The organism is Gorillibacterium sp. CAU 1737 (genome assembly GCF_039888655.1).
Taxonomy (GTDB): domain Bacteria; phylum Bacillota; class Bacilli; order Paenibacillales; family NBRC-103111; genus Gorillibacterium.
This window is the reverse complement of the sequence record NZ_JBDQQO010000017.1, coordinates 1-47921: the sequence shown is the minus strand read 5'-3', so window position 1 is coordinate 47921 and position 47921 is coordinate 1. Positions and strand designations below refer to the sequence as shown.

General features: G+C 53.9%; 53 protein-coding genes, 2 tRNA genes and 1 rRNA gene. 43 read left to right on the top strand and 13 right to left on the bottom strand.

Annotated features, from left to right (window positions below):
* The 8 genes from rrf to AAFN83_RS21905 all read left to right on the top strand — a co-directional run.
* Positions 1–75, top strand: a 5S ribosomal RNA gene (rrf, locus tag AAFN83_RS22190); the annotation flags it as partial.
* Between the two features lie 293 nt (positions 76–368).
* Positions 369–1829 (top strand): IMP dehydrogenase, encoded by a 1461-nt coding sequence (guaB, locus tag AAFN83_RS21935; RefSeq protein ID WP_347773382.1) that lies wholly within the window; start codon positions 369–371, stop codon positions 1827–1829.
* A 261-nt stretch (positions 1830–2090) separates the two neighbouring features.
* A complete protein-coding gene (locus tag AAFN83_RS21930; RefSeq protein ID WP_347773381.1) occupies positions 2091–3374 on the top strand; it encodes a D-alanyl-D-alanine carboxypeptidase family protein in 1284 nt (427 codons plus the stop codon).
* A gap of 113 nt (positions 3375–3487) precedes the next feature.
* On the top strand, positions 3488–4768 hold the full coding sequence (gene serS, locus AAFN83_RS21925; RefSeq protein ID WP_347773379.1) for a serine--tRNA ligase: 1281 nt from the start codon (positions 3488–3490) through the stop codon (positions 4766–4768).
* A gap of 186 nt (positions 4769–4954) precedes the next feature.
* A tRNA-Ser gene (locus tag AAFN83_RS21920) sits at positions 4955–5044 on the top strand.
* Between the two features lie 75 nt (positions 5045–5119).
* Entirely contained in the window at positions 5120–5386 is a 267-nt protein-coding gene (locus AAFN83_RS21915; protein ID WP_347773377.1) for a DUF1871 family protein, read from the top strand.
* Positions 5367–5660 carry a hypothetical protein gene (locus AAFN83_RS21910; protein WP_347773375.1) on the top strand — a complete coding sequence of 98 codons (294 nt, stop codon included), beginning with the start codon at positions 5367–5369 and terminating at the stop codon, positions 5658–5660. The genes AAFN83_RS21915 and AAFN83_RS21910 overlap by 20 nt, the downstream gene beginning before the upstream one ends.
* A gap of 44 nt (positions 5661–5704) precedes the next feature.
* Positions 5705–6262, top strand: a complete 558-nt coding sequence (locus AAFN83_RS21905) for a DUF1697 domain-containing protein (RefSeq protein WP_347773373.1) — start codon at positions 5705–5707, stop codon at positions 6260–6262.
* A 139-nt stretch (positions 6263–6401) separates the two neighbouring features.
* Here the strand turns inward: AAFN83_RS21905 and AAFN83_RS21900 are convergent, their stop codons facing one another.
* From AAFN83_RS21900 to AAFN83_RS21890, 3 genes are read right to left on the bottom strand one after another with little or no spacing between them, the layout of a single operon-like run.
* Positions 6402–7049 (bottom strand): hypothetical protein, encoded by a 648-nt coding sequence (locus AAFN83_RS21900; protein WP_347773371.1) that lies wholly within the window; start codon positions 7047–7049, stop codon positions 6402–6404.
* On the bottom strand, positions 7046–7549 hold the full coding sequence (locus AAFN83_RS21895; protein ID WP_347773369.1) for an NADPH-dependent FMN reductase family protein: 504 nt from the start codon (positions 7547–7549) through the stop codon (positions 7046–7048). The genes AAFN83_RS21900 and AAFN83_RS21895 overlap by 4 nt, the downstream gene beginning before the upstream one ends.
* The gene (locus tag AAFN83_RS21890) at positions 7530–8132 is read right to left on the bottom strand and encodes a TetR/AcrR family transcriptional regulator (protein WP_347773367.1); all 603 of its coding nucleotides are present in this window, start codon (positions 8130–8132) and stop codon (positions 7530–7532) included. Before AAFN83_RS21890 ends, AAFN83_RS21895 begins: the two co-directional genes overlap by 20 nt.
* A 128-nt stretch (positions 8133–8260) precedes the next feature.
* Between AAFN83_RS21890 and AAFN83_RS21885 the strand changes: the two genes are divergently transcribed.
* The 7 genes from AAFN83_RS21885 to AAFN83_RS21855 all read left to right on the top strand — a co-directional run bounded on the left by AAFN83_RS21885 (position 8261) and on the right by AAFN83_RS21855 (position 13026).
* Entirely contained in the window at positions 8261–8605 is a 345-nt protein-coding gene (locus AAFN83_RS21885; RefSeq protein WP_347773365.1) for a hypothetical protein, read from the top strand.
* Between the two features lie 12 nt (positions 8606–8617).
* On the top strand, positions 8618–8761 hold the full coding sequence (locus AAFN83_RS21880; protein WP_347773363.1) for a hypothetical protein: 144 nt from the start codon (positions 8618–8620) through the stop codon (positions 8759–8761).
* A 65-nt stretch (positions 8762–8826) separates the two neighbouring features.
* Entirely contained in the window at positions 8827–8988 is a 162-nt protein-coding gene (locus tag AAFN83_RS21875; protein ID WP_347773361.1) for a small acid-soluble spore protein P, read from the top strand.
* Positions 8989–9181: 193 nt separating this feature from the next.
* Complete coding sequence (locus tag AAFN83_RS21870; RefSeq protein ID WP_347773359.1) at positions 9182–10645, top strand: stalk domain-containing protein; 1464 nt, start codon at positions 9182–9184, stop codon at positions 10643–10645.
* 59 nt (positions 10646–10704) lie between these two features.
* Complete coding sequence (locus AAFN83_RS21865) at positions 10705–11340, top strand: RNA polymerase sigma factor (RefSeq protein WP_347773357.1); 636 nt, start codon at positions 10705–10707, stop codon at positions 11338–11340.
* Positions 11337–11846, top strand: coding sequence for a hypothetical protein (locus AAFN83_RS21860; protein WP_347773355.1), 510 nt, complete (start codon positions 11337–11339; stop codon positions 11844–11846). Before AAFN83_RS21865 ends, AAFN83_RS21860 begins: the two co-directional genes overlap by 4 nt.
* The gene (locus AAFN83_RS21855) at positions 11836–13026 is read left to right on the top strand and encodes a hypothetical protein (protein ID WP_347773353.1); all 1191 of its coding nucleotides are present in this window, start codon (positions 11836–11838) and stop codon (positions 13024–13026) included. The genes AAFN83_RS21860 and AAFN83_RS21855 overlap by 11 nt, the downstream gene beginning before the upstream one ends.
* Before the next feature lie 155 nt (positions 13027–13181).
* Here AAFN83_RS21855 and AAFN83_RS21850 read toward each other — a convergent pair whose 3' ends face one another.
* Positions 13182–13970, bottom strand: coding sequence for an alpha/beta fold hydrolase (locus tag AAFN83_RS21850; RefSeq protein ID WP_347773351.1), 789 nt, complete (start codon positions 13968–13970; stop codon positions 13182–13184).
* A gap of 131 nt (positions 13971–14101) precedes the next feature.
* Complete coding sequence (locus AAFN83_RS21845) at positions 14102–15076, bottom strand: Gfo/Idh/MocA family protein (RefSeq protein ID WP_347773350.1); 975 nt, start codon at positions 15074–15076, stop codon at positions 14102–14104.
* 226 nt (positions 15077–15302) lie between these two features.
* On the opposite strand from AAFN83_RS21845, the gene AAFN83_RS21840 reads away from it, so the two are divergent.
* Entirely contained in the window at positions 15303–16565 is a 1263-nt protein-coding gene (locus tag AAFN83_RS21840) for an aminotransferase class I/II-fold pyridoxal phosphate-dependent enzyme (protein ID WP_347773348.1), read from the top strand.
* Between the two features lie 97 nt (positions 16566–16662).
* On the opposite strand, the gene AAFN83_RS21835 is transcribed toward AAFN83_RS21840, so the two are convergent.
* Positions 16663–18618 carry an NAD(+) synthase gene (locus AAFN83_RS21835; protein WP_347773346.1) on the bottom strand — a complete coding sequence of 652 codons (1956 nt, stop codon included), beginning with the start codon at positions 18616–18618 and terminating at the stop codon, positions 16663–16665.
* Between the two features lie 134 nt (positions 18619–18752).
* Between AAFN83_RS21835 and AAFN83_RS21830 the strand changes: the two genes are divergently transcribed.
* Together AAFN83_RS21830 and AAFN83_RS21825 are read left to right on the top strand one after the other, a co-directional pair.
* The gene (locus AAFN83_RS21830; protein ID WP_347773344.1) at positions 18753–19010 is read left to right on the top strand and encodes a hypothetical protein; all 258 of its coding nucleotides are present in this window, start codon (positions 18753–18755) and stop codon (positions 19008–19010) included.
* Positions 19010–19708 (top strand): VanZ family protein, encoded by a 699-nt coding sequence (locus AAFN83_RS21825; protein ID WP_347773342.1) that lies wholly within the window; start codon positions 19010–19012, stop codon positions 19706–19708. The genes AAFN83_RS21830 and AAFN83_RS21825 overlap by 1 nt, the downstream gene beginning before the upstream one ends.
* Before the next feature lie 98 nt (positions 19709–19806).
* Here AAFN83_RS21825 and AAFN83_RS21820 read toward each other — a convergent pair whose 3' ends face one another.
* Entirely contained in the window at positions 19807–20646 is an 840-nt protein-coding gene (locus tag AAFN83_RS21820) for an AraC family transcriptional regulator (protein WP_347773340.1), read from the bottom strand.
* Between the two features lie 201 nt (positions 20647–20847).
* Between AAFN83_RS21820 and AAFN83_RS21815 the strand changes: the two genes are divergently transcribed.
* The 6 genes from AAFN83_RS21815 to AAFN83_RS21790 all read left to right on the top strand — a co-directional run bounded on the left by AAFN83_RS21815 (position 20848) and on the right by AAFN83_RS21790 (position 28172).
* Entirely contained in the window at positions 20848–21507 is a 660-nt protein-coding gene (locus tag AAFN83_RS21815) for a ThuA domain-containing protein (protein ID WP_347773388.1), read from the top strand.
* Positions 21508–21561: 54 nt separating this feature from the next.
* Positions 21562–22671: a Gfo/Idh/MocA family protein gene (locus tag AAFN83_RS21810; protein WP_347773338.1), complete on the top strand. Its 1110-nt coding sequence runs from the start codon at positions 21562–21564 to the stop codon at positions 22669–22671.
* A 400-nt stretch (positions 22672–23071) separates the two neighbouring features.
* Positions 23072–23728, top strand: a complete 657-nt coding sequence (locus AAFN83_RS21805) for a carboxylesterase family protein (RefSeq protein WP_347773336.1) — start codon at positions 23072–23074, stop codon at positions 23726–23728.
* Positions 23729–23986: 258 nt separating this feature from the next.
* The gene (locus AAFN83_RS21800; protein ID WP_347773334.1) at positions 23987–24313 is read left to right on the top strand and encodes a hypothetical protein; all 327 of its coding nucleotides are present in this window, start codon (positions 23987–23989) and stop codon (positions 24311–24313) included.
* Between the two features lie 633 nt (positions 24314–24946).
* Positions 24947–27652, top strand: a complete 2706-nt coding sequence (locus AAFN83_RS21795; protein WP_347773332.1) for a flagellar hook assembly protein FlgD — start codon at positions 24947–24949, stop codon at positions 27650–27652.
* A 103-nt stretch (positions 27653–27755) separates the two neighbouring features.
* Positions 27756–28172, top strand: a complete 417-nt coding sequence (locus AAFN83_RS21790; protein WP_347773331.1) for a hypothetical protein — start codon at positions 27756–27758, stop codon at positions 28170–28172.
* 51 nt (positions 28173–28223) lie between these two features.
* On the opposite strand, the gene AAFN83_RS21785 is transcribed toward AAFN83_RS21790, so the two are convergent.
* Entirely contained in the window at positions 28224–28763 is a 540-nt protein-coding gene (locus AAFN83_RS21785; RefSeq protein ID WP_347773329.1) for a hypothetical protein, read from the bottom strand.
* A 113-nt stretch (positions 28764–28876) separates the two neighbouring features.
* Positions 28877–28950: transfer RNA gene (locus AAFN83_RS21780), tRNA-Pro, on the bottom strand.
* A 308-nt stretch (positions 28951–29258) separates the two neighbouring features.
* On the opposite strand from AAFN83_RS21780, the gene AAFN83_RS21775 reads away from it, so the two are divergent.
* The 3 genes from AAFN83_RS21775 (at position 29259) to AAFN83_RS21765 (ending at position 32611) form a co-directional block, all read left to right on the top strand.
* Positions 29259–29843 (top strand): TetR/AcrR family transcriptional regulator, encoded by a 585-nt coding sequence (locus AAFN83_RS21775; protein WP_347773386.1) that lies wholly within the window; start codon positions 29259–29261, stop codon positions 29841–29843.
* An 88-nt stretch (positions 29844–29931) separates the two neighbouring features.
* Positions 29932–32322, top strand: a complete 2391-nt coding sequence (locus tag AAFN83_RS21770) for a YhgE/Pip family protein (RefSeq protein WP_347773327.1) — start codon at positions 29932–29934, stop codon at positions 32320–32322.
* 148 nt (positions 32323–32470) lie between these two features.
* Positions 32471–32611 (top strand): YjcZ family sporulation protein, encoded by a 141-nt coding sequence (locus tag AAFN83_RS21765; protein ID WP_347773325.1) that lies wholly within the window; start codon positions 32471–32473, stop codon positions 32609–32611.
* 53 nt (positions 32612–32664) lie between these two features.
* On the opposite strand, the gene AAFN83_RS21760 is transcribed toward AAFN83_RS21765, so the two are convergent.
* The 3 genes from AAFN83_RS21760 to AAFN83_RS21750 form a co-directional block, all read right to left on the bottom strand.
* A complete protein-coding gene (locus tag AAFN83_RS21760; RefSeq protein ID WP_347773323.1) occupies positions 32665–33588 on the bottom strand; it encodes a hypothetical protein in 924 nt (307 codons plus the stop codon).
* Positions 33585–34412, bottom strand: coding sequence for a helix-turn-helix domain-containing protein (locus tag AAFN83_RS21755; RefSeq protein ID WP_347773321.1), 828 nt, complete (start codon positions 34410–34412; stop codon positions 33585–33587). Before AAFN83_RS21755 ends, AAFN83_RS21760 begins: the two co-directional genes overlap by 4 nt.
* Positions 34413–34552: 140 nt before the next feature.
* The gene (locus tag AAFN83_RS21750; protein WP_347773319.1) at positions 34553–34999 is read right to left on the bottom strand and encodes a GNAT family N-acetyltransferase; all 447 of its coding nucleotides are present in this window, start codon (positions 34997–34999) and stop codon (positions 34553–34555) included.
* A 355-nt stretch (positions 35000–35354) separates the two neighbouring features.
* Here AAFN83_RS21750 and AAFN83_RS21745 point away from each other — a divergent pair, with 355 nt between their 5' ends.
* The 16 genes from AAFN83_RS21745 (at position 35355) to AAFN83_RS21670 (ending at position 47701) form a co-directional block, all read left to right on the top strand.
* Positions 35355–35510, top strand: coding sequence for a hypothetical protein (locus tag AAFN83_RS21745; protein ID WP_347773317.1), 156 nt, complete (start codon positions 35355–35357; stop codon positions 35508–35510).
* Between the two features lie 34 nt (positions 35511–35544).
* Positions 35545–36090, top strand: a complete 546-nt coding sequence (locus AAFN83_RS21740) for a hypothetical protein (protein ID WP_347773315.1) — start codon at positions 35545–35547, stop codon at positions 36088–36090.
* A 16-nt stretch (positions 36091–36106) separates the two neighbouring features.
* Positions 36107–37537: a hypothetical protein gene (locus AAFN83_RS21735; protein WP_347773313.1), complete on the top strand. Its 1431-nt coding sequence runs from the start codon at positions 36107–36109 to the stop codon at positions 37535–37537.
* On the top strand, positions 37537–38067 hold the full coding sequence (locus AAFN83_RS21730; protein WP_347773311.1) for a phage major tail tube protein: 531 nt from the start codon (positions 37537–37539) through the stop codon (positions 38065–38067). The genes AAFN83_RS21735 and AAFN83_RS21730 overlap by 1 nt, the downstream gene beginning before the upstream one ends.
* A 29-nt stretch (positions 38068–38096) precedes the next feature.
* The gene (locus AAFN83_RS21725) at positions 38097–38432 is read left to right on the top strand and encodes a hypothetical protein (RefSeq protein ID WP_347773309.1); all 336 of its coding nucleotides are present in this window, start codon (positions 38097–38099) and stop codon (positions 38430–38432) included.
* Between the two features lie 129 nt (positions 38433–38561).
* A complete protein-coding gene (locus AAFN83_RS21720; protein WP_347773307.1) occupies positions 38562–40502 on the top strand; it encodes a phage tail protein in 1941 nt (646 codons plus the stop codon).
* The gene (locus tag AAFN83_RS21715; protein ID WP_481810540.1) at positions 40492–40707 is read left to right on the top strand and encodes a tail protein X; all 216 of its coding nucleotides are present in this window, start codon (positions 40492–40494) and stop codon (positions 40705–40707) included. The genes AAFN83_RS21720 and AAFN83_RS21715 overlap by 11 nt, the downstream gene beginning before the upstream one ends.
* Positions 40708–40710: 3 nt before the next feature.
* The gene (locus AAFN83_RS21710) at positions 40711–41625 is read left to right on the top strand and encodes a phage late control D family protein (protein WP_347773305.1); all 915 of its coding nucleotides are present in this window, start codon (positions 40711–40713) and stop codon (positions 41623–41625) included.
* Entirely contained in the window at positions 41626–42885 is a 1260-nt protein-coding gene (locus AAFN83_RS21705) for a hypothetical protein (protein ID WP_347773303.1), read from the top strand.
* 12 nt (positions 42886–42897) lie between these two features.
* Entirely contained in the window at positions 42898–43464 is a 567-nt protein-coding gene (locus tag AAFN83_RS21700; RefSeq protein ID WP_347773301.1) for a phage tail protein, read from the top strand.
* Positions 43465–43475: 11 nt separating this feature from the next.
* Entirely contained in the window at positions 43476–43781 is a 306-nt protein-coding gene (locus tag AAFN83_RS21695) for a hypothetical protein (RefSeq protein WP_347773299.1), read from the top strand.
* The gene (locus AAFN83_RS21690) at positions 43778–44902 is read left to right on the top strand and encodes a baseplate assembly protein (protein WP_347773297.1); all 1125 of its coding nucleotides are present in this window, start codon (positions 43778–43780) and stop codon (positions 44900–44902) included. Before AAFN83_RS21695 ends, AAFN83_RS21690 begins: the two co-directional genes overlap by 4 nt.
* A complete protein-coding gene (locus tag AAFN83_RS21685) occupies positions 44902–45462 on the top strand; it encodes a phage tail protein I (RefSeq protein ID WP_347773296.1) in 561 nt (186 codons plus the stop codon). The genes AAFN83_RS21690 and AAFN83_RS21685 overlap by 1 nt, the downstream gene beginning before the upstream one ends.
* On the top strand, positions 45463–47103 hold the full coding sequence (locus AAFN83_RS21680; RefSeq protein WP_347773294.1) for a phage tail-collar fiber domain-containing protein: 1641 nt from the start codon (positions 45463–45465) through the stop codon (positions 47101–47103). It begins immediately after the preceding gene.
* Between the two features lie 17 nt (positions 47104–47120).
* Complete coding sequence (locus AAFN83_RS21675) at positions 47121–47495, top strand: hypothetical protein (RefSeq protein WP_347773292.1); 375 nt, start codon at positions 47121–47123, stop codon at positions 47493–47495.
* A gap of 62 nt (positions 47496–47557) precedes the next feature.
* Positions 47558–47701, top strand: a complete 144-nt coding sequence (locus AAFN83_RS21670; protein ID WP_347773290.1) for a hypothetical protein — start codon at positions 47558–47560, stop codon at positions 47699–47701.
* 136 nt (positions 47702–47837) lie between these two features.
* Here AAFN83_RS21670 and AAFN83_RS22185 read toward each other — a convergent pair whose 3' ends face one another.
* Positions 47838–47918 carry an IS3 family transposase gene (locus AAFN83_RS22185; protein WP_481810520.1) on the bottom strand — a complete coding sequence of 27 codons (81 nt, stop codon included), beginning with the start codon at positions 47916–47918 and terminating at the stop codon, positions 47838–47840.
* Positions 47919–47921 lie beyond the last annotated feature (3 nt).

The window sequence follows — 47921 nt, the reverse complement described above, 5'->3', positions numbered from 1 at the left end:
AACACGACCGTTAAGCCCTCCAGCGCCAATGGTACTTGGACCGCAGGGTCCTGGGAGAGTAGGACGTCGCCAAGCACAATGAAGTCTGCACATATCGTGCAGGCTTTTTTGTTGTTTCTAACCGGATTTGCTTAAAGAAACATGGGGGGATAAGTGCTGAACGACCCGGAAATTGGGTATGTTGTGCTTCTCACAAGGATGGAGTTCCATGGGTTGCGGACACAATAAGAGGAGTGCTCCACTGATTCTGGAAATCCGATAGATCCCTTTTATAATGGACATAAATGCTGCCTTGACCCCAAATTGGGCTTTTGATAAACTTGCAATAATATACGCAGGGTTAAGAGAAAAAAGGGAGGCTTCCATCCGTGTGGGAATCCAAGTTTGACAAGGAAGGTTTAACGTTTGATGATGTACTGTTGGTTCCGCGTCGCTCCGAAGTATTTGGTCCGAAGCAAGTCGATGTCTCGACAACGCTTGGCAAGTCGCTGAAACTGAACATCCCGCTCCTCAGCTCGGCTATGGACACCGTGACGGAAGCGGCGCTTGCGATCGCCATTGCCCGTGAGGGTGGAATCGGCATTATCCATAAGAACATGTCCGTTGCCCAACAGGCGGAAGAGGTGGATCGGGTGAAACGCTCGGAGAGCGGCGTCATCACCAACCCGTTCTCGCTGACCCCGGAGCACAAGGTATACCATGCGGAAGAACTCATGGGCAAGTACCGCATCTCGGGGGTACCGATCGTCGATGCCAACAAGCGGCTAATCGGGATCATCACCAACCGTGACCTTCGGTTCATCCACGACTTCTCGATGAACATCTCGGAAGTGATGACCAAGGATAACCTGGTCACTGCTCCGGTTGGGACAACCCTGGCGGAAGCTGAAGTCATCCTGCAGAAGCACAAGATCGAAAAGCTGCCTCTCGTGGACGAGAACAATGAGCTGAAAGGCCTCATTACGATCAAGGACATCGAGAAGGCCATTCAGTTCCCGAATGCCGCTAAGGATACCCACGGACGTCTCGTGGTGGGAGCTGCAATCGGCGTTTCGAAGGATTCGAAGGAACGCGCTGATGCGCTTGTGGCAGCTGGTGTCGATGCGATCGTCGTGGACTCTGCCCACGGTCATCATATCAACATCCTCAACACCGTGAAGGCACTCCGTGAAGCTTATCCGGATCTGTTGATCATCGCCGGCAACGTAGCAACCGGTGCTGGAACGCGCGACCTGATCGAAGCCGGAGCTTCTGTAATCAAGGTCGGCATTGGACCGGGCTCGATCTGTACGACTCGTGTCATTGCGGGCATCGGGGTTCCGCAGGTTACCGCAATCTACGACTGTGCAACGGTGGCTCGTGAGTATGGAGTTCAGATTATCGCCGACGGCGGTATCAAATATTCGGGAGACATCACCAAAGCGCTGGCTGCTGGAGCGGATGCCGTCATGGTCGGAAGCCTGCTGGCTGGTACAGAGGAAAGCCCGGGGGAACAAGAGATCTTCCAAGGACGCCGTTTCAAAGTCTACCGCGGAATGGGCTCGATCGGTGCCATGAAGGAAGGCAGCAAGGATCGGTACTTCCAAGAGGACGAGACGAAGCTCGTGCCGGAAGGCATCGAAGGCCGCGTCGCCTACAAGGGGCCGCTGAAGGATACGGTGCATCAGCTCGTAGGTGGTCTGGTGCAAGGGATGGGCTATTGCGGTACCCGGACGTTGAAGGAGCTGAAGGAAGACACGTCCTTCATTCGGATCACGGGAGCCGGTCTTCGCGAGAGCCATCCTCACGATGTTCAAATCACGAAGGAAGCTCCAAACTACTCCCTGTAATAGTAGATGCCCTTGGTCTCCCTGAGGGGGAACCAGTTGGTTACTCAACCGAAAAGCATCAGGATGACGATGGGAAGAATGGTTTGCACATCGACGGTAGATCGGTACAGAAAATAGTGGAAGGTTGGCCGGGGGCGACAGCTCCCGGTTTTTCTTTTTTTGCCTAGGGTGCTGTGCTACAATAAGGGAATGAAGTCAAGTCAATGAATTGGAGTGTGAATGGTGAAACGGTTGTCAGGTTTCAAAAAAGGACTTTCTTTGGTGTTGGCAGTATCCCTGGCGGTAACGTTCGTCCCGCCGTCCTCCTCGAAGGCATGGGCAGCTCCAGAGCTGAAGCTTAATGTGAAATCAGCGATTCTCATCGATGCGGAGAGCGGGCAGGTTCTTTACGAAAACAATGCCGATGAAGCGCTCCCCCCCGCCAGCATGGCCAAGATGATGACTGAATATATCCTCATGGAACAGATTAAAACCGGCAAGTTGAGCTGGGAGAACATGGTGCACACCAGTCACTATGCAGCCAATGTCGGGGGTTCCGGGGGAATGCTAGCCGAGAATGAACAGTTGTCCGTCCGGGACATGCTGTATGCCTTGTCCATCTATTCTTCCAATGATGCATCGGTAGCTCTGGCAGAACACATTGCCGGAACAGAGCAGCAATTCGTTGCGATGATGAACGAGAAAGCCAAAGAGATCGGAATGTCGGACAAAGCCCATTTTACAAGTGCAACCGGCTTGACCCGCGATGACATTGACGATCCCGAGTTGAAGAGCAATCCGCTTGAGGGTGAGACCCTGATGACGGCACGCGATGCTGCGATCCTGGGGCAGCGCCTCATTAAGGATTATCCGGAAATTTTGGATTTCACCAAGATCCCGAGCAAAAAGCTGCGGGAGGCCGACCAGTACCCGATGACCAACTGGAACTGGATGCTGGAAGGCAAAGCGAACTCCGAGTTCCAGAAGCAATTCGCTTATCCGGGACTGGATGGGTTGAAGACGGGAAGTACGGATGCAGCCGGCTATTGCTTTACTGGCACCGCGCTGCGAAATGGCATGCGGCTGGTAAGCGTCGTCATGAACGCACAATCCACGAAGCAGAATCCGAACAAGCAGGAGCGGGAAGCGGCCCGTTTTATCGAAACCCGCAAGCTTCTCGACTACGGCTTCAATAATTTTGAGGCTAAGACGGTTGTGAAGAAGGATTCTGCTGTCGAGTCGCTGCCTACCGTGCCTTTGAAGAAGGCCGTTGGCAAAACCGTACCGGTCCTCACGGCAGGAGAAGTTTCGTTCCTGATGCTCAAGGGCGAGAACGAATCCAACGTGAAGCTGGAGGCGACGGATACCACGCAAGGCAAACTGACTGCACCGGTCAAAAAGGGTGACGAGGTTGGCACCATGACGGTCACGTACGGCAAGACGACGAAAACCGTGAAGCTGGTTGCGGCTGAGGACGTCAAGAAGGCTGGAGCTTTCCGTCTCTTCTTCCGCAGCGTCGGTGGGTTCTTCTCCCGAATCGGAGACACGATTAAAGGATGGTTCTGAGGCTTTTCGCGGCTTATTGCCGATTCGTTACATGTACCACAAGGATCAATTGATCCTTAGCGTAGACAGGCTGAAGGGCCTGATTATCTGTACCCCTGTGGGAGGAATCGTTGGTGTTTGACGTCAAGCTGTTGAGAAATCAGTATGAAGAAGTAAAAGTAGGACTGGAAAACCGCGGCAAGCCGCTGCCGGATCTGGCGAAATTCACCGATCTCGATCGCAGCCGTCGGGAAAAGCTCCAAGAGACGGAGCAACTGAAGAATCGCCGTAACACGGTATCGCAAGAAGTTGCCGCTAAGAAGCGCGCTGGAGAAGATGCCGAGGGCTTGATTCTGGAAATGCGCGAAGTATCCGACCGAATCAAGGAGCTCGATGAAGAGATTCGTGTGGTTGAAGCGGATTTGAACGTGATCGTCCTGTCGCTGCCGAATTTGCCGCATGCGACTACCCCTGTAGGCAAGAGCGAGGATGACAATGTGGAGGTTCGCCGTCACGGAGAGCCGAAGAGCTTTGCTTTTGCACCGAAGGCCCATTGGGAGCTGGCGCAAGACCTGGGCATCCTCGACTTTGAAGCAGGGGCCAAGGTGACGGGCTCGCGCTTTGTGTTCTATAAAGGCCTTGGTGCTCGCCTGGAGCGCGCCCTCATGAACTTCATGATGGACCTGCACAGCAACGAGCATGGCTATGAAGAGATGCTTCCGCCGTACATCGTGAACCGCGACAGCTTGACCGGAACAGGCCAACTGCCGAAGTTCGAGGAAGACGTCTTCAAGCTGGAGGGTTCCGATTACTTCCTGATCCCGACTGCCGAAGTGCCGGTGACCAACTATCACCGCGATGACATCCTCGGCCCAGAAGACCTTCCGAAGAATTTTGTGGCGTTCAGTGCCTGCTTCCGCTCGGAAGCCGGGTCGGCAGGCCGTGACACGCGCGGACTGATCCGTCAGCATCAATTCAACAAGGTGGAATTGGTCAAGCTGGTGAAGCCGGAGACCTCCTACGACGAGCTGGAAAAGCTCACGAATGACGCCGAGCGCGTTCTGCAGCTGCTCGGGCTGCCTTACCGTGTCTTGAGCCTATGCACCGCTGACATCGGCTTCTCATCTGCCAAGACGTATGACCTGGAAGTATGGCTGCCGAACAGCAACATGTACCGGGAAATCTCATCCTGCTCGAACTTCGAGGACTTCCAGGCACGTCGCGCCAACATCCGTTTCCGCCGCGATACGAAGGCGAAGCCGGAGTTCGTGCATACGCTGAACGGATCGGGCCTTGCCATTGGGCGTACCGTCGCGGCCATTCTCGAAAACGGCCAGCAGGAAGACGGCAGCATCGTCATCCCGGACGTACTCGTTCCTTACATGGGCGGAGTTCGTGTGATCACGAAAAAATAATCGTTCCAATCGGTCACGAGGCGTGTTCTCTTCTTTTTGCAAATGGGGAGAACACGTCTTTGGTCCGAATGACAGAGAACTTGCACCGAGTCATGAGCGAGAAAGGAACGTCGAAAGGGATCGGTGGAAATTACCCGTTGTCTCTCATGCGTTCGGTATGGTAAAATTGCTTGTGCTGCATCACCTGGAGAGGTGGTCGAGTGGTTTATGGCAGCGGTCTTGAAAACCGCCGTGTCTGCAAGGGCACCGTGGGTTCGAATCCCACCCTCTCCGCCATATAAGAAAGATCGAACGTACCAACTGTTGAATAAACGGCCGGGTGCGTTTTTTGTTTTATAAGGGGGAAGTGAAATGATGATTCACGTTAGGCAAGTCATCCATGAGTGGAACCCATTTGGTCTGCTGCCCGATGCACCAGATAATGAATTTGATTCGGAAATCGAAAAGGTTACCCGTTCCCTTCAAGAGGTAAGCACCGTCGAAGATTTTGCCACTTGCATACAGAAGATCTTTTCGTCCAGTTTTGGTGAGCCGTTTGAGTATAAGAGATGTTTGGCTGTTGCAAAATGCATATGGGAAAAGACGGAGGAGCGGCGAAGTGAACAGAAGGCACTGTAAAGCGATAGTCAAATGGGAGAGAGACCCGAGCCAGTATCCCGTACACGAATGGCTTCGTGATCTGGTCGTGATCTATGGAGAAGTGATCGATCGGAGAATTGAGGGCGATGCGTGGACGGTTTTGGTTAGAATCACGGATTTCGCGGACAGGAAATGGATGACCTACGCTGACGTAGCTTTTCTCGTAGAAGAAGCACCGTGGTACTTGTTTGAAACAGGATATGCTTTTTCGTTATGGGCAGGAAAGAATATTGCCAAAGTGACCATTCTTTAGCTGACAGATTAATTTGCAAAACCAGGAACGCCAGAGGGGGAGTCATGATGACACGGGTTTGTGCGCTGATGAGGGGCATCAATGTAAACGGGATTGCCATCAAGATGGCGGAGTTAAAGGCGGCGTTTGCCGAGATGGGGTACCCGGACGCGAAGACTTTGCTTGCTACGGGGAATGTGGTGTTTTCTATCCCTGACGGTGCAAGCCTGGAGGAAACGAAGAGCAAGCTTGAGCAAGGATTAAGTGAGCGCTTCGGCTATGAAGCGCACCTCTTCCTGCGGGGAGAGAAGGAGATCGAAGAGGCGATCCAGCAGGCCGATGCAGTAGAGGTGCCAAAGGAGTACCACCTGTATTGGTTCCTTTGCGAGGAAGAAGGCTTGCCCGGGGAGCTGCTGCAGAAGTACCAAGAGATGCCCTCTTCTCTCGAAGGGGAAAGGTTCTGGATAGAGGGAGACAGCGCGTATTGGATCGTGCCCAAAGGATCGACGCTCTCTTCGGACTTCGGTTCCAAAGTGCTCGGAGCGAAGCGGTACCGGGACAAGCTTACCTCGCGAAACCTCAACACCGTGCGCAAGATCTCCGAGGCGTTGAAGGGGAAGTGATACGGTGGTGAAAACGTAATTGATGAGGTGAAAAATGATGAGGCAAAAAGGCTTGCGGCTGTTCCTCCTTATGGGTAAGGGGCGGGACAGGAAACGCAAGCCTTTTTCTTATGCTTTCGTCGATGCAAAAGCAAGGAAACTAAAGACGGCGAAGCAGGTCCTTCTTCTTCAAGCCATTTTTCTTGGCGGTCGAATTCCAGAACCCGAAATGGGCCGAATACTTCCAGGCAATGCGCGGGAAGTTGGGCTGAATGAGCAGAGATTCGCCGCTTTCTCTTGTCTGGATGGCGGAGGCCAACTTGTTCATCGCGTTGCCCAGGTTTTTCAATGGACCGTGGCCGAGCGGGACCTTTTCCATAAAGCCGAGCATCTCGCCCGCTCCATATCCGATGGCCATTCCAAAAAGAAAGCCGCACCGAGCGCACCAATGCTTTACAATCTCAATGGCGATCCGAGTTTGATGCCCTTCATAGAAGCCGTTATTAACCAAGGCGTAGACGTGCGGCTTCTTGGAGCTGGAGGAAGGCTGTCGTTTGCAGAAGGCCTCCATCTCCACCATCACGGCCATGAGATGAGAGGGAATGGCATCGATGTAGAGGGGAAAGGCGAGGACGAGTGCGTCGGTAGTACACAGCTCTTCGATCTGAGCGGGGGAAACGGGCTTGCGGCCGACCCGACTGAAGGTGAGCTCGTTGTCATTCGCAATAAGAGGCTGGAGCAGGGAGAGGAGCCGGCTGGAATTTGATATCCCGGTTTTGGGGCTTCCGTCCACCAAGGTGATCTTCATTGCCATTCCTCCTTTATCGCTTCGATATTGTCATGAAAAGTGAGCTGAACATCATGGGCATAGAAGTTTACCGCATTGGCTTTGACCAGTTCTTGAGCGGTGGAACGCTCCGCTTCCGTCAAGTCGTCGCTGTAGAAGTGAACGGTGAACTTGAAGGTCTGCTTATACCGCATCCCATGGTGGGTTTCTCCGTTGCGTCTGACGAAGTAGGGAAGAAGGTAGGAAATGCTGCGATCCAGAATATTGCGAACGAAGGGGCTGTAGCTGCCATACAAGCATTGGCTGATGATGATGAGCTCGTCGCAGCGCGCCAGCCTTTCCCCAAAATTCTGAACGCTGTCCTTCAGAACGCATCTTCCCGGAGTTCGTACCCAGCAGCCGAAGCAGCCGCTGCAAGAATGAGTTCGGCCTGTTTGGGCGACGATCTCTGCGCCTTCAACCTTCTCTTCCATCCATAGGTTATGTTCATTCACCGGCAAATCATGGACGATCAGCTTCATGCTCGTTTCCTCCCGATTTTATAAAGAATGCCCAAGCCTCTCGCCAGTTGCCAGGGTAATGGATGCTCTTGCTGGTGATGAGTGCGGCGATTCCATGGACCGTGGACCAAACCGCCATCAGCATGGGTGTATCGTTGCCCAGAGGGAGCCTCTTGCTTCGAAACAGTTGGCGAGCAGTGTTCTTGAATACAGCAAAGGGCGGGTAGGTGTCCTCCTCCAACTCCTCCTCCATCTGAATGGTGATACCGGAATGGTAGAAGAGAAACGGGAAATAGGACGGATGCTCTTCAAAAAAGGCGATGTATGCCGTACCCAGCTGCTGAATGGCCCGATCGGGGTTCTCTTGCCCTTCGATGGAGCTCTGCAAAGCGAACGTGAATTGTTCGGTAACATGATCCCCCATCGCCGCAAGCAGCTCCTGTACATCCTTAAAATGGCTGTAGGGCGCAGCATGGCTGACGCCGCACTTGGCTGCAACCTTGCGGAGGGAGAAGCCGCTGATTCCCTCTTCGTTGATGAGGCCGATACCGGCTTCGATTAAGCTTTTTCGCAAATCTCCGTGATGATAAGGTTTCGAATGCATGTGTGGGGGAGACTCCTTCTTGTCAATGTTTACACTGGTAAGATTACACATTAATCTTTACGGTGTCAAGATAGAAAAAGGGATAAGATCGCAGGAAAGTACAAAAAGTAAAAGCGGAGGTGAAGAAGGTGAGTGAATCCTTGAAGCCGCGCATGAGTGAAAGCCTCGTCTCGGGCTGGCGTCAGCACTTGCCGGAATGCTTGAACTCCTCGGACGAAGCCCAGGTGGAGCGGGACAGCGCTGATCCCGATCTGCTGCGCATTCATATCGACACGGAGGGGCGTTCCGGGTATACGTTTGATTTTACGGTGAGGTATGTGGATGATCGGGAGATTGAGGTTGGGTTCCTCGACGTGGACAGAGCAGGTCAATCCGTCGATGAGCAGACCGAAAGGGTGCAAGGTCTCGCCCGCGATTACATCCGCCACATTCACGAATGTGCGCAGATTCTTCAGCGCGTCACCCACGCCTAAAGGAGGAAGATCATGAGCAAGCAGCCGAAGCCGGACAAAAACCTGCAGAATACGGTCGATGAGCTAGAGCGAAATCCGGTCAACAGCAAGCAAGCGGCCGATCTTCAGCGGGATCAGGATGACCGCCGCCTGCGCTCCACCCGCAAGGACGATTAGGGCGGAGAATTCCACAGGTCCATGTTTTGGTCAGAGCAACCTTATGAGAAAGGAGAGGTTTGAGCATGCCTGTCAACATTCCCCAACCGGTAAACCCTCCTCAAGATGAGGGTGGGCAACGTTCCGACAAAGGCAAGCAGTCACATGGCGGACAGGAGCCTTTGTCTGGATCGAAGAAGGTGAAGAATCGCAATCATTCTCGAAGCAATCACGGGGAAGGAAGCTAACCCCCGTTCCTCGCTCTAGTCTTAAAGGCGGATTTATCTGCATTTCCAAGTCAGTCTTCTAGCTCCCTTTGGGGGTGCAGAAGATTGGCTTTTTTCATGAAATGAGCAGGGATCGGCCTGAAAGGGGGAGAAGTAGTAGGTCTTGCGAATGAGCAAGGCTACCCCATGAGAGACAAGGAGAGAATTTACGAACATGAACAGCATACGAATCGGCCGAATCGGGCTCGCCGCCGTCTTGCTCACCACCTTGGTGGCGGGAACATCCTTCACGACTCCGAAGCAGGCCGAAGCCGCATCCGATGTCCGTTATGAAACGAAGACGGTGTCGGCCAACGGCAAGTCTCTGTCGCTGCAATATTCCGTGATCAACGTAAAGAGCCCTTATCTGCGGGTGATGTCCGTAACCGCCAAAGATGGCATCGGACATGACGAGAGCTTGAGCTCGATCGTGAAGAGGACAGGAGCCACGGTTGCGGTGAACGGGACCTTTTTTGACGCGTATACGAGCAATTCGGCGGAGCGGTATCCCAATGGACTTCTGCTGAACGCCGGGGAGACCACGTTCTCCGGAGTCAACCAATCGCTGGTCATTCCGATGAGCAAGGCTCCGGATATTCGCAAGCTGAGCCTCAAGGTGCAGATGTCGATCTCCAATGCAGAAAACAAGTCCTATACGTTCTCGCCTTGGAGCGTTAATCGATACTACGGAACGAAAAATACGGAGCAATCGGTGCTGTTTACGCGCTCCTTCGGAACCCAGATCACCTTCCCTGGAGTGAAGGCGATCATCAAGGGCGGGAAAATCATGAGTGTTACAGAGGGAACGGCAGCCATTCCGGCTGACGGGCAAGTGCTGCTCGTCGGAAAGTCAGACATGAACAAGCGGAACATTCTTCCCTCTGTCAAAGCGGGTAGCCTCGTATCCGTTACCCATACCGTGATGGACCTCGACGCGGGCACAACTTACGACACGACGGATTTTGAAGCGGCCGTGGGTGTTGGGCCGAAGCTCATCACGAATGGCAAAATCGATGTCGATCCGGCGCGAGACGGCTTCCAGGATCCGAAGATCACCTCGAATGCCGGCGCGCGCAGCTTTGCCGGGGTCGATGCCAAAGGACAGCTCGTTCTGGGGGTATCCTCGGCCGCCACGATGAAAGACCTGGCTGCAGGCCTTCTCAAGCTGGGGCTGACCGAGGCGATGAACCTGGACGGAGGTGCAAGCTCCGGTCTCTATGCAGAGGGAGCGATGAAGCGAACCCCCGGGCGGCAGCTGAGCAATGCTATCGTGGTGAAGCGCTACGCCAAGCCTCAGGTGCAAGTATTCGTCAACGGCAAGATCATCAATGAAATCTACGGGTACGTCGAAAAGGACATCACGATGGTACCGCTGCGGGGGATTTTTGAACGGCTTGGTGCGACCATGCAATGGAACACCGCAGGAACCGTGCTGACCGTGCAAAAAGGCAGCACCCGTGTTGTGCTGACGCTGAACAGCAAACAGGCGACCGTAAACGGCAAAGCCGTCCAGTTGGACGCTTCCCCGGTGGTGAGCGATGGAAGGACCTTTGTTCCGCTTCGCTTCGCCGTTACTGCGCTGGGCGGCAAGGTCGTCTGGGACAACAAGCTGTACCGGGCCTCCATTACCACTCCGTAAGCAACGGTTTTATTAGGCTCTGCAATCGATAGGTGAGGAACGGGGAGGCTGAGGAGTGCATGCAGCTTCCCCGCTTTTTTTCGCGGGGACTGCAGGGGAGGCCTTGTTGGCAGCGTCCATTTGAGCGAGAGGGGGAGAGAGAGATCGAAGATGAAGCGATCGTGGCAGCGATCTTGAGCGGGGAGACGGAAGCCTTTCGTCTACTGGTCGAGCGCTACCGCATGTACCTCTATCATGTCGCTCTCTCCGTCGTTCGCAACCCGAAGGATGCGGAGGATGTGACGCAGGAGGCTTTCCTCAAAATCTACTCCGCTCTCCCCGGTTATCGGCAGCAGGGCTTTAAGACGTGGATTACTCGCATTGCGACGAACAAGGCGATCGATCATGCCCGAAAGATGCGACGAAGACCGGAGCAGGTGAGTGACGAACCGGAGCTTCTGGAAGGACAGCCGGAATCCTCTTCCCCCTCTCAAGAGGATCGGCTGCTTGCCAAGGAGCAACGGGAACGGCTGCAGGAGCGGCTCGGGGAATTGCCGGCTAATTACCGGGACGTGATTGTGGCGTATTATTTTGAAGAGAAGAGCTATCAAGAAATTGCGGTTATGCAGCAGGTCGAACTAAAGACGGTGGAATCGAAGCTGTACCGGGCCCGGCAGTGGATTCGCCGACATTGGAAGGAGGAGGAGTTCCGATGATTCATTACTCGCGTGATTCATGGAGGAGCTACCAGGAGAATTTGGTAACCGAGCAAGAGCGCTTCCTTATGGAAAATCATCTGGAAACCTGTGACGAGTGTCTTGCAGTGTATCTCGAAGCCCTCCATCCGACCTCGCTTCAGCCGGTGGAGAGCGGGGAGGGTTCCATCCACCTCCATTCCTGGACCGATTCCATCATGGAAGCCGTCCAACAGCTTCCTGCATGGGAGCAGTTGGATTCCTCCGTGCAAAACCTTACCCACATCCGAACGAAAGAACGATGGTACGAGCGCAAGCTGTTCCATTATGGCATCGCCGCAGCGATGACCCTCGCCATCCTCTCGACCGGTATCCTGGACGAGATGAACAAGTATTTGCATCGCCAAGGCCCTCCGCTTCCCGTCAAGCAGGAGATATCCGTATCCGACCAACTGATGAAGAGAACGAACCAGCTCTTCGATTCCATACAGCCAACGAAAAATGGAGGAACCCGCCGTGTACCCTAACCCGATTGTCGCTTTTCTGCTTTCGTTTATCCCCGGACTCGGGCATTATTACCTCAACCGGAAGGCCCGGGCGTTCTTCTATGCGGCGGGATTCTTCGGCGCCTTGTGCCTCGCGGTGCTGGCGGGGCTTAATGACACGGACGATGTCGCCATTTTGCTCGCTCTCGGCGCTTTTGGCATCTGGGGCATCAACCTGCTCGATGTTCTGTTCTACCTGCTGTCCCCGCGGCGTCATGAACGGGATCGAATGAACGAGGCGTACGGGACCCCTCCTCATTCCTATGCTTCGTCCTATTCCCCTTATGGAGAACAAGGTCCTTCCTCTCCTTCGTACGGCGGGAATCCTTACGGACAGCCAGGCCCTTCAACAGCCTCCGGCTCCGCCAACCGGCGCAGCCCGGAGCAAGCGCAGAACGAGCGCTTTTACACCATTCTCTTGTCCTTCGTTCCGGGCCTCGGCCACTTTCAGCTGGGTCTCATGCAGCGGGGGCTAACGTTCCTCGTAGCCTTTTTCGGCCTGTTCGCGCTGGTGGCGTTCGTCACGTTTACGACGCGGGTGGATGGCTTCCTGACGTTCCTGCTCGGCCTGCCGATCATTTGGCTGTATGGCATGTTCGATGCGGTGCAGATGGTGACGCGAAAGCAACGGGGAGAAGTCGTAGAGGATCGTTCTCTGTTCGAGGACCTGGAGATGTCGCGTGAGGATGGCAAGCGGAGCAAGATGGTAGCCACCCTGCTGTCCATTCTGCCGGGGGCCGGACACATGTACCTCGGCATGCAGGTGCGAGGCTTTCAGCTGATGGCCGGCTTCCTGATTTCCCTCTATGTGATGGATACGCTTCGGATAACGTTGTTTCTCATTCTGATCCCGCTTATCTGGTTTTACGCGCTGTTTGATGCGCTTCAAGCCATCTCCAAGTATGGGCGGGAGCCGCTCGTTGATAAGCCGATCATCGAAGGGCTGCTGCTGCACAAAAAGTGGTTCGGCGCCATCCTGCTCGGCTTTGGGTGCTATTACCTGCTCCTGTATCTGGGCTTGGATGTGATCGATTCCATCGTAGGCAACCGCAACTTCTCCATCTGGTTCTATCGGTACTTCCAGTCCTTCTTTGTTTCCATGCTGCTCATTGGGGGAGGAATTCGCCTGCTCTTTGGCGAGCGGAAGGGAAAAGGAAAATAAAGGGTTGCTCCACGTGAAACATCGCAGGGGCTAATGACGAAAAAACGTGCCCCCGTTTCGCTGAAAAGGGAGGATTTCCACCAGGTGATGGGCGGAAACCTCGCTTCAGGCGAAGGGAAGCACGTTTTTTAGGTTATTCGGGTTGGATGGGGAGTTTACGCCAGAAAGTCGAGGATCACACGAGCCAGCTCGTTCGGTGCTTCCAGCATGCTCATGTGGCCTGTGCCTTCCAGCTCGCGACAGACGACCCCTTCCCGCTGTACCGAGAAGGTTCGCTCCACAGGAACGAGACCATCCTGGGAACCCGCGACCAGAAGCACGGGAAGGCTCGTCCCGGCTAGCACGGAATTGCGGTCGATGCGAAGCTTCATGCCCTCCTGAGAGGCAATCGCTGCTGCGGGGGAGGTGCCTTTTCCAATCTGCTTCGCCTCCTGGAGGGCGTCAGCCTTGGTCGTGATGCTGTCCGGGGCGAACAGCTTGGGGACGAGTCCGTCCACGAAGGCCGCAAGGCCCTCCGTTCGAATCGTCGCGATGCCCTTGTCACGTCCTGCACGGCCTTCCTCGCTATCCGGATAAGCCGTGGAATGGATGAGACCGAAGCCGCCAAGCAGGCCTTCATGGAGCTCAGCCAGCGCCAGGGTGACATAGCCGCCGAGCGAGTGCCCCAGCACGACGGGATGATCCAGCTCCAGCCGGCGGATGAGGGCGGCGATATCCTCTGCGAAAGCCTCCATCCGGTAGACGAGCTCATCCGGCGCTTCCGATTCCCCGTGGCCGCGCAGATCAGGCGCAATCACCCGGAAGTGTGGAGCCAGCAGGGGGATGACCTCCTGCCAGTAAGCGGAGCTTCCGCAGAAGCCGTGCAGCAGCACGAGCGGACGGCCCTCTCCTTCGTCGAGGTAGGCGAAACGATGACCTTGTACGATCCGGTTCTTCATCGGCATACGATCCTCATCCTTTCCCTAGAGCGAGTTTTCCAACCCGATCTTTCGATTGAAATTGTCGAGATGACTCAACCCTCAAATGGCTCGTCTTCCGGCGCTTTCACCTGCTATTCGACTTCTTGGCAGTAGGACTAGCGTTCCACGCGAACCGGCTTGCCAGTCCTAGCGGATTCGTTGGCAGCGAGCGTCAGCTTGAACGTTTGAAGCGAGTCGGCGTAATCGGAGCGAATGAGCGAGCGATCGCCGGTGTGGAGCGCGTGAAGGAACGCTTCGCTCTCTCGGCGCAGAGGCTGATCATGGAAGCGAAGCTCGGTCCGCTTGTCCCGTTCGGCTCGTGTGAGTCGGTCGCCGCGAAGCTCGATGACGCCTTGATCGGTGTAGAGGTCGAGGCCGGCTTTGTGCTCCAGCGGCAGCAGACAGGTGTTGGAGATCGTGGCGACTGCCCCGCTCTCCAGCTTGAAGGTGACCGACCCGACGTCGTAGACCGTCGTGCCCTCGACCTGCTCATGCATAACCCGCTGGCTGTAGGCCGCGTAAACTTCGTTTGCTTCTCCGCACAGGTGGCGGAGGAGGTCGACGATGTGCGTGGTCTGCTCGACGAATTGGCCGCCGGAGCGTGCATAATCGATCCACCAGGCAGCACGGGGCATCGAGCCCATCCAGTAGCCGTGCACAAGGCCGATGGCGGCCCCTTCCAGCTCGCGTCGGGCGGCATCGACCGATTCATGATAACGCCAGTGGTAGCCAACAGAGGTGAGGAGTCCGCTTGCTTCCACTCGAGCGGCAATCTTGGCGGGCAGCTCCCAGGACTGGGCCAGCGGCTTTTCCACAAGGAAGGGGATGCCGCGCTCCACCAATGCTTCCTCGACCCCCTCGTGGGCGTCTGGAGGGACGCAGATGTAGACGGCGTCCAGCGGACCGGCGTCCAGCATGTCACTCACGCTCCGATAGGCGTGAGCATTCGACCACTGGCCGGCCGCCTTCTCGGCGCTCTGAAAGCTGCCGCTGACGAAAGCCGTGACGTCGGCTCCACCGATGCGGGAGAGATGGGTTAGATGGTCGCGAGCAATTCCGCCGGTGCCGACGAAACCGATGCGCAGGGTCATGGGTCCAGCTCCTTTCTAGTCTTGGCAATCCCCTTCCTCTTCATAAGGTCCGGGTCCCCAAATTATAGCATGAATGCGCAATCCCTTCATTTCTTGGACCTTCGCAATCTCCATTTGGGATCCCGGCGACGAGAGGAAGAGCTGGTCAGTGGAAAGGGCTGTGAGGAATTGCAAGGAAGGCCCCATCGGCCGATGGTATACTGGGCAAAAACACAGGTGGGGAGTGTTGGCGGTGAACGATAGCGAACGAAAAAAGAGATGGCGAGCGGACAAGCTGAAGCAGCTCGGCTCCTCGATCTTCGCGGAAGTGAGCGGATGGAAGGCGGAGGCTAGAAGAAAGGGATCGGATGTGATCGATCTGAGCATCGGCAGCCCGGATCTCGGGCCGACCGAAGCCATTCGGCGGTCACTTGCGGAGAGCGTCCTGCGGCCGGATCGCTATGCGTACCCGGGGGCTTCGGGCAGCCTCGCCTTCCGCCAGGCAGCGGCGGACTGGATGCAGCATCGGTTCGGCGTTGTGCTTGATCCCCGGGAAGAGCTCGTGTCGCTGATGGGCTCGCAGGATGGGTTGTCTCATCTCGCCCAAGCGATCTGCAACCCGGGCGACCTCGCCATTGTTCCCAACCCCGGCTACCCGATCTACACGGGAGCGCTCGCCATCGCCGGGGTTCGGAGCTGGCTCCTGCCGCTCCGGGAGGAGAACGGCTTCCTGCCCGACCTTGCGGCGATCCCGGAGGAGGTCTGGCAGGAGGCTACGTTCCTTCTGCTGAACATTCCGGGAAATCCTGCTTCCGCTCGCGCGGATCTCGGCTTCTTCGAACAGCTTCTGGCCTATGCGAAGCGGTATGGGGTGCTGATCGTGCATGACCTCGCCTACTCGGAAATGGGGTTCGACGGCTATCGCCCGATCAGCATCCTCCAGGCGGAGGGGGCGCTGGAGCAGGCGGTGGAATTCCACTCCTTCTCCAAGAGCTTCAACATGGCCGGCTGCCGCATCGGCTTCCTGGCAGGGAACCGCGTGGCGGTAGCCGCTCTCCGCGAGTTGAAGGAGAACATCGACTTCGGCGTCTTCCATCCGATTCAAGAGGCCGCCATCACGGCATTGCGGCACGCTATCCGAGCAGATGAGGGGGCTTCCTCATCCGCTCAGGCGGGCGCAGGCGGAGTTGCCGGGCTCTATGAGCAACGGCGCGATGCCTTCGTAGAAGCGCTCGCCCGAGAGGGCTGGGCGGTACCGAAGCCGGCGGCCACCATGTTCGTCTGGACGAGGCTGCCGGAGGGCTTCCGCGAGCAGAGCTCCCGGGAGTTTGCCCGCGGCTTGCTCGCCGAGACCGGAGTGGCTGTCATCCCGGGAGACGCCTTCGGCTCGGAGGGAGAAGGCTATGTCCGCATCGCCCTCGTGGAAGAAGAAGAGCGGCTTCTGGAAGCCGCAAAGCGAATGGGACGCTATCTGCATCTGCGGGGGAGAGAGGCCTCAGCAAGCGAATGAGGCTTCGTCCGGTTCACTCAAAAAGGCGGTCCGGGCAGGAGTACAACCTGCACCAAACCGCCTTTCCTTTCCTTGAACCAAGCCCGAATGCCGATCCTTACTCCGTTGCCTGCTGCAGCTGTTCGATTTCCCGGAGCCAGAGCGTCGCAGAAGCGTCGCTCGGCATGCGCCAATCCCCGCGAGGGGAGAGGCTGACTGTCCCGACCTTCGGACCGTCCGGGAGACACGAGCGCTTGAACTGCTGGGTGAAGAAGCGGGTGTAGAACACCTTCAGCCAGCCGACGAGCTGCTCCCGCGCATAGCCCTTGCCGAAGGCTTCCTGCGCGAGGTAGAGAATCTTCGACGGCCCGGCTCCGGTCCGCAGCATGTGGTACAGGAAGAAGTCGTGCACCACATAGGGGCCCAGAATGTCCTCGGTGAGCTGCACGATTTCACCTGTGGGCGAGGGCGGCAGCAGCTCGGGACTGATGCCGGTGTCGATGATGCTGAGCAGGTACTTCCGTGCGGTCTCGTCGGCTTCGTGATCAGCGTACCATTTCACTACATACTGAATGAGCGTCTTCGGAATACCGCCATTTACCCCGTACATGGACATATGATCGCCATTGTAGGTGCACCAGCCGAGCGCCAGCTCGGACAGGTCGCCGGTGCCGACGACGATGCCGCCGTTCTTGTTGGCGAGGTCCATGAGAATCTGCGTACGCTCGCGAGCTTGTACGTTCTCATAGGTCAAATCATGAACCTCAGGATCATGCCCGATATCAGCAAAGTGCTGCAGGCAGGATGCCTTGATGTCAACGACCTTCAGCGATGCGCCCAGGGCGCCGATGAGTCCGACCGCGTTGTCGTAGGTGCGGCTCGTCGTGCCAAAGCCGGGCATGGTAACGGCCAGCACGTCGCTCGCCGGACGGCCAAGCCGCTCCATGGCACGGACAGCCACGAGGAACGCGAGCGTGGAATCGAGCCCGCCGCTGATGCCGATGACGAGCTGTTTGACGCCGATGTGGCGAACCCGCTTCATGAGGCCCGACGTCTGGATCGCGAGAATTTCCTCGCATCGCTCATCGCGGAGCGCAGGGTTACTCGGGACGAATGGGCTCGGGTCGACCTTCCTTGCTAACGGGCGCTCGGTGGGCAGGGCAGCGCCGGGATCACGGAAGCGGATGGTTCGGTAGCCGCGTCCTCCCTTGCCTGCGCGGAACGTACCCATGATCCGCCGCGAATGCTGAAGGCGGGGGATATCCACGTCTGCGAAGATGAGGCGAGTCTCATGCGTGAAGCGCTCGGACTCCGCAAGGAGCCCGCCGTTCTCGGCGATGATCGAGTGGCCGCCGAAGACGAGATCGGTCGACGATTCGCCAGCGTTGCACGCAGCGTAGACGTAGGCGGCGACGCAGGCAGCCGACTGGCTCGTCACCAGCTGCCGCCGGTAATCGGCTTTCCCGACCAGCTCGTTGCTTGCCGAAGGGTTGAACAGAAGCACCGCCCCCGCTTGGGCCAGCAGGCTGCTCGGGGGGACGGGAACCCACAGGTCCTCGCAAATCTCCACGCCGAAGACGAGGTTGTCGTTCTCCTCGGAGACAAACAGCAGATCGGCCCCCACCGGGATATCGGCAACGCCGATTCGCACGGTGGAGGCTTCCAGCTCCTCGGCTTCTGCAAACCAGCGCGGCTCGTAAAATTCGCTATAGCCGGGAATGCACGACTTGGGCACGAGCCCAAGGATGCCTCCGTTCTGCAGCACAGCCGCGCAGTTGAACAGACGCCCCTTGATGTCGACCGGCAAGCCGACGATCACGATCAGGCTTTTGCCAGCCGTTCCGGCGGTGATCGTCTGGAGGGCTTCCAGCGCGCCCACGAGCAACTGGCGCTGAAGAAACAGATCCGCGCAGGTATATCCGGTGATGCACAGCTCCGGGAGGACGAGGTACTCGACCTGCTCCCGTTCGGCTTCCTCGATCGCTTCGAGGATTTTGACGGCATTGTATTGACAATCGGCTACGCGCAGCTCCGGCGATGCGGCGGCTACGCGGGCAAATCCATGCTTGTCCAACGTGATCACCTGTCCTTGTTGTAGTCCCTGTATTCCATATCTTCTCATTGTACCCCAAGACAGGGGGGATGTAACAGTCCGTCACCCCTGTTCGGGTTTGGTCCACGATCCCTTTCTAAAGGAGCGAAGTTGATATGAAAACAACAGTACCTAAACGCTCGGAGTCCTCAAAGTCATCGAGCCCATCAACCGGTTGGACGATGCTGCTGGGGTGTATGTTTGTTGTCTATGCATTGGTCGTGATTCGAATCATCCTGTTCAAAGGGGCTCCGTTGTACAACCTGTTTGTCGGGGCAGGCATGGGGACAAGAGAGGTTAGTCTCATCCCGTTCGCCTCTACCATCGAGTTATTTACTCAACAACTCGGAATGGGCGGCTCCTTGAAAACATAGTGGGCAACCTCGTTTTGTTTGTCCCGCTCGGTATTCTGTTCCCTCTTCTATGGCGAACCGACGGTAAAAGGACCGTGCTGATTGGCGCCGTCATAAGTGTAAGCTTTGAGGTTTTGCAGTATGCATTTGCCTGGGGTTCCAGCGATATCGATGACGTTCTCTACAATACCTTGGGCACGCTGATCGGCTGGCTGGTTTTCCGCTTCGGGGCAGCTCGTTTGAGCGATCCGACACTGTTGAAAAAGGTCTTTTCCCTTCTTCTGCTCCTGGTGGGCACGGTCGGTCTTGCGGTGTTGTTTTATACAAACTCCAGCTTGTTTCAGATCACTCCGAAGAGGGTGATCGTGGAGAACGGAGAGCTTCTGAAGCCAGTGGAACATCAAGCGGCCTATGCGGCGGGGCACGTGAAGAAGCTGGACGATACAACCATAGAGCTGGAGAAATCCATTCAGCAGGCGGGCGAGGCCCGACAGCTCGTGAAGCTGACGCTGACCGAAAACACGACCCTGCTGCGGGAGCTTCAGACGATCTCGATGTTTCTGGGTACCATCACCAAGGAGGTCATTCGGTATGAGCCGCTCTCCTATGCCGACTTCACCCAAATGCGGGACTCGCTCGCGGGACAAAATGTCAAAGTGTGGAGCCATGATGGGAAAACGGCGGATGTTGTTTTGTTTCAGCAGCTGACGATGGACTAGAGAGCCCGACGAGGCCATGCCGAGAGCAAACGAACATTTGCTTTCGAGATGGCCTCTTTTTTGCGGAGTAGAGGAAATGAAGCACAACCCCGTGGTGCTCATCGAAGACTGGACGGTGCGCAATCGCGGAACTGCCGGAACACGCGGTTGAAGGTTCGCACGTTGGTAAAGCCGCATTCCAACGCAATCTCCAGGATGGTCTTGTCCGTTGCAAGAATCATCTCCTCCGCTTTGTTCACCCGGATGTTGTTCAGGTAGGAGAGACAGCTCATGCCCGTGGTGCTTTTGAAAAAGCGAGAGAAGTGAAACACGCTCATGTTGGCCTGGCGAGCGAGATCCTCCAGCGTAATGGAACTGTTGTAATGAGTGTCCAGGTAATCCAGCGCGTGCTGCATTGCTTTTCGACTTGTGCCGAGTCGTTTTTCTCTGCGGGGATCGAGCGGCTCGCTGGCTACATGCCGTAGAAGGGTGCCGCATAGCTCGTGAAGCAGCCCGGTCACGATCATCTCATAATGCGGCGGCATCTCGGCAGACTCTTGCCGAATGCGGGGAAATAGCTTTGCTGCGGTGGCCGACAGCTCGCCTGCTGGCGAATCGGGCGGCTGCCCGGCTGCTTCGAGAAAAGGAGAGGTGATCCGGACATCCTTGGGCCACCCTCCCGGAAAGCCGATGAGCCGAGGGTTGAAGATGATGAGAACTAATTCCGAGTCCATGCCTTGGCTGTCGTAGTAATGAATATCTCCGCTGCTGCATACGGCGAGGTCGCCGGCCTGGAGGATACGGGTCTCCGCATTGATCCCAATTCGAATCGAGCCTTCGGTTACATAGATCAGTTCGACGTCATTATGCCAATGAGCCAGAAAGACGAAATTGCGCAGCCGAATGGTACTGAGCGGCAGCGGGGACGAATAGGAACGGTGCTCGTGATAGGCTTTCACGGGTTAGGAGGTCTCCTTCCTCTTCATGGCCTAGATAATAGCAAAAAATGACCAGTGGGGCAACGAAAATGGCGAGAGGAAAACCAGGTTTATCGCTTACAATTTCCTTAGATCAGATCAAGTTCTGGCTGCATGGAGCGTTTCGTAGAGCGGGAGACCGCACGCTCGGATGCCGTCACGAAGGAGAAGGAGCAGAGGGATATGGCCAAACAGGCTTTGATCGTAAGAGGCGGATGGGACGGGCATGAGCCGGTTCAAGTGTCGGAGGTATTCTCCGCAGTGCTTGGCGCGGAGGGCTTTGAGGTTGAGATCTCCGACACGCTGGACAGCTTCAAGGACGAGGAGAAGCTGAAGAGCCTGAGCTTGATTGTTCCGGTATGGACCATGGGAGAAATTACGGACGAGCAGCTTCAGCCCGTTCTGCGGGCAGTGGAATCGGGCGTGGGGATTGCCGGGTGTCACGGGGGAATGTGCGATGCGTTCCGCAGCTCGGTGGAATGGCAATTTATGACCGGGTCTCAGTGGGTGGCCCACCCGTTCAACGATGGTGTTGAGTATGTGGTCAACATCGTATCGGGCAGCTCAAGCCCGATTGTCGAAGGCATTCGCGACTTCCAAGTTAAGTCAGAGCAGTATTACCTGCACGTTGATCCTGCTGCGAATGTACTTGCGACCACCACGTTCGTGGTGAGCGAAGGCCCGCATTCGGCGAACGGCGAGATCGTCATGCCCGTGGTCTACACCAAACGGTGGGGGCTGGGCCGCGTCTTCTACAACGCCCTCGGGCATCACGCGGATATCTTCGATATCCCGGAAGCGAAGGAATTGATGCGCCGGGGCTTTTTGTGGGCGGCGAAGTAAAGGCGAAGCGGCTATGAAAAGGGCATGAAGATCAAGGAGAAAGGCGGAGAGGGCTTGAGCAAAATCAAAGTAGGCATCATCGGCTGCGGGAACATAAGCGGTATTTATTTGGAGAACCTGACGGGCTTGTTTGCCAACACGGAGGTCTACGCCTGTGCAGATGCCTTGCAGGAAAGAGCGGCAGCAGCGGCAGCGAAATACGGCATTCCTCATGTTTGGCAGGTGGAGGAGCTGCTCGCTTCCGACGAGATTCAGATCGTCCTCAACCTGACTACCCCTGCCTCGCATTATGAGCTGTGCAAGCGGGCGCTGCTTGCCGGTAAGCACGTCTACACGGAGAAGCCGCTCGCCCTGGTACCCGAGCACGGACAGGAGCTGGTGACCCTCGCCAGGGAAAAGGGGCTGCTGCTCGGATGCGCGCCGGACACGTTCCTGGGCGGCGGGCTGCAGACGTGCCGCAAGCTGATCGACGACGGCTTTATCGGGGATCCGGTCGCGGCAACCGCCTTCATGGTCTGCCATGGGCACGAGGGCTGGCATCCCGACCCGGCCTTCTATTATGAAGCGGGCGGGGGCCCGATGTTCGATATGGGGCCGTATTATTTGACAGCTCTGCTCACGCTCATGGGGCCGGTGAAGACGGTGGCCGGGATGACGAGCACGCCGTTCCCCAAGCGAACCATCACCAGCGCACCGAAATATGGCCAGACCATCGATGTCCAGGTTCCGACGCATGTGGCCGGAACGCTGCAATTCGCAAGCGGGGCCGTCGCGACGATGATCATGAGCTTTGACATCTGGAGCAGCACGCTCCCTCGAATCGAAATCTACGGCACCCGGGGAACGCTGATCGTACCCGATCCGAACACCTTCGGCGGCCCCGTTCTCTTTCAACCGGCGGGGGGAGCCGGCTTCACGGAGATCCCGCTGTTGTATGGCTATGCCGCCAACAGCCGAGGAATCGGCGTCTCCGATCTGGCGGACAGCCTCCTGACGGGAGAGAAGCCTCGTGCAGGCGGCGACCTGGCGAACCATGTGCTGGAGATCATGCAAGCCTTTCATACGAGCTCCGACTCGAAGCGTTATGTGGAGCTGGTTACGTCCTGCGAGCGGCCGAGACCGCTGCCGCAAGGCTTGATTCCAGGCCATCTTCATCAGCCCTGATCGTGTTCTTGGCCGCGGAAAAGACACTGGTGCAGGGCAAGACTTCGATATCCTGCTGGGTATTGATGATATGCATTCAGGATTCATCCCTAGAAATAGAAAGAGACCCCTCGTTGGTGAGGGGTCTCAATTTTTTTAGGTCATATCTATAGTTGATTGATCCTGTTTTGCAAGTTTCCATATCAAGAAACGATGTTCTTGATGGGGAAGGCTATCATATAGCTAAAATGGCAATAGGTCAAGAGATTCTGCGAAAAAGAGTAGGGTAGAGAGCATCCTCCCATTAAAGGTAACACTTAAAGAATACAGAGTAACAAAATCACCTAAATACCGATTTCCTTTTTCTAGAAGGGTAAGCTAAGGTATTTACATTACTAAATAAATACGAGGAGTTTTTGTTATGGATCAATCTCCACATCGACTTCATAAAGACTTATTGATCATCAAGAAAGTTGATTTGCAGTACCTTCTATACTTACCTAAAGACTACCTCTCATCCAGCGAGAAATGGCCAGTCATACTATTTCTACATGGACGAGACCAACGAGGGGAAGATACGGATCTTCTAAAGATTCGAGCCCTTCCTCAGCTTATAGAAGGTGGTGAAGATTTTCCGTTTCTCGTAATCGCACCTCAATGCCCAAATTATTATATTTGGCCGTTCGTATTTGATGGACTTATTGCAATCGTTGACGAAGTGATTTCAAACTATTCGGTTGATGAAAATAGAATCTATCTGACGGGTCTTAGTATGGGGGGATTCGCAACTTGGGATTTGGCAATGGAGTACCCAAGGAAATTTGCAGCGATAGCGCCAGTATGTGGCGCTGGTTCTAAGGAAAGAGTGGAAACGTTGAAACATGTCCCTGTTTGGGCGTTCCATGGTGCGGAAGATGATGTTGTTCCCCTTGAAGAAGCCAGAGAAGTCGTCGATGCTCTACAAAGCATTGGAGGAAACGCCCACATGACGGTCTACCCGGATGGAAACCATGATGCGTGGACAGAAACTTATCAAAACCCTGGTTTGTACGAATGGTTTCTTAAAAACAGTCTGTGACAGCAAGAGCTTTCACTGGGTATAAGGGATTCAATGAGCGCGACGCCACAAGCTGTTCCGGTGCGGGTGTCTTGAACCCGATCGGATCGTTGCAAAACAATAAAAGCCCCAGGAACCGAATTCCTCGGGCTTTTCGTATGGAAATTTTTACAAAGACCTTATTCAACATCATACCAAATCGCCAAGAAACAGTCTATACTTTTTCCAAAAAATTTCCTATATTGATCAAGCAATATTTCAGTAGAAGGAGAGTGAAGTATGGACGGATGGAGTCATTTATTAGAAGGGAAATTAGGGGGTTGGGTAGAAAAGATATTTGGAAGGGGTTATCACCCGGAAGAGGCCGTACAGCTGCGCGGCGGAGCACAGAAGGTCGTTTATTTGGTTCGTTGTTCGAACGGCTTTCGTTTTATTCTGTATGTTTGGGACTTGCAGTTGAACTATTTTCGGGAAGAGCTGGAACAGGAGGAGCGATCGGAACCCATAGGTTACGGGGGGAAACCCTTTCAAACGGTTAACGCCTGTCTGAGGGACCTTCAGGTACGTACACCGGAACTCTACCACTTTGAACCGGGAGGCCTTTAGGGCGAGGCAGATTTCGCATTTGTCGAGTACATTGATGGAAAAGAAGCCTCGGACTTCTTTCAAGCGGATCCCGAAATTCAAGATCAAGTATTCCAGCCTCTTGCCGAGATGCTGAACAGAATGCATCAACAAGCCAGGGCAAACTGGGGAACGCTGCATGAACCAATACCGGATGCATCTTCCGGGTGCCATTTACCTATATTGGCAGGGGATCTCCAGAAACTGGATTATTTGTCCGCCAATATTTCGAAATTCCAGAATCATCACGACAAGTTTATTCAAGTCATAGAAGATTTGGCTGCAAAAATCGTTACCAGATCGTGTTACGGCTTCATCCGTGCGGAGCTGGGACCTAATCATGTTCTGGTGGACAAATGGAGTTCCGGTTCGACAACTACAAGCACTACTTGAAGCATAGTCAACTGAACCCCAATCGGATGGCCTTCTATAAGTTGTATCATCATCTTTCTTACAGTGCAGGTCCCCACAGGCTGCTGCAAAGAGGATATCCAGACGCAGAGTTGGTTGAACAAATCATGGCGTAAAATATGCAGTGTGCCTTTCGGATTCTTGCCGATCATTTCTAAATGAAACTAGATTTTAGGTGAATCTTACCAGCGAAGGGGTCTTAGCGTGTTTAAACTCATCATGTCGCGTTTGCTTACCTGTGTCCTTATCACATCGATCGCCCTGCCTGCGGCGACAGTCAATGCCGCTTCGGTAACAGCTGTTGCTGCCTCCTCTCAGGCCGAGGAAGGAAGCATCACCATTCTCGTGATCAATCCGGATAGCAGGCAGCCTGTTCCGGGTCTTCATCTGTACATCGACGGCAAGGATGTTGGCACAACGGATAAGAACGGGACCGTCTTCCTCGATCACCTGAAGCTGGGCCATTATGAGGTGGAGCTTCGGCTCGCAGGTGCAGCCAGCGGGACCATGAACGGGTTCTACGTTACGGGAAAAGAGAGTCAAACCGAGCTGTGGTATTCCGGCCCGACCCCCTCCCAGTCTACGACTTCCTCCGGATCCCGCTTTCAGCAGACCGTCGTCAACGTTGCTCCTTCTCTTCCAACCGCTGCTCGGGATACGAAGATTACCGTATCCTTCGACAGCTCGATTCCTGCTTCGACCCAAGCCTATATCAAAAAGCTGGCGGCGGAGCTTGATCCTGCCGTTCGAAGCTATCTGGGCGCTCCCATCAAGAGCGGCAACCTCATGCTGAAGTACGCCGCAGGCTCCCATACCACCATCAGCCAGGACAAGGCCGTGATGACCTTCGGCAAGCTGCCCGATGGAACCAAGGGAACCGACAAGGCATGGGACGAAATCTTCCTGGTCAATTACATACACAAGTTCCTGGATGGCGGGAGCATTCCGATTCCCGGTATCCGTTATACGGAGAACCTGGCCCACTCCATTAAGGAGCTGGTGGCGGAGTCCATCACAGCCAAAGGAACCCGGACCATTGCGTACCGCGGCATCAATTATTACCTGGCGGCCTATCCGGCTTTCCAGAGCCTGAAGCCTGAGCTTGTGCTGAACACAGGGAATACCAACGATACCGCTTCCGCTTTTAAAAGTGACAACTTCCTGCTCACGAACAATGCCTATGACAAGCTGAATTCGTTCACGATTGAATATGCGAAGGCTGTTTGGCTAAAGCTGGCCTACGCTCGTTACCTGGAATCCGGTCAGTGGGATTTCTTCTACCAGTTGAAAGAGCAGTTGGTGCAAAAGAAGCCGCAGGACAGGGCTGGGTTTGAGGCGATCATTACGAGCCTTGTGCCTGTCGTAGCGGGTAAGACGGCTGTGGAATGGATGAGCGAACAAGCCTTGTTCCGCGGAAGCATCCCGAACAAGCTTGCCGTCAGCCTGTTTGTGGCGGATGGAGATTCCTTCAACGTGACAGGCCGCAATAACCCGGATATGCTCTATCCCTTTGTGATCAGCCGTACACCGGGAGAGATCATCCATACGGATGTAAAGGTTACGGTGAAGAACAGCAAAGGCAATGTGATTCTCAACCAGACGGGTAAGAGCGGGTACTCCGACAATGGAAAAACCGGCATTCGCCTTCCCCAGGACAAGCTGACTCCCGGAACCTATACGGCAACAGCAGAAGCGACCTATCAAGGAACCACCGTGAAAGACACACAGACGTTCACGGTTTATTCCGCAGACAACACGGACGGGTATTGGCTTAACCTGCAAGCAACAGATACAAGCCGGAACACGAAGGTAACCGTCACCTATGATGCTTCGATTCCCGCTGCCAGCAAGAGCTATATCGACCTTCTGATGAAGGACATCGATCCGGTCATCCGGCAGATTGCCGGGGCTCCGCAAGCCGATAATCGCCTTGTAGTGAAGTATGATCCCAAGGGATTGGCTGGAATGGACAGCAACATGACGGTGTTGAACCTCGTCAATCTACCGAAAGCCGGAAGCAAGACAGATGCGAACTTCGACTCCTTCTTCTTCATTGAGTATTATCACATGTTCCACAAAGGAACGACGATCCCCATTGCGAACGCACGGTACACCGAGAACATCAGCCAAGCCATGAAGATCGTCATCTCCCATACTCTGAAACAGAATGGCATCCGCGATACCAACGTACAGTCGATTCCGTACTATCTCCACTTGAACAAAGTGCTGGAGAACCTGGGACCGGGGGTTCTGATCAACCTGGGCCGTACCAACGGTAATGCCGGAAGCGGAAATCTCGATGTGCGTACAGAGTGGAAGGATACCTCCGCCTATATGATGGGCATGAACGTATTCACTCTGGAGTACGGCCCGACGCCTTGGCTCGTTCTGGCGGATGCTTACTTCAAACGCAATGGCGATTATGGCTTCTTCCGAGAGCTGCAAAACGAGTTGGCGAAGAAGGCTCCGGCTTCTGCCGCAGAGTTCTACACGCTCATCGATTCTCTTGTCCCTGCCAAGATCGAGGGCAAGAAAGCTTCTGACTGGCTGAAGGGCACGGCGTTGTTCCAAGAGGTGCCGAAAGAAACAACGTTCGTAAAGCCGCTGCCCATTCAGGGAACCAGCCGCCTGATCTATGGCATGGATAACCCGGATGCCATTCTTCCGTTCGCGGTATCCCGCAAAGGAGCTGCCGAGATTATCGAGCAGGACTATACGGTATCCGTTGTGAACGAGAAGGGCAAGATCGTGTTCACCCAAAAGGGGAAGCCGGCGCTGGACGGGGACATGGGCTTGCCCAAGGCCGTGAAGCTGCCGAAGCTAGCCGTCGGCAAGTACAAGGCCGTGCTGGCTGTTGTCGTGGACGGGAAGACGATCACCGGAGAGCAGGCTTTTGCGGTAACACAGTAAACCGATCTACGTGTGGAGGACAGGAAACGAAAAAGGCTGCAATCCTTGGATCGGGATAAAACCAGGGATGCAGCCTTTATCATCTATGGATCGAGGTGCGACAATGAAGCACGAGCAAGCAGCCGAGGACCTGCAGACCGTTCATTTTATTACGGACTGGTGGGATGGGCCCAAATCCGGGTTTGCTGATTTTGCAGGCGGCATTCATTCTTTTGAAAGAATATTCGATGAGGGGAAAGAGGAGTGGTCCAGCTTGTATCGGGTAAGACCTGTGTCCGATGAAGAGTACTCCCTCCAGGTGGAAGCCTACCATCTCTTTCTAGAATGGAAAAAGGATGAACACCAAAGCAGGCCGCATCCTTTGCTAGACCCGGAAAATCGTAGATTTCATGAGATTGAGCAAGCTTTGCCGGCCTACGATAGCTCCTATTATGCAGAACCCTACATTGGAGAATTTGTACCTGCAGCCAGGGAAGATGAAGATGATGGAGAAGGGAAGGGAATCGCGTTCCTTCATTAAAGGTAAAATGGACGAGGGCGGGTAAGGGAAGCTCGTGATCCCTTGGCATCCTCACTTGAAGTATTGGTAGATGGGCACGTCGCTCCAAATATGGGCTTCTATGTACCGCTCCGGTCCAAAGCGGCCGTCGTCGTTCCAGATCTGGGGCAGGCCGTATTTGTCGATCAGCCCCAGGATTTCTTCGTAGAGATAGAGGGTTTTACGGTATTCTTTGCCGTCTGTGACCCGGTTGCTGAATGTTGGGTGCGAGTCTCCGTAGGTGAACGAGACGGTTTTTAGATCGAAGGCCTCAATCGGGATCATCACGTGAGCACAGGGCTTAAACCAGGTGCTCAGCCACGGGCTGTGCTCGATCACCATGTAATGAGGGACATGCCGCTCCACCAGCCCGCCCTTTTCTAGAAACTTATTGCGCAGCAGCTCTTCAAAGTGCAAGCGGTCCTCCATATAGGAGGCTTGCCTTTTGGCGCATTGGGAATCCGGCTTGTTTGCCTTGACGGTCTTTAATACTTCGGTTGCTTCGGTAAGCGGAAGATCCGACAGGTTCTTAAAGGGGCCTATCGCAGGATCGTAATAATGATAGAGGTCCATGGTTGTCTCCTCCCAGGTACTATTTCGTCATAACGGGAGCCATCCCTGTTGAATGCAAAAAGACAACTTCTCTTCAGGTGAAAACCTGTTGAAGAAGTTGTCTTTGGTTTAAGTCGAGACGACAGGATTTGAACCTGCGACCTCTTGCTCCCGAAGCAAGCGCTCTACCAAGCTGAGCCACGTCTCGATATCCGTTGTTGTCCTTGTGAAAGGACCAGCAGAAAAGATTATATCATGAGCATTTTGAAATTGCAAGGGAATTTTAAAATCTCCACGTTGATAAAGGGGCCGCCAAATGAAAACGCTACCTTTTGCGAGGGTGAAAAAAAGTTTTGATAAAAGCGTTTTCTCCATGAAAAAGGCCTTGAAAGTCCGTTCCAATGGGAGTAGAATCAGCTTCAGTACGAAATGACCGAATTGGACAATTGGTCAGTTTCTAAAAAAGCCTCCGGCTTCAAAGGTAAACCGGGACGACACAAAAAGGAGGGGAAACGAATCGCGACCGTAGACAGGAGGCAGCAGATCCTGGATGCTGCAGCCCGCTCATTCAGCATTTATGGCTTCAAAGCGACGACGATGGATCAGGTGGCCAAAGATGCGAAGGTGGGCAAAGGAACGATATACACGTTTTTTGCAGACAAGGAAGAGCTGTTTGGCGCTATTCTGAACGAGTACATTTTGGAGATGAAGGCTTTCGCGGAGGATGTGCTGAACGATCAGCTGCCCTTTTTCGAAAACCTGCACAACGTGCTGATCGCCATGGTGAATTACCGGGAATCGCATCGCTTGACGATCCAACTGACGCATGAAGTGAAGGACATGGGAACCCCCGCTGCTATTGATGCTCTGCAGAAGGTGGAGATCGCCATCGTCGGCTTTATCAAGCGGGCCATAGAAAACGCGATCGAGAAAAGACAGATCAAGCCTTGCGACCCGGAGATTACGGCCTTTGTGATGCTGAGACTCTACATTGCCTTTGTCTTCGAATGGGCTGAAACCCACGAGAAGCTGTCAAACGAAGAAATTGCTCGCTTGTTCCGCTTGTATCTGGAGGATGGGTTGGCTGTTCCCCCCGTGTAGGCAAGAGTCAGAATGTATCGCCGTATAGAGAAACCGGCCCGGCGACCGGTAAAGTCATTTGAAAAAAGAAGGGTAGGATAAGGAACCCATGAAATCCAAATCTTTTGCAGGTGAGCTTTCGTCCATCGTGCGCAACAAGATGGTGCTCATTCCTGTTATTGCTGTTATGCTGGTTCCGCTGTTGTATGCGGGGATGTTTTTGTGGGCGTTCTGGGATCCCTACGCCAAGATGGACATTCTTCCCGTTGCCGTCATCAACAATGACAAAGGCGCGGAGTTCAACGATAAGACGATGAATGTCGGCGGCGAGCTCGTCGATAAGCTCAAGGAAGGCAAGGACTTCGATTGGCAGTTTGTCTCGAAGGACGTCGCCATGAAGGGCTTGTCCGACCGGACGTACTACATGGCGATCGAAATCCCTGAGGATTTCTCGCAAAAGGTTGTTACGGTAACCGACGAAAAGCCGGAACGGGCGGAAGTCAAGTATATCCCGAACGAGAGCTACAACTTCCTCGCTGCCCAAATCGGCAAGACCGCCGTTGAGCGTATTCAAGGCGAGTTGTCCAAGAGCGTAACGGAAGCTTATTCCAAAGCGGTATTCAGCAGTGTGGAAAAGCTCTCCGACGGAATCGGGCAAGCCGGTGACGGCGCCACGAAGCTGGCCGACGGCTCCAAATCCGTCGATGACGGCGTGAAGACGATCAAGGAAAACCTCGACAAGCTGGCCAAAGGGGCAACGGACCTGAACAACGGCGTTCAGCTCGTCGATGTCAACACCGGGAAGCTCGTAAGCGGCGCTTCCCAACTGAAGGACGGCATCAACACCCTCGACTCCAGCGCAGGCAAGCTGTCTGCTGGTGCGAACGAGCTGAAGAAGGGCGCCGAAGCCTTGGATGCCGGTCTCGGCAAGCTGGTTGCGGGCGCTTCCCCGATGAAGGAGGGCATCTCTTCGCTGCAGCAAGGGGCAGGAGCGCTTACGACGGGTCTTGGCGATCTGAACACCGGCGCCACCACCTTGTCTGATGGACTTGGCAAGCTGGCGGATGGAGCAAGCCAGTTGTCCGCCGGTGCAGAGAAAGCGGAAACCGGCGTCGCCCAACTGCAAAAGGGGCTTACCACCTCAAAGGAAAGCTTGACCAAGCTGTCCACCGGTGCGGATGGGATCTCGAACGGGCTGCAAGCCTATGCGAAGGCCCATCCGGAGCTGGCCCAAGACCCTAACTTCGCGAAGCTGCTCGAAACGAGCAAGGCGGTTTCGCAAGGGCTGACCTCCGTTACGACCGGGCAAGATCAGCTGATCGCCGGAGCCGAGCAACTGGCCACCGGTTCGACCCAATTGAAGACGGGGATTAGCACCATTTCCACGAAGCTGACGGAAGTCGCTGCCGGCGGGGAGAAGCTGTCTGATGGCGCAACCAAGCTGCAAGTGGGTGCGCAGCAGCTGGGCGGCGGCATCGACAAGCTGGCCGGCGGAGCCGATCAACTCGTCTCCGGCGCGGACCAACTGCAAGCCGGTGCGAAGAAGCTGGCCACCGGAGCCGGACAACTGGCCGGCGGAACCGACCAGCTGACGGCCGGTACCGGCAAGCTCGCCGCAGGCGCCGATGCCTTGGCAAGCGGCACGCAGCAGCTGAACGACGGAACCCATAAGCTGGCGAACGGTGCCGAGCAAGTGGCAACCGGTGCCCAAAAGCTGGATGAAGGCACCGTGAAGCTGCAAGACGGCGCCGACCAACTGGCCGACGGTAACAGCGAGCTCGCTACGAAGCTGACGGATGCCACCAAGCAAACCGGCTCGCTCAACACGGGCGACGAAAATGCCAAGATGTTCGCAGGTCCCGTGACCGTCAGCGAAGAACGGTATACCGAAGTTCCGAACTATGGAACCGGGTTTGCCCCTTACTTCATCTCGCTCGGCCTCTTCATTGGCGCACTGCTGCTGACGATCGTGTTCCAAATCAAGCAGCCAGCAGTCGCTCCGAAGAACGGCATCACCTGGTTCTTCAGCAAGTTCATGGTGACGGTACTCGTCGGTGTTCTGCAAGCCGTCATTCTCGACACCTTCCTGCTGTATGGCCTCGGCCTGGAAGTGCAAAGCATTCCGCTGTTCTACATCTTGACCATCATCACCAGTGTTACCTTCATGGCCATCATTCAATTCCTGGTCTCGGCCTTCGCCAATGCCGGACGTTTCGTCGGCATCATCCTGCTGATTTTCCAACTGACGACTTCGGCCGGAACGTTCCCGAAGGAGCTGCTGCCGGACTTCCTGCAAAAATTCCACAAGCTGCTCCCGATGACCTATTCCGTCTTCGGCTTCAAGGATGTCATCTCCAGCGGAGATTTCAGCACCATGTGGCAAAACACGTTTGTTCTGATCGGCTTTATCGTCGCCTTCATGCTCCTCAGCCTCGGCTTCTACACCTTCATGTTCAGCCGGCATAAGGATGAGTTCAAGCAAGCGGAAGTAACGGCCTAAGCCGAACCGTGCATCCCCGTACAGCAAACAGCCCCTGTCCATCCGGACGGGGGCTGTTTGAATGGGCGGATGCTATCCTCCATGCGACCATGCCAAACGGAAACTCCCACATATTCTAAAGTATCTTCTGTGAAGGGAGTGCTGAAACGTGGGTTTCTATCCTGGGTATGGGTATGGCGGAGGTGCAGGTTGCGGTTGTGTATCCCCTTATGGGGGTGGCGGCAGCGCATTCAGCTTCGTTCTGGTGCTGTTCATTCTGCTCGTGATTATCCTGAAAGCTTTCTGTTGATCACCTGAGCGCATCCCTGCACGGCTCCTCGCCGTGCGGGGATTTTTTTGAGTTTAGGAGGCCGTCAAGGAGGCCATCAAGCCGACGGCTTCTTGTTCCTTCTCATAGGCGGTATGCAACAAAGCGGCGATTTTCCTCCGAACCTCAGGGGTACTGGCGTCCTCGTTCTTTTTTAGCGTGAAGGCTTCCTGCCATGCTTTATAAACGGACCGATACAAGTCGGCAAGCTCGGGAAGCTCGACCTTCTCAAAGTACTTGTACGCGTACTTCTTCAGCGCTCCATAGGTTCCAAGAAAGTATTCCGCATTCCATGAGGCGCCGTATCCGCCCTCTTCCTCATAATGCTTGAGGAGGACGGGGTAGACCTCCAGGCCCTTGGCGTTTTCGCAGGATTCTTCCCCTTTCAAATGGGAGACGGCCAGCTTTAACGTGTCCGTTCGGATCGCTTCCGGGGATTTGTCGGATCGGCCGGTTAGGGTTAATACGGAGAGGAGGGGCAGCTCCCGCTTCCCGAGAACCGAATACGGCATCTCCGCGGTTTCTCCCGTAATGGAGAGGGTGGAGAAGGCTTGGGCCGCGTCATCATACCCGATAATCAAGCCCCATTCGGGAACGCCAATGTCCCAGGAGATGGCGGCCACGCCGCGATCGATCGACTCTTTGATAAGCTCAATCGCTTTGAGCCGCTGGGGTTCCTCCTGATCCTCCTGCCCCCAGTAACGGCCGACATAGTCGCAGAGCAGCCCGCCGCTTTCCACCCACTTTTTCTGGTCGTCCCAGCTCCAGATCGACGTAGCGCTTGGGCATAAATCGGCGGACAGCCACATCCGAAAGGCAAAGCCGCTTGTGGCGACGATATCCTCGGCCAACTCCGCATAAGGGCTGTTTTGAACAGCGGCAGACAATGATTTTGCCAAGGAAAACAGGTAGCCGGTTGGGTCCTCTACGCCTTGCCATGTAATCGAAAGCTTCTTCATGTTCTTCCCTCCAAAGGAATGTAGATTTTTTCTTGAAACGTTCGAGCTTCTTCGGTGTATGTTTCAAATTCATATCCGCCGGTGCGCCAGTAGCCGCTATGGGGAAGCCATTCGGTGTTGATGAATTCCCATGTTCGATGAATGGCGTTCACGAAAGCGAAGGAGGTGGCGGGCGGAGTGGTAAAAACGGCATAGAGACCGCCCGGAATGTGGAGTTCCTCGGAGCTGGTCAAATCTCCGTTCGCGTCTTCCTTGCGAATGCCAATCCAATAATCAAGCCTCGCGAGCGGAAGGTTCCAGCTGCACACCCCGTAGTCCGTAACCGTAGCGCCGCCGGACAACCTTTTTGACCATTTGCGGCAGTTGTATTGGTTCCAGAAGAGCGGCGGGGCTTTCTCCTTGCTTTTATAGGCGACAACGGAAAAAGAGGGGAGTGTTACAAGATCAGGTGTTACGGAAAAGGGCTCCGTATCGAAGGGAAGGGGTTCGTACAGCTTCAGGCTGCTTTGCATCGATTTGAATTCGGAGGGACGAACCTTGTGTTCGGCTGTAAACGCTCGCGTAAAGTTCTCCTTGGAGTTGAAGCCGTAGGCGTAAGCCAGGTCCGAGAGGGTTGTGTCGCGATCCAATCGCTTGATGATCTCCGTCAGTCTCCGCTTGCGGATGTAATCGGCTGGTGTCAGGTTGGTCGCATAGTGGAACACCCGGATAAAATGATAGTCCGAGTATCCAGCCACCCGCGCACAATCGGCAATCGTTAGATCCTGAGTAAGGTTCTCTTCAATAAAAGCAATCACACGCGCTATATGGTCCCTGTAATCCACCCTTGCTCACCTACTAAATGTTATATCAAACGGAAACCTTCTAGCGTTGATAAAAATTGCTACAAAAAAGGCATCCGGAAAGTTTGTCCAACTCTCTCGGATGCCTACTGGTTGTATAGATCACTAAGTTTCATTTGGTTTTAAAGCGGAAGGCAAAAGACCTCTTCATCATCCCAAACATCCCCGGTAGGGACGAACCCGAATTGCTCATAGACATGTTTGCCCCTATGATTCTCGGGATCGATGGACAAGTAGATTTTCTCGCAGCCGAACTGCTGCTTCATCTCCTGAACAATGAGGGAGAGCGCTTGTTTTCCATACCCCTGCCCCTGAGCCTTGCGATCCAGCATAAACCGGCAGAGCTCATAGCAGCTTCTCTCTTCGCACCATCCATACATAGCGAAGCCGATCAGCGTCCCATCCTGTTCGATGGCTTTCGTTGTCCATCCCGGTTCGAATGCCGATTGAACCAGGGAGTATGCATTGGACGCGACGAACTCTTCGCCAAGGGTGTGGGAACCGTTTTCATTTGTCGTGAGCAAAACAACCTTTACCCAGTTCTCTTTGGTTATCTCAATAAGATTCATGGTTTCCCTCATGTAAAAGCAAAATGGCGTTCCCGAGAGGATTCACTCTCCTAATGATAAAATATATGATAAAGCACTATCTTGTACAGGGAAAGAATAGATTTATTTGAGAAGAATGAAACTCGGATGATAGACTTGTGACACGAAGAGGGCACTTTCCGCCTGAAAATCCGTGTTATATTGATATCATCGGAAGATAAGGAATCACCCAATAGCTCCTCCTTTTTAGACCGCCCTGCTGCAGGGCGGTTTTCTTTTTTAGCCTACTTACAATCGCAAGGATGCTTCAGAAGAACGCTGGGTTACTTCGAAGCACTTCGACAAGGACAATCTTTGAAGGGGGGTGAAAACGCAGATGACCATAATGAGAACAGTAGTGGCTTCAACCAAGATGGTTAAGAAAAACGACAGCAGCCAGGTGGAGGTGTATTCGCGGGGATCCCCGCTTACCTATCAAAAAGGCGGTAGCTTTTTAGTAGAACGCCGTGATGATAATCTTGCTGTTTATTGAACGAGACTAACCGATGGCTGAAGAAGGTGAAGGCATGATTGACAACTTCATACTGGAGGAAATCCGAACTTTTTGCGAAAGGCATGTCAGCCCGAAAATCAAGTTGCAGCTCCCGAATGATGAGGATCTCATGGATTATCGGCTTGTGCATCCAAAAGCTCTCATCGGGTGGATACCTCATCCGAATTATCCGGAAGATTTGCTGCTGGAGCTCCCCAGCGTGATGAAGAAGGCGGTCCCCGCGATGGTAATCGGGATGGATGAAGGGGACGACGACGGCAAGGATGCAGGGATTGCGGCAAGAATTACCTTCATGGTGTTTAACCCTGGCACGTACCTTGCACCGGGACAGTTGAGCACGGATGGCAAGGGGTACCAAGACTTGCTTAACCTGATGCATATCTGCCGATCGGAGCTGGCCAAGTCTTATCTCATCGGAGACGGCAAGACGGCGGCTCAAAAGCCATTCCGTTGGGGCGTATATCAGAAACAGGCGGCTGATTACTGGATAGGATGGCTTACATTCCGAGCGACGGCCGTTGTGCTGCCGCTCATGACCAAAGAAAATTTAAACTTCTGAAAGGGCGTGTAATGTAATGACCTACAAACATGGCATTTACGGTGTTCAGGCTCCTACAACGGATGCTCTGCCTCCCGCCGGTGTCGGCACTCTACCGATTTATATTGGGACGGCTCCTGTGCAACAAACCTCTAATCCGGCGATCCATGTGCCGGTTATCCTCAACACCTTCGAGGATGCAGTGGCAAAGCTTGGGTACTCCGACAATTGGTCTTCGTATACTCTCTGCGAAGCGATTTATGCCCACTTCAAGAATGCGATTCAACCTATCGGTCCGATTATCGCGATTAACGTGTTGGATCCGAGTGTGCACAAAAAGGAAGGCTCCCAAACCATTGAGATCACAAACGGGGTCGGCTATATCACTGCTCCGGCGGTCCTCGGTACCCTTTCCATCACCGGAAAGACGCTCGGGACGGACTATACCGCTGCCTATACCGACGATGGCCGTATCAAGATTGCCGCTCTTCCCGGCAAGACACTCGCCGCTTCGGTTACGGTTGAGTACAGCGAAGTAGATGCTTCCAAGGTCCTCCCGACGGATGTCATTGGTGGAACTTCCGGTGGAATTCGTAAGGGAATTGCGGCTGTTGACCTCGTCTATCAAACCCTCAACGTTGTTCCCACGATTCTGGCGGCACCGGGTTGGTCCCATCAGAAGGCCGTCAAGGAAGCGCTGGTCAGCAAGGCTAATCTGGTGAACGGCCATTGGGATGCCATCGTGGTTGCAGATCTTGACGCAGGATCTACAGCGGATTCTATCGATAAGGCTATTGCCTGGAAGATTGATAATGGGTACAACGATCTTCCCCTGAAAGTCGTTTGGCCGAAGGCAAGAAAGGCTGACCGCACGTTCTGGGGCTCTACTCTGGCTGTGGTACAAATGCAGCAGACCGATTTTGCAAACGACAATGTGCCTTACGAAACCCCTTCAAACAAGCAGGTTGATGCTGCTGGAACGGCCGTTGGAAGTGGACCGATCTACTTTGACGAGATTGAGGCCAACCAACTGAATGCCAAGGGGATTACAACCTTTCTCTTCAAGGGGGGGATTTGGGTGTTGTGGGGGGCCCACAACGCAAATTATGAGGATGGTGCTCCCATCGATCCGAAGAATGTGTTCGACGCCAGTATTCGGATGCAGCGATACCTCACCAACACGTTCCAGGCCCGTTACGCGCCTTACCTGGACGGCCCCCTTACCCGGTCCCTCGTGGATACGATTCTCAATGATGCTGGAGTTTGGCTGAATAGTCTAGTAGCAGAGGGAAAGCTGCTCTCAGGCTCTATCGCCTTTCACGAGACAAGCAACTTGACAAGCTCCATGGTGACGGGGGACTTCCTGTTCGACGTGCTCAACACGACAACTCCGGTTGCAAAATCGCTGACCTTCCGTGTCCGGTATACAACGGCAGGATTGGCTACTCTTTTTGGAGGTGAAAACTAATGCCGCGTTTCCATAACAAAACCATCGATTACAAACTCAAGGCGACGGATACATCCGGGAAGCTTGTCGTCATTGATGATTCCTCCGATCTTCAGCTACCCAGCATCGAGAAGCTGACGGATACGCTGAAAGGCGCAGGAATTATGGGGGAAATTGATCTCCCCACTTTCGGACAGGTAGGCAGCATGACGTTTACCATTAACAATCGAGCGGACAACCCGCAGTATGCCATGCTATCCCGGCCGGGTACAATCAACTTCGAAGTGGTCTGGGTGGTGGATGTATTTGACTCTTCCGATGTAAAAATTGGAATTCAGCAGCACAAAGCCTTTTTGACCGGTATCAACAAAAAGTACGATCCCGGCAAGCTGGAGGTGGGCTCCGGTTCCGAAGGGTCGAGCGAGTTTGAAGTCATTTACTTCCGCAAGGTTGTGGACGGCAAGGAAGCGCTCTTGATTGATAAGATCAATTACAAGTACGTGGTAAACGGCGTGGACTTCACGGCCGGCATTCGGGCGGCTCTCCAGTAGGAGAGCTGCTTTTACTATAAGGAGGAGTTATGGCTGAACTAAAGCTTACGAAACCGATCGATATCAATGGCTCGCAGGCCAAATCGCTCAAGTACAACCTCGAAGATATGACGGCGAGGGACAAGGCGGAAGCAACCAAGGCATTCAAAAAAAGCGGCAACATGATCATGGTTCAGGAACTCGATTCCGATTACCACTTGTATTTGTTTGCTCAGGCTTGCCGGTTGGTCGATCCCTCTATCGAGGTGGAGGACGTTCTTCGGATGAGTGCAAAGGATTCGGTTAAGGCGGAGGCCCTTGTCCGCGATTTTTTCTTCATCAATTCGGAGGAGTCGTTACCGATGAGTACATCCGCGGATGCATAACCCAGCTTGTTTATCACAACTTTGCAACCCGTTCCGAGTGCATGGACATGCCCCTCATCGAGCTGATTGCGTTTTTTGAAGACTTGGCTGAAGAAGCAGAAAGGCAAAGAAAGGAGGTGGAACGGACCCGTGGCAAGTAATACGGAACTTGAGAATCTGGCTAAGTCGGCAGAGAAGCTCGAAGCATCCTTGTCCAAAGTGCTGGAGGAGGTCCAAGGAAAGACAGAGTCGGCCGGGTTTTCATTCGGTGTGTTTGGCAAGCTGGCTAGCAAGTCCTTCGAGCTGGCCAAGGGTGCGGCTAACAAAGCGGCAACGGCGATCGCAACCGGATTGCGGGATGCGGGTAAAGATGGGCTTAAGCTGGCCTCTGATTTGGCAGAGATTCAGAAGACGGTCGATTTTACGTTTGGAAAAAGCGCAGGCCAGATTGATTCCTTTGCGAAGAGTGCCTTAAAAAGCTATGGCCTATCCGAATTGGCTGCTAAGCAGTATTCCATCAGCGTAGGAACCGTGATGAAAAATTCCGGCGTCTCCAGTCAATACCTGGGGACCATGTCAAAAAACCTGACGGCTCTCTCTGGCGACTTTGCCTCCTTCTACAACCTCAATCCAGCCGAAGCGTTTGAGAAAATCAAATCCGGGATCTCTGGAGATATCGAGCCCCTGAAGTCTCTTGGAATCAACATGAGTGCGGCTAATTTGAATGCTTATGCGATGTCCAAGGGAGTTCGAGTTTCCTATGAAAATATGGATGAAGCCAGCCAGACGATGCTTCGCTATAACTACCTCATTGAGAAAAGCACAAGTGCTCAAGGGGACCTGGCGCAAAATCAGGGGACATATGCCAACCAGCAGAGGATGATGAAGGAAAACTTCCAGCAGCTTTCCATGACCGTTATGGCTGGCGTTCTTCCTTCCTTTACAAGGCTGATCACACGCGTCAATGAGCTAATCGAGACCTTCATGAGCAGCCCTCAAAAGGTGGGAGAGCTTCAAGGAGCCATATCGGGGATCGTAGATAAGGTCATCGCATATTTACCGGGGGCCGTGGACCAAGTGTATGCCTTTGCCTTAAAAATTGGCGAGGTAGCTGGCGATGCTCTCGATTTATACAAGGTGATTTCGGATAACTGGTCCTTGATTGAACCCATCATCATTGGCATTGTTGGCGCGATGGCTACTTGGAAGATCGGCACCGGTATCGTTGCTGGAATCCAGGCGATCACAAAGGCCTATAAAGCGTTGAACAGTGAAAAGGCGAAAGATATGATTGCAACACTTTATCTACGTGGGTTATATCTCGGTGACGCAATTGTCAAGGGAATAAGCACGGCCGCTACTTGGGCGATGACCGCGGCGACGACCGCCTTTGGGATTGCTGTAGCGATCGTGACCTCCCCCATTACCTGGATTATCCTTGGTATTGCAGCCCTCGTGGCCGGCATCATCCTCTTGTGGAAAAACTGGGATCAAGTGAGCGCCTGGATTGTCGGACTCTTACAAAATAACATACTCCCATTCCTGCAAGGGATTGCTGCCTTCGTTATTCAACTGGTGTCCTCCATCATGAGCGGGGTAATGTCGGCTTTGAACGGAGCTAACGAATGGTTGATGGGCTTGGGGAGGGGGGTTTTATCCATTTTTACTGGAATCCTAGGTTTTTTTGTTACACCTATCAATAACCTGATAGATGGCTTGAACAGTATCAAAATCAAAATCCCCGATTGGGTGCCCAAGTTCGGAGGAATGATATTCGGTGTTAGCCTGCCGCATATCCCCACTTTTGCAAAAGGTGGCTTTGCCAATCAACCGTCGATTTTCGGTGAAGCAGGACCGGAAGCAGCCATTCCCTTGAAGCGAACCCCGCGCAGCTTGAGCCTGCTCCATCAGACGGCCCGAGCACTCGGAGCGGAACCGGGCGGAGGAAGCCCTCAGTTCGTATTTGCTCCTGTAATCAATGGGGGAAGTGCGGACAGCTTAATCAAGTCCCTTAAGCCCGCAGCGGATGACTTTTTTGACCGATGCGATGCTTGGTGGGATTCGAAGGGGAGGTTGAGCTTTGGTGGATGATGCCTACCTTTACACAGCCATGGCAGGGGACACCTTTGATGTGATCTCCCTGGATTTTTACGGGGATGAACGCTTCTCCTCAACCATTATTAAAGCAAACCTGCGGTACTGCAGCGTATTGACTTTCCAGGGGGGAGAGCAATTGCGAATACCTGTCATTGATGAGCCTGTAGCCGCGACATTGCCTCCTTGGAAGCAGGGGTGACCTATGCAGATTTTTTATAACAGCAAGGACTCCACTTCTATTCTCCAGCCCATCTCTGTTTCGACAACGGACAGAAGCGGCGGGGCTCCAGACGATATGGCGATCCTTCTAGCAGACCCAGATGGGCTACTTAGTACCTGGAGTCCGAAGAAAGGTGATACGATCCGGGTTCTTGAAGGCGGGTATGACACCGGCATCATGTATGTGGATGAAGTGAGACAAACAGCAGGCTATTTGAACCTGGCGGCGATCTCCATTCCGATGACGGCTCGTACTAGTCGTTCTCAAGGGTGGGAAAATGTCCGATTCTTGGAGATCGCTGCAGAAATCGCCGGCCGCTATGGGCTTGAGATCAAGCCGTACGGGGTGGTGAACCACCTGTACCCTCGACTTGACCAAATCGAGAGGCCTGACTTTGAGTTTCTCTCCTGGTTATGCCAATTGGAGGGCTATTCCTGTAAGGTGAGCGGAAGCTTGGTCATCTATGATGAGCATAAGCAGGAGCAGGAACGACCCGGACTGACGATCAGGAAAAACAGCATGAGGAGCTTTGAATTCTGCGATCGTTCCACTGGCATCTACAGTCGATGCAATGTCCGAGGAAGCACTCCTACAGGGATGGTTGAGGGGAGCTTCTCTGACGGTCAAATGGTGGGTCCGACTCTTAGTGTTACCCTTCCGATCGGCAGCCAAGCGGATGCGGATCGCTGGGCCAAAGGTATGCTCAGGAGCTGGAATAAACAAAGAGTCACGGGGAAAATAACGATTGATTTGAACCCAGGTCTGGCAGCGGGCTCCATGATTACGATCGAAGATACAGGTTTTTTTGACGGTCTTTATCTGGTGGATGCCGTTGCCCATGAGTTTGCGAGTAATCGATCCAAGCTTATCGTACGAAGACCTCTGGAGGGATACTAGGTGATCAAAAAAGGATTTATCAGTACCGTCGATCCAGTTAGCCATACCGCCAGAGTAACTTTTCCCGATATTCCGAGGTCTGTCACGACAGAACTGCCCTATGCGTCCCACTTGACCTTAAGCCCAAACGATCAAGTGGCCGTGGCGTTCTCCTCCCCTGCGAATATGGCGGATGGGATGATTGTTGCCGCTTTATCCGATTCGGCTCTACGCGTATACAAAAGCCTGGGACTCTTCGCCGAAGGCTCTACCCAACCCCACGCTCCTTACAATTTTGCTGTCATCACGGGTATTCGAGGAGGCGTTGAGTTCACGGAAGTGTGGATTCTCGTGAACGCCTGGTATGACTATAAGACCAAGCGGTTTAAGAGAGTGAACGTGAACAATTTCAGCTTTGGATGGCAATTTCAGGGCGGTGGTACCTATCCAGGCGAAGAGAACATCGGGGATTTCATTAATCAGGGCATGAATCTCTGGAAGGCGAACGGGAAGAAAGCATATGGGGAAGGTGACCCGGCCCGCGACCTAACTGGCGAGGACATCGGCGCTGTCCAGCCGGACGGCAGTTGGCGTGAATTTGGCATTATGCTGGGCTGGAACAATCACTTCATGTGCGATGCTTATGGGGGAATGACCATTGGCGGAAGCGGTTTTGAAATTGACGGCAGCGGGACTTCTCCCTTCAAACGCGTTTCGTTGGGCAAATTTTCAGGAGGTTCTATCGATCCCGATAAGGCATACCCGGAGTACGGGTATGCCTACAACGGGACGCTGTGGAACGGTCAGCATGGACTTTGGAATATGGATGAGCGGGGGTATAACTCATTCTACTGGGGCATGGTGAGTCCGTTGGATTTCTATGACGTGGGCTACTACAACCCTTATACGGGGCGGGCTCTGCTGGACGAGACAAAATGGGTATGGCGCAAGCTTCCCAAGAATACCGATGCCAAAGCGGAAAACTGGTATGACATCGCCGCCATTCATGAGGACGGCACCATGCAGCTCATGGGAAAGACGGTTCCCGCCATCCACGAGGTAAATGCTGAAGTGGTCAATGTTACGGATTTCAACATGGCCTATCCCGACAATACTTGGAACAAACACAATACGGTCATCTTGGCCGTTAAGGGCGTTCTGGCCAACGGAAACCTGAAGCAGGTAGGAGGATTCAATGCTACTTTTACCGATTATGGTGCCTATGGCTATCTGGGAAGCGGGGAATTTGTCTCTGCGAAGATCCTGCTGACAAAGAATTAGGAGGTATCAAAGGTGGTCATTGCATCCTTTCAAAAAAAGGTGTTTTCGGTCAGTCGGAGCAAGATTTATACCCTTACGGGGCTTGAGTGGTCGGGTGACCTCAGTACGGAGTCTCAGGATAAGGTAGGCAGTAAGCCCAGCACCTATATTAAGGGGTTGAGCCTTGGAACATTTTCGTTTGATTTGGCCCTCCGTATGTCCGCATCTCTTGATGTCCGGGCACAGATCGAGGCATGGGAGTTAATTCGAGATAAGGCATCGGCTGATTACTTTATCCTCGGGGGGAAGCCGTTGGGAAAATCCAAATGGCTGTTGAAGTCGGTCGGGGTGGGGGATACGGAGATTGATAGTGCCGGCCGTTTACTGAAAGCTACACTCAAGCTGTCATTCGAGGAATACGTACGGGCCGGAACAGCGGAGGCTGCACAATCGGCTAATAAAGCGGTAAAGTCAAGCCAAAGCGGGCCTGTCAGCGTGGATATGGTACCCATGTCTTACGTGGATAAATCAAGCGCCAAACGGAGAAATCCGCAGTCAACGGGAGCGGCTAAGACATCCGCAAGAAGCTATGAGTTTTAGGAGGTGAGGGCATGATCACGACTGTTAAAACATCAGATGCCCCTTCGATTAACTGGGGGGCGGTCGGCATGGAGGAAGTCGTGCAAAATGTTTTTACGATTATGAGTACGTTCAAGTATGAAATTGCCTATGCTCGTATGTTTGGACTGGACGGGGGCTTTGTGGATCGTCCAGAGGACGAGGCGGGCGCTTTAGCGATTGCAGAAATCTATACAGCGATTAACCAGTGGGAACCTAGAGCGGATGTGCTTGACGTTTCGGTTCTGGGACGTGAGGAGAACGGGGGATTGCTCTTGCAGGTGGTGATTGATGTATGACGACAGACTTTAAGCCGGTTGCATTTGTGGAGACGGATGCGAAGCGGATTGAGCAGGAATTGCTGTTAAGCTACCAAGCGGCCTTAAACCAGCCACTCTACGAGGCTGATCCAAGGCGGCTTTTTTTGCTTCAAATGGTGCCCATTCTCGTGGGGCTGTTGAACAAAATCAACTATACCGGAAATTCGAATCTACTGCCCTTCGCGTTCGGCGAAGTATTAGACGGCCTTGGTGCCAGGATGAGGGTAACCCGTCTTTCTGCACAGAAAGCCAAGGCGGTCATAAGATTCACCCTATCGAGTATTCAGGCGGGACCGGTAAGCATTCCAGCGGGAACCCGGGTCACCCCGGATGGAATCCTTTACTTTACTACCCAAAGTGTACTGGCGATCCAACCAGGGGATACGGTTGGGGAAGTCGAGATTGCGGCAATGGAGGGAGGTCAGAAGTACAACGGCTTTCTACCCGGACAAATCAAGCTGCTCGTGGATCCGGTCCCGTTTGTCGGTTCGGTGATCAATGTAACCGCTAGTTCAGGCGGAGCTGATGCAGAGTCGGATGATGCTTATCGCGAACGGCAGCAGCTCGCCCCGGCTTCCTTCAGCGTTGCCGGTCCGCGCGACGCCTATAAGTTCTGGGCAAAAAGCGCTGACGTGGGCATTGTTGATGTTGCCGCGGTCTCCCCGTCGCCCGGGGTTGTGAACCTATACCCGCTCATGGAGAATGGAGCTTTCCCTAGTGCGGCCGTTCTCCAGGCTGTGAAGGAGCAAGTATCCTCTGATGATCGGCGTCCGTTAACCGACCAAGTGAACGTCCTCGCTCCTGAAATCGTCGATTACTCGATCGCGTTGACCTACTATATCTCAAAGGAGCGGTCTGCTGAGGAAAGTACCATTCGAGCGGCTATCGAGGGAGAACACGGTGCTGCAGATCAATACGAGGCTTGGCAGCAGTCGAAGTTAGGCCGGCCCCTCACGCCGGACAACCTTATTGCCAGATTGTATAACGCTGGAGCCTACCGAGTTGCCATGACGGCGCCTGAATACACCTCCATCGCCGATCATAAGGTTGCCAAGCGGACGAACGGAACCCGCGCTTTACTCTATGGGGGGTTGATCTAATGGAGTTGTCCAATGTGGATCTGTTGAAGCTCCAGTCGCAGATGATGCAGCGGGATGAGACGGTTCAAGGCATGTCGGCAGCCCTCTCGGAGCAGTTTCGTGCCATCGCCAAGGCGGTTGAAGCTGTGCTCCTGTACGCGAATACGGATTCACTCCCTGAAAGTGCACTGGATATCCTGGCATGGCAGTTTGGGGCCGACTGGTATGATTCAACCAGCGATCTTTATACAAAGAGACAGGCGATTCGGGATGCCCTCTATCTGGCGCGAACAAGAGGAACCCCTGCTGCTGTTCAACGGATTGTGGACATTTATTTCGGTGGCGGCGAGGTTCAAGAGTGGTTCGATTACGGTGGAGAGCCGTACCATTTTCGAGTGGTAACAGGGGATGAGACTGCAACAAGCCGGAATGCAGCACTTTTTCAACGAGCCGTTGGTTCTGTGAAAAACCTGCGTTCTGTGCTGGATGCAGTGATCATCCAAACGCGGGATACGGTTAATTTCCATGCCGGTGTAGCCTTGCACATCGGAGATTACATGACGATAAGGATGGTGGAATAAATGGCTGCATTCGGTGGGCTCACATTAACAACTCGGGGGCTTGCCCTTCAGGCAAAGGTGCAAGCCGGAACACCGTTGCAATTTAATCGCATCGCGATCGGGGATGGACAGGTTACAAACCAGACGGTCACGGCTCTGAATGCCCTTCTCTCTCAAAAATTGAATTTGACGCTCACGGGGACTGTAGCAAAGCCGCCAAACCGCGCAACGGTGAGCGGGAAATTGACGAATTCCACCATTAGCACAGGCTTTTATTTCCGAGAAATTGGATTATTTGCTCAAGACCCTGTTGACGGCGAAATCCTCTACGCCTACGGAAACTCTGGTGCAAGCGCAGAGTTCATCCCACCGGGCGGAGGGGCCGATATCCTCGAACGTCTCATTGAACTTGACGTTATTGTGGGCACGGCAGCGAATGTATCAGCAACGATCGATTCGTCGCTCGTTTTTGTTACTCAGAAGGACTTCTCCAGCCATACCCATGACGGAACAACGGGGAATGGCCCCAAGATTACTAGCTCGGGATTAGCTGCTGGAGCGGTGACGGATGCGATCATCGGCAACCGAACGGTATCCGATGCAACAGCCCCTACGGGGGATACAGGCACACCTACAATGCTGTTTGGGTGGCTGGCGAACATGGTGAAGGCGATCACGGGGAAGTCGAGTTGGCGTACCGCTCCGGCGATTTCGCTGGAGGCAACGAGATCGCATGTGGACGCAACAGCAGGTGTCCATGGTGCAGTGTCCTCTGCCATAGAAAACCGGATCATTCAACGCGACGCAAATGGCCGGGCTCAGGTCGCTGCTCCGTCTGCGGCGGGAGACATCGCAAGGAAGGCAGAGGTTGATACGGTGCAGTCCACCCTCTCTGTGCATGCTGCAGAGTCCGGGATACACGTATCGAGTACGGATCGGAGTAAATGGAATAATGCCTTACCGTCAACGGAGTTTAATAACTGGAATTTACGGAACAAGATCAATGAAGTTGGCGGCGAGTTGTACTTTCACAATGTGAATGATGCAAATGGGAGTAAACTCCGTCTTGCCTATTGGATGGACAAATTCCTTTTGCAAGAACTGACCAAAGACGGAGTATGGGTTCGAGACTTGTTTGCCGTTAACCGGCAGAACAACGAATCCGGATTCAACAACGTTGCGGTTTCTGGTGAAATCAATTTGAGGGGGAACAATCTGGCTGCGACACGGCTCGGAGCAGGGGGACGTCTCGAATACTGGAATGGGGTGAAATGGATGCCTTCTGGATCGGTTTATACAAGTAAGCGGGCTGTTGCTCAAGCAACCGTCATAGGATCAATGACTACACTAATTTCCCTGACAGGGCCTGGTGTCGTAAATCTCATAGCGGTAACGGGCGCTTCCCTAGCATCGATTGAGGTGTGGGTGGACGACGTCCTGTACTTTGCTGGAGCTGGGCCCAATTTATCCGATAGTCTTGCGATTGGACCGCAATCGTGGGAGGAAACAGGCTACATTGCAGCCGTCTCTAACTCTGAGCGCGCGGCTAGGATGTTTGGAGATTCAACTATATACTTTAAGTCCTCATTCACGATAAGGGGATACAAGACACAAGTAAACAACTTCGGATCCCCTGAAATTAGAGTCGCGTACGCAAATTAATGAAAGGGAGGGATTACATGTTTGCCAAGCTGAACCCCGAAACGCTCGTCGAAGATGAAAACGGTGTCTGGTACAAAATTGATGAACGCGCGAGTGGCGGTAGAGACATTATCCTCGTGTCCTTAGAGTATCGAGAGAATAGGCGAGTTGACGAAACCCATGTCGAGGTGACGAAATATCTTTTTAACGCAGTAACGTTTGAGTACGACGAGGTTTCAAAAGAAACGATTGAGAATCCCCTCCCTCAACCGGAACCGACCCCTGAACAACAGATCGCGGAACTCAAGCAAAAGCTGGCGGATAACGAAGCCCTCATGGAGCAAAAAGACCGCGAGAACAAGATCGCGCTATTTGAAATCTATAGCCTGCTTATGGACGGCGATCCGGCATGAACCCGGTGAGCCGCCTTTTACTTTGGCTCTTTCTCAAAATATCGAAGGGAGGTGAATTGCACATGGTCATCGTGATGGCATCGCTCATTATTTATGGCGATATTACTTTTTCGCAAGTACCGATCAATTCCCAGCCTGCTGTTAAGGCTCGGTTGGAGTCCCTTGGATACGGCACGGATGGACAGCCGCTTCTTGCTGCTGAATAAGATTGGTAAAGCATAAGCCCTCGGGATGGTCCCGGGGGCTCTTTTTTTGTACAAAAAAAGAGGGTGTCCCTTCATCATCTACAATGAATTCTGAACCGCACCCCGTCAAATAGACAGTACAAAAAATAAAAGATTCTTAAGCGGCCTTGACCCTGAATTCCATGGGGCTGAGGCCGTTTAGTTTTGCCTGAAACCGTTCATTATTGTAAAAGTAAATGTA

Bases quoted from the DNA above. Each gene is read 5' to 3' on its own strand.
- AAFN83_RS21915 (WP_347773377.1), top strand. From the start codon at position 5,120: ATGATGATTCACGTTAGGCAAGTCATCCATGAGTGGAACCCATTTGGT.
- AAFN83_RS21905 (WP_347773373.1), top strand. From the start codon at position 5,705: ATGATGACACGGGTTTGTGCGCTGATGAGGGGCATCAATGTAAACGGG.
- AAFN83_RS21900 (WP_347773371.1), bottom strand. From the start codon at position 7,049: ATGAAGATCACCTTGGTGGACGGAAGCCCCAAAACCGGGATATCAAAT.
- AAFN83_RS21895 (WP_347773369.1), bottom strand. From the start codon at position 7,549: ATGAAGCTGATCGTCCATGATTTGCCGGTGAATGAACATAACCTATGG.
- AAFN83_RS21890 (WP_347773367.1), bottom strand. From the start codon at position 8,132: ATGCATTCGAAACCTTATCATCACGGAGATTTGCGAAAAAGCTTAATC.
- AAFN83_RS21880 (WP_347773363.1), top strand. From the start codon at position 8,618: ATGAGCAAGCAGCCGAAGCCGGACAAAAACCTGCAGAATACGGTCGAT.
- AAFN83_RS21875 (WP_347773361.1), top strand. From the start codon at position 8,827: ATGCCTGTCAACATTCCCCAACCGGTAAACCCTCCTCAAGATGAGGGT.
- AAFN83_RS21870 (WP_347773359.1), top strand. From the start codon at position 9,182: ATGAACAGCATACGAATCGGCCGAATCGGGCTCGCCGCCGTCTTGCTC.
- AAFN83_RS21865 (WP_347773357.1), top strand. From the start codon at position 10,705: ATGCAGCTTCCCCGCTTTTTTTCGCGGGGACTGCAGGGGAGGCCTTGT.
- AAFN83_RS21860 (WP_347773355.1), top strand. From the start codon at position 11,337: ATGATTCATTACTCGCGTGATTCATGGAGGAGCTACCAGGAGAATTTG.
- AAFN83_RS21850 (WP_347773351.1), bottom strand. From the start codon at position 13,970: ATGCCGATGAAGAACCGGATCGTACAAGGTCATCGTTTCGCCTACCTC.
- AAFN83_RS21845 (WP_347773350.1), bottom strand. From the start codon at position 15,076: ATGACCCTGCGCATCGGTTTCGTCGGCACCGGCGGAATTGCTCGCGAC.
- AAFN83_RS21830 (WP_347773344.1), top strand. From the start codon at position 18,753: ATGAAAACAACAGTACCTAAACGCTCGGAGTCCTCAAAGTCATCGAGC.
- AAFN83_RS21815 (WP_347773388.1), top strand. From the start codon at position 20,848: ATGGCCAAACAGGCTTTGATCGTAAGAGGCGGATGGGACGGGCATGAG.
- AAFN83_RS21805 (WP_347773336.1), top strand. From the start codon at position 23,072: ATGGATCAATCTCCACATCGACTTCATAAAGACTTATTGATCATCAAG.
- AAFN83_RS21800 (WP_347773334.1), top strand. From the start codon at position 23,987: ATGGACGGATGGAGTCATTTATTAGAAGGGAAATTAGGGGGTTGGGTA.
- AAFN83_RS21790 (WP_347773331.1), top strand. From the start codon at position 27,756: ATGAAGCACGAGCAAGCAGCCGAGGACCTGCAGACCGTTCATTTTATT.
- AAFN83_RS21785 (WP_347773329.1), bottom strand. From the start codon at position 28,763: ATGGACCTCTATCATTATTACGATCCTGCGATAGGCCCCTTTAAGAAC.
- AAFN83_RS21770 (WP_347773327.1), top strand. From the start codon at position 29,932: ATGAAATCCAAATCTTTTGCAGGTGAGCTTTCGTCCATCGTGCGCAAC.
- AAFN83_RS21760 (WP_347773323.1), bottom strand. From the start codon at position 33,588: ATGAAGAAGCTTTCGATTACATGGCAAGGCGTAGAGGACCCAACCGGC.
- AAFN83_RS21750 (WP_347773319.1), bottom strand. From the start codon at position 34,999: ATGAATCTTATTGAGATAACCAAAGAGAACTGGGTAAAGGTTGTTTTG.
- AAFN83_RS21745 (WP_347773317.1), top strand. From the start codon at position 35,355: ATGACCATAATGAGAACAGTAGTGGCTTCAACCAAGATGGTTAAGAAA.
- AAFN83_RS21740 (WP_347773315.1), top strand. From the start codon at position 35,545: ATGATTGACAACTTCATACTGGAGGAAATCCGAACTTTTTGCGAAAGG.
- AAFN83_RS21735 (WP_347773313.1), top strand. From the start codon at position 36,107: ATGACCTACAAACATGGCATTTACGGTGTTCAGGCTCCTACAACGGAT.
- AAFN83_RS21730 (WP_347773311.1), top strand. From the start codon at position 37,537: ATGCCGCGTTTCCATAACAAAACCATCGATTACAAACTCAAGGCGACG.
- AAFN83_RS21725 (WP_347773309.1), top strand. From the start codon at position 38,097: ATGGCTGAACTAAAGCTTACGAAACCGATCGATATCAATGGCTCGCAG.
- AAFN83_RS21710 (WP_347773305.1), top strand. From the start codon at position 40,711: ATGCAGATTTTTTATAACAGCAAGGACTCCACTTCTATTCTCCAGCCC.
- AAFN83_RS21695 (WP_347773299.1), top strand. From the start codon at position 43,476: ATGATCACGACTGTTAAAACATCAGATGCCCCTTCGATTAACTGGGGG.
- AAFN83_RS21690 (WP_347773297.1), top strand. From the start codon at position 43,778: ATGACGACAGACTTTAAGCCGGTTGCATTTGTGGAGACGGATGCGAAG.
- AAFN83_RS21685 (WP_347773296.1), top strand. From the start codon at position 44,902: ATGGAGTTGTCCAATGTGGATCTGTTGAAGCTCCAGTCGCAGATGATG.
- AAFN83_RS21680 (WP_347773294.1), top strand. From the start codon at position 45,463: ATGGCTGCATTCGGTGGGCTCACATTAACAACTCGGGGGCTTGCCCTT.
- AAFN83_RS21675 (WP_347773292.1), top strand. From the start codon at position 47,121: ATGTTTGCCAAGCTGAACCCCGAAACGCTCGTCGAAGATGAAAACGGT.
- AAFN83_RS21670 (WP_347773290.1), top strand. From the start codon at position 47,558: ATGGTCATCGTGATGGCATCGCTCATTATTTATGGCGATATTACTTTT.